At 70.2% G+C, this 55,849-nt stretch carries 51 protein-coding genes (2 of these 51 cut by a window edge); 32 read left to right on the top strand and 19 right to left on the bottom strand.

All coding sequences use genetic code 11. The features are described from left to right. The 3 genes from edd to ACFPOE_RS10835 form a co-directional block, all read left to right on the top strand. Positions 1 to 1,350, top strand: the 3' portion of a protein-coding gene (gene edd / locus ACFPOE_RS10845) for a phosphogluconate dehydratase (protein ID WP_376850097.1). Its footprint begins 519 nt before the window's first position; 1,350 of the gene's 1,869 nt are visible here — the last part of the coding sequence; the start codon falls outside the window, past its left edge; it ends in the stop codon at positions 1,348 to 1,350. 74 nt (positions 1,351 to 1,424) lie between these two features. Further along, the gene (gene eda / locus ACFPOE_RS10840; RefSeq protein ID WP_376850639.1) at positions 1,425 to 2,033 is read left to right on the top strand and encodes a bifunctional 4-hydroxy-2-oxoglutarate aldolase/2-dehydro-3-deoxy-phosphogluconate aldolase; all 609 of its coding nucleotides are present in this window, start codon (positions 1,425 to 1,427) and stop codon (positions 2,031 to 2,033) included. Positions 2,034 to 2,100: 67 nt separating this feature from the next. Continuing rightward, positions 2,101 to 2,655 (top strand): Spy/CpxP family protein refolding chaperone, encoded by a 555-nt coding sequence (locus tag ACFPOE_RS10835; protein WP_376850096.1) that lies wholly within the window; start codon positions 2,101 to 2,103, stop codon positions 2,653 to 2,655. A gap of 4 nt (positions 2,656 to 2,659) precedes the next feature. Here ACFPOE_RS10835 and gloA read toward each other — a convergent pair whose 3' ends face one another. Then, entirely contained in the window at positions 2,660 to 3,055 is a 396-nt protein-coding gene (gene gloA, locus ACFPOE_RS10830; protein WP_376850095.1) for a lactoylglutathione lyase, read from the bottom strand. A gap of 97 nt (positions 3,056 to 3,152) precedes the next feature. Here gloA and ACFPOE_RS10825 point away from each other — a divergent pair, with 97 nt between their 5' ends. Together ACFPOE_RS10825 and ACFPOE_RS10820 are read left to right on the top strand one after the other, a co-directional pair. Beyond that, positions 3,153 to 4,961: an autotransporter assembly complex protein TamA gene (locus ACFPOE_RS10825; RefSeq protein ID WP_376850094.1), complete on the top strand. Its 1,809-nt coding sequence runs from the start codon at positions 3,153 to 3,155 to the stop codon at positions 4,959 to 4,961. Next, positions 4,958 to 8,689, top strand: a complete 3,732-nt coding sequence (locus ACFPOE_RS10820; RefSeq protein WP_376850093.1) for a translocation/assembly module TamB domain-containing protein — start codon at positions 4,958 to 4,960, stop codon at positions 8,687 to 8,689. The genes ACFPOE_RS10825 and ACFPOE_RS10820 overlap by 4 nt, the downstream gene beginning before the upstream one ends. A 62-nt stretch (positions 8,690 to 8,751) precedes the next feature. Here the strand turns inward: ACFPOE_RS10820 and ACFPOE_RS10815 are convergent, their stop codons facing one another. Further along, complete coding sequence (locus ACFPOE_RS10815) at positions 8,752 to 9,291, bottom strand: PaaI family thioesterase (protein ID WP_376850092.1); 540 nt, start codon at positions 9,289 to 9,291, stop codon at positions 8,752 to 8,754. A gap of 59 nt (positions 9,292 to 9,350) precedes the next feature. On the opposite strand from ACFPOE_RS10815, the gene ACFPOE_RS10810 reads away from it, so the two are divergent. The 5 genes from ACFPOE_RS10810 (at position 9,351) to ACFPOE_RS10790 (ending at position 13,287) form a co-directional block, all read left to right on the top strand. Further along, positions 9,351 to 9,806: a MarR family winged helix-turn-helix transcriptional regulator gene (locus tag ACFPOE_RS10810; RefSeq protein WP_376850091.1), complete on the top strand. Its 456-nt coding sequence runs from the start codon at positions 9,351 to 9,353 to the stop codon at positions 9,804 to 9,806. Continuing rightward, on the top strand, positions 9,799 to 11,025 hold the full coding sequence (locus tag ACFPOE_RS10805; RefSeq protein ID WP_376850090.1) for an MFS transporter: 1,227 nt from the start codon (positions 9,799 to 9,801) through the stop codon (positions 11,023 to 11,025). The genes ACFPOE_RS10810 and ACFPOE_RS10805 overlap by 8 nt, the downstream gene beginning before the upstream one ends. Positions 11,026 to 11,136: 111 nt before the next feature. Continuing rightward, positions 11,137 to 12,576 carry an NAD-dependent succinate-semialdehyde dehydrogenase gene (locus ACFPOE_RS10800; protein ID WP_376850089.1) on the top strand — a complete coding sequence of 480 codons (1,440 nt, stop codon included), beginning with the start codon at positions 11,137 to 11,139 and terminating at the stop codon, positions 12,574 to 12,576. Positions 12,577 to 12,632: 56 nt separating this feature from the next. Next, positions 12,633 to 12,779: a DUF3606 domain-containing protein gene (locus ACFPOE_RS10795; RefSeq protein ID WP_376850088.1), complete on the top strand. Its 147-nt coding sequence runs from the start codon at positions 12,633 to 12,635 to the stop codon at positions 12,777 to 12,779. Positions 12,780 to 12,888: 109 nt separating this feature from the next. Continuing rightward, complete coding sequence (locus ACFPOE_RS10790; RefSeq protein ID WP_376850087.1) at positions 12,889 to 13,287, top strand: hypothetical protein; 399 nt, start codon at positions 12,889 to 12,891, stop codon at positions 13,285 to 13,287. Between the two features lie 11 nt (positions 13,288 to 13,298). On the opposite strand, the gene flhD is transcribed toward ACFPOE_RS10790, so the two are convergent. From flhD to ACFPOE_RS10745, 9 genes are all read right to left on the bottom strand, one after another. Then, positions 13,299 to 13,631: a flagellar transcriptional regulator FlhD gene (gene flhD / locus ACFPOE_RS10785; protein WP_376850086.1), complete on the bottom strand. Its 333-nt coding sequence runs from the start codon at positions 13,629 to 13,631 to the stop codon at positions 13,299 to 13,301. Between the two features lie 139 nt (positions 13,632 to 13,770). Then, entirely contained in the window at positions 13,771 to 14,304 is a 534-nt protein-coding gene (gene flhC, locus ACFPOE_RS10780; RefSeq protein WP_376850085.1) for a flagellar transcriptional regulator FlhC, read from the bottom strand. Next, complete coding sequence (locus tag ACFPOE_RS10775) at positions 14,243 to 14,629, bottom strand: flagellar protein FliT (RefSeq protein WP_376850084.1); 387 nt, start codon at positions 14,627 to 14,629, stop codon at positions 14,243 to 14,245. The genes flhC and ACFPOE_RS10775 overlap by 62 nt, the downstream gene beginning before the upstream one ends. Positions 14,630 to 14,635: 6 nt before the next feature. Beyond that, positions 14,636 to 15,109 (bottom strand): cache domain-containing protein, encoded by a 474-nt coding sequence (locus tag ACFPOE_RS10770; RefSeq protein WP_376850083.1) that lies wholly within the window; start codon positions 15,107 to 15,109, stop codon positions 14,636 to 14,638. A 120-nt stretch (positions 15,110 to 15,229) separates the two neighbouring features. Next, on the bottom strand, positions 15,230 to 16,024 hold the full coding sequence (locus ACFPOE_RS10765) for an SDR family NAD(P)-dependent oxidoreductase (RefSeq protein WP_376850082.1): 795 nt from the start codon (positions 16,022 to 16,024) through the stop codon (positions 15,230 to 15,232). After that, on the bottom strand, positions 16,021 to 16,659 hold the full coding sequence (locus tag ACFPOE_RS10760) for a 2-dehydro-3-deoxy-6-phosphogalactonate aldolase (protein ID WP_376850081.1): 639 nt from the start codon (positions 16,657 to 16,659) through the stop codon (positions 16,021 to 16,023). The genes ACFPOE_RS10765 and ACFPOE_RS10760 overlap by 4 nt, the downstream gene beginning before the upstream one ends. Then, complete coding sequence (locus tag ACFPOE_RS10755) at positions 16,656 to 17,552, bottom strand: 2-dehydro-3-deoxygalactonokinase (RefSeq protein WP_376850080.1); 897 nt, start codon at positions 17,550 to 17,552, stop codon at positions 16,656 to 16,658. Before ACFPOE_RS10755 ends, ACFPOE_RS10760 begins: the two co-directional genes overlap by 4 nt. Further along, positions 17,549 to 18,475, bottom strand: coding sequence for a sugar kinase (locus ACFPOE_RS10750; RefSeq protein WP_376850079.1), 927 nt, complete (start codon positions 18,473 to 18,475; stop codon positions 17,549 to 17,551). The genes ACFPOE_RS10755 and ACFPOE_RS10750 overlap by 4 nt, the downstream gene beginning before the upstream one ends. Positions 18,476 to 18,562: 87 nt before the next feature. Further along, entirely contained in the window at positions 18,563 to 20,296 is a 1,734-nt protein-coding gene (locus ACFPOE_RS10745; RefSeq protein ID WP_376850078.1) for an IlvD/Edd family dehydratase, read from the bottom strand. Positions 20,297 to 20,412: 116 nt separating this feature from the next. Here ACFPOE_RS10745 and ACFPOE_RS10740 point away from each other — a divergent pair, with 116 nt between their 5' ends. The 10 genes from ACFPOE_RS10740 to ACFPOE_RS10695 all read left to right on the top strand — a co-directional run bounded on the left by ACFPOE_RS10740 (position 20,413) and on the right by ACFPOE_RS10695 (position 29,572). Continuing rightward, the gene (locus ACFPOE_RS10740) at positions 20,413 to 21,366 is read left to right on the top strand and encodes a 2-hydroxyacid dehydrogenase (protein WP_376850077.1); all 954 of its coding nucleotides are present in this window, start codon (positions 20,413 to 20,415) and stop codon (positions 21,364 to 21,366) included. A gap of 64 nt (positions 21,367 to 21,430) precedes the next feature. Beyond that, positions 21,431 to 22,174 carry a FadR/GntR family transcriptional regulator gene (locus ACFPOE_RS10735; RefSeq protein ID WP_376850076.1) on the top strand — a complete coding sequence of 248 codons (744 nt, stop codon included), beginning with the start codon at positions 21,431 to 21,433 and terminating at the stop codon, positions 22,172 to 22,174. A 51-nt stretch (positions 22,175 to 22,225) separates the two neighbouring features. Next, positions 22,226 to 23,602 carry an ABC transporter substrate-binding protein gene (locus tag ACFPOE_RS10730; protein ID WP_376850075.1) on the top strand — a complete coding sequence of 459 codons (1,377 nt, stop codon included), beginning with the start codon at positions 22,226 to 22,228 and terminating at the stop codon, positions 23,600 to 23,602. A 69-nt stretch (positions 23,603 to 23,671) separates the two neighbouring features. Then, positions 23,672 to 24,547 carry a carbohydrate ABC transporter permease gene (locus ACFPOE_RS10725; RefSeq protein ID WP_376850074.1) on the top strand — a complete coding sequence of 292 codons (876 nt, stop codon included), beginning with the start codon at positions 23,672 to 23,674 and terminating at the stop codon, positions 24,545 to 24,547. Further along, positions 24,544 to 25,398 (top strand): carbohydrate ABC transporter permease, encoded by an 855-nt coding sequence (locus ACFPOE_RS10720; RefSeq protein ID WP_376850073.1) that lies wholly within the window; start codon positions 24,544 to 24,546, stop codon positions 25,396 to 25,398. Before ACFPOE_RS10725 ends, ACFPOE_RS10720 begins: the two co-directional genes overlap by 4 nt. Positions 25,399 to 25,414: 16 nt before the next feature. Beyond that, entirely contained in the window at positions 25,415 to 26,488 is a 1,074-nt protein-coding gene (locus ACFPOE_RS10715; RefSeq protein ID WP_376850072.1) for an ABC transporter ATP-binding protein, read from the top strand. A gap of 9 nt (positions 26,489 to 26,497) precedes the next feature. Further along, a complete protein-coding gene (locus tag ACFPOE_RS10710) occupies positions 26,498 to 27,268 on the top strand; it encodes an SDR family oxidoreductase (RefSeq protein ID WP_376850071.1) in 771 nt (256 codons plus the stop codon). Between the two features lie 16 nt (positions 27,269 to 27,284). After that, positions 27,285 to 28,322 carry an L-idonate 5-dehydrogenase gene (locus ACFPOE_RS10705; protein ID WP_376850070.1) on the top strand — a complete coding sequence of 346 codons (1,038 nt, stop codon included), beginning with the start codon at positions 27,285 to 27,287 and terminating at the stop codon, positions 28,320 to 28,322. A gap of 1 nt (position 28,323) precedes the next feature. Next, positions 28,324 to 28,710, top strand: a complete 387-nt coding sequence (locus ACFPOE_RS10700; protein WP_376850069.1) for a cupin domain-containing protein — start codon at positions 28,324 to 28,326, stop codon at positions 28,708 to 28,710. Positions 28,711 to 28,792: 82 nt separating this feature from the next. Continuing rightward, a complete protein-coding gene (locus ACFPOE_RS10695) occupies positions 28,793 to 29,572 on the top strand; it encodes a transglutaminase-like domain-containing protein (RefSeq protein WP_376850068.1) in 780 nt (259 codons plus the stop codon). A 4-nt stretch (positions 29,573 to 29,576) separates the two neighbouring features. On the opposite strand, the gene ACFPOE_RS10690 is transcribed toward ACFPOE_RS10695, so the two are convergent. Both ACFPOE_RS10690 and ACFPOE_RS10685 read right to left on the bottom strand, forming a co-directional pair. Continuing rightward, entirely contained in the window at positions 29,577 to 30,203 is a 627-nt protein-coding gene (locus ACFPOE_RS10690) for a Rossmann-fold NAD(P)-binding domain-containing protein (protein WP_376850067.1), read from the bottom strand. Beyond that, positions 30,193 to 31,956, bottom strand: a complete 1,764-nt coding sequence (locus ACFPOE_RS10685) for a DEAD/DEAH box helicase (protein ID WP_376850066.1) — start codon at positions 31,954 to 31,956, stop codon at positions 30,193 to 30,195. Before ACFPOE_RS10685 ends, ACFPOE_RS10690 begins: the two co-directional genes overlap by 11 nt. A gap of 339 nt (positions 31,957 to 32,295) precedes the next feature. On the opposite strand from ACFPOE_RS10685, the gene ACFPOE_RS10680 reads away from it, so the two are divergent. From ACFPOE_RS10680 to ACFPOE_RS10670, 3 genes are all read left to right on the top strand, one after another. Next, complete coding sequence (locus ACFPOE_RS10680; protein ID WP_376850065.1) at positions 32,296 to 34,584, top strand: DUF1631 family protein; 2,289 nt, start codon at positions 32,296 to 32,298, stop codon at positions 34,582 to 34,584. Positions 34,585 to 34,724: 140 nt separating this feature from the next. Next, positions 34,725 to 36,386, top strand: a complete 1,662-nt coding sequence (gene ettA, locus ACFPOE_RS10675; protein ID WP_376850064.1) for an energy-dependent translational throttle protein EttA — start codon at positions 34,725 to 34,727, stop codon at positions 36,384 to 36,386. A gap of 38 nt (positions 36,387 to 36,424) precedes the next feature. After that, entirely contained in the window at positions 36,425 to 38,713 is a 2,289-nt protein-coding gene (locus ACFPOE_RS10670) for a DUF1631 family protein (protein ID WP_376850063.1), read from the top strand. Between the two features lie 21 nt (positions 38,714 to 38,734). Here the strand turns inward: ACFPOE_RS10670 and ACFPOE_RS10665 are convergent, their stop codons facing one another. Both ACFPOE_RS10665 and ACFPOE_RS10660 read right to left on the bottom strand, forming a co-directional pair. Next, on the bottom strand, positions 38,735 to 40,069 hold the full coding sequence (locus ACFPOE_RS10665; protein ID WP_376850638.1) for a TAXI family TRAP transporter solute-binding subunit: 1,335 nt from the start codon (positions 40,067 to 40,069) through the stop codon (positions 38,735 to 38,737). 11 nt (positions 40,070 to 40,080) lie between these two features. Beyond that, positions 40,081 to 41,067 (bottom strand): P1 family peptidase, encoded by a 987-nt coding sequence (locus ACFPOE_RS10660; RefSeq protein WP_376850062.1) that lies wholly within the window; start codon positions 41,065 to 41,067, stop codon positions 40,081 to 40,083. 158 nt (positions 41,068 to 41,225) lie between these two features. Between ACFPOE_RS10660 and ACFPOE_RS10655 the strand changes: the two genes are divergently transcribed. Both ACFPOE_RS10655 and ACFPOE_RS10650 read left to right on the top strand, forming a co-directional pair. Beyond that, entirely contained in the window at positions 41,226 to 41,492 is a 267-nt protein-coding gene (locus ACFPOE_RS10655; protein WP_376850061.1) for a hypothetical protein, read from the top strand. Positions 41,493 to 41,524: 32 nt separating this feature from the next. Next, entirely contained in the window at positions 41,525 to 42,589 is a 1,065-nt protein-coding gene (locus ACFPOE_RS10650) for an EamA family transporter (protein WP_376850060.1), read from the top strand. Positions 42,590 to 42,624: 35 nt separating this feature from the next. On the opposite strand, the gene ACFPOE_RS10645 is transcribed toward ACFPOE_RS10650, so the two are convergent. After that, positions 42,625 to 43,587, bottom strand: a complete 963-nt coding sequence (locus tag ACFPOE_RS10645; RefSeq protein ID WP_376850059.1) for a glycerophosphodiester phosphodiesterase — start codon at positions 43,585 to 43,587, stop codon at positions 42,625 to 42,627. Between the two features lie 49 nt (positions 43,588 to 43,636). Here ACFPOE_RS10645 and ACFPOE_RS10640 point away from each other — a divergent pair, with 49 nt between their 5' ends. Next, positions 43,637 to 44,341, top strand: coding sequence for a haloacid dehalogenase type II (locus ACFPOE_RS10640; protein ID WP_376850058.1), 705 nt, complete (start codon positions 43,637 to 43,639; stop codon positions 44,339 to 44,341). A 13-nt stretch (positions 44,342 to 44,354) separates the two neighbouring features. Here ACFPOE_RS10640 and ACFPOE_RS10635 read toward each other — a convergent pair whose 3' ends face one another. Further along, a complete protein-coding gene (locus tag ACFPOE_RS10635; RefSeq protein WP_376850057.1) occupies positions 44,355 to 45,800 on the bottom strand; it encodes an amidase in 1,446 nt (481 codons plus the stop codon). A gap of 185 nt (positions 45,801 to 45,985) precedes the next feature. On the opposite strand from ACFPOE_RS10635, the gene ACFPOE_RS10630 reads away from it, so the two are divergent. From ACFPOE_RS10630 to ACFPOE_RS10620, 3 genes are all read left to right on the top strand, one after another. Further along, on the top strand, positions 45,986 to 47,698 hold the full coding sequence (locus ACFPOE_RS10630; RefSeq protein WP_376850056.1) for a long-chain fatty acid--CoA ligase: 1,713 nt from the start codon (positions 45,986 to 45,988) through the stop codon (positions 47,696 to 47,698). 74 nt (positions 47,699 to 47,772) lie between these two features. Further along, positions 47,773 to 49,290 carry an ATPase domain-containing protein gene (locus tag ACFPOE_RS10625; protein ID WP_376850055.1) on the top strand — a complete coding sequence of 506 codons (1,518 nt, stop codon included), beginning with the start codon at positions 47,773 to 47,775 and terminating at the stop codon, positions 49,288 to 49,290. Then, on the top strand, positions 49,290 to 50,990 hold the full coding sequence (locus ACFPOE_RS10620) for a response regulator (RefSeq protein WP_376850054.1): 1,701 nt from the start codon (positions 49,290 to 49,292) through the stop codon (positions 50,988 to 50,990). The genes ACFPOE_RS10625 and ACFPOE_RS10620 overlap by 1 nt, the downstream gene beginning before the upstream one ends. 167 nt (positions 50,991 to 51,157) lie before the next feature. Here ACFPOE_RS10620 and ACFPOE_RS10615 read toward each other — a convergent pair whose 3' ends face one another. Both ACFPOE_RS10615 and ACFPOE_RS10610 read right to left on the bottom strand, forming a co-directional pair. Then, positions 51,158 to 51,550 (bottom strand): DUF488 domain-containing protein, encoded by a 393-nt coding sequence (locus tag ACFPOE_RS10615; RefSeq protein ID WP_376850053.1) that lies wholly within the window; start codon positions 51,548 to 51,550, stop codon positions 51,158 to 51,160. Positions 51,551 to 51,563: 13 nt separating this feature from the next. Continuing rightward, positions 51,564 to 52,892: an NAD(P)/FAD-dependent oxidoreductase gene (locus tag ACFPOE_RS10610; RefSeq protein ID WP_376850052.1), complete on the bottom strand. Its 1,329-nt coding sequence runs from the start codon at positions 52,890 to 52,892 to the stop codon at positions 51,564 to 51,566. Between the two features lie 59 nt (positions 52,893 to 52,951). Here ACFPOE_RS10610 and ACFPOE_RS10605 point away from each other — a divergent pair, with 59 nt between their 5' ends. The 3 genes in view from ACFPOE_RS10605 to ACFPOE_RS10595 are tightly spaced (at most 29 nt apart) and all read left to right on the top strand, a layout consistent with a single transcriptional unit that may run on beyond the window. Further along, positions 52,952 to 53,959 (top strand): LLM class flavin-dependent oxidoreductase, encoded by a 1,008-nt coding sequence (locus ACFPOE_RS10605; RefSeq protein ID WP_376850051.1) that lies wholly within the window; start codon positions 52,952 to 52,954, stop codon positions 53,957 to 53,959. 29 nt (positions 53,960 to 53,988) lie between these two features. Beyond that, complete coding sequence (locus tag ACFPOE_RS10600; protein ID WP_376850050.1) at positions 53,989 to 55,422, top strand: PAS domain-containing protein; 1,434 nt, start codon at positions 53,989 to 53,991, stop codon at positions 55,420 to 55,422. 24 nt (positions 55,423 to 55,446) lie between these two features. Then, positions 55,447 to 55,849, top strand: partial view of a methionine synthase gene (locus ACFPOE_RS10595; RefSeq protein WP_376850049.1) — the 5' portion only. It continues 617 nt past the right edge of the window; the window shows 403 of its 1,020 coding nt (coding positions 1-403); it begins with the start codon at positions 55,447 to 55,449; the stop codon falls past the right edge of the window.

Genomic DNA, 55,849 nt, shown 5'->3' with positions numbered 1-55,849 from the left:
CCCACCGTGTTCGTGCCGGCCGGCCCGATGACCAGCGGCCTGTCGAACAACGAGAAGTCCAAGGTGCGCGAGCTGGCGGCGCAAGGCAAGGTTGGCCGCGCCGAGTTGCTCAAGGCGGAACAGGAGGCCTACCACGCGCCCGGCACCTGCACCTTCTACGGCACCGCCAACAGCAACCAGATGCTGCTGGAAGCGATGGGCCTGCACGTGCCCGGCACCGCCTTCGTCAATCCCGGCAACGAGCTGCGCGAACAGCTCACGCGCGAGGCGGCGCGCACCGTGCTGGGCATCGTCAGGACGGGCCAGCGCTTCACGCCGATCGGCCGGCTGGTGGACGAGCGCGCGATCGTCAACGCGATGTGCGCGCTGCTGGCCACCGGCGGCTCCACCAACCACCTGATCCACTGGGTGGCGGTGGCCCGCTCGGCCGGCATCGCGATCGACTGGGACGACTTCGCGCAGCTGTCGGCGGCGGTGCCGCTGCTGGCGCGCGTCTATCCGAACGGCAGCGCCGACGTCAACGAGTTCCAGGCCGCCGGCGGGCCGGGCTTCGTCATCCGCGAACTGCTGGACGCCGGCCTGATGCACGAGGACGTGCTGACGGTGCGCGCAGGCGGCATCCGCGAATACACGCGCGAGCCGGTGCTGCTGCCCGACCTGCCGGGCAAGGACGAGGGTGGGGAACTGCAGTGGACCGAGATCGGCCCCTCGCGCGAGACCGGCGTGGTGCGGCCGGCCGGCGATCCGTTCAGCGCCAGCGGCGGGCTGAAGCTGCTGACCGGCAACCTGGGCCGCAGCGTGATCAAGGTGTCGGCGGTGCCGCAGGACCGCCATGTGATCGAGGCGCCGGCCCGCGTCTTCGACAGCCAGGACGAACTGCTCAAGGCGTTCACGGCCGGCGAACTGGAGCGCGCCTGCAGCGCCAGCGCTGCCCAGGGCCTGGTCTGCGTGGTGCGCTGGCAGGGGCCGCAGGCCAACGGCATGCCGGAACTGCACAAGCTGACGCCGCCGCTGGCGGTGCTGCAGGGGCAGGGCTTCCGGGTGGCGCTGGTCACGGACGGCCGCATGAGCGGCGCCTCGGGCAAGGTGCCGGCGGCGATCCACGTGTCGCCGGAAGCGGCGGCCGGCGGCCCGCTGGCCAAGCTGCGCAATGGCGACGTCGTGCGGCTGGACGCCGACGCCGGCACGCTGCAGGCGCTGGTGCCGCCGGCCGAGTGGCAGGCGCGCGAGACGCAGCCCATGCCCGAGGCCTTGCGCGCGGCCAACGCGCAGGGCATGGGCCGCGAACTGTTCGGCGCATTCCGGCGCGACGCGCTGCTGGCAGAAGAAGGAGCCTGCACATGGCTGTAAATCCCACCGTTCGGGCTGAGCCCGTCGACGAAGCTCGGGACAGGCCTGTTGAAGCCCTCACCGCGCTGCAGGTGATGACCGATGCGCCGGTGATCCCGGTGATCGTGCTGGCGGACATCGCGCACGCGGTGCCGCTGGCCCGGGCCCTGGTGGCCGGCGGCATCCGCATGCTGGAAGTGACGCTGCGCACGCCGGTGGCGCTGGCCTGCATCGAGCGCATCGCCCGCGACGTGCCGCAGGCGCTGGTCGGCGCCGGCACGGTGCGCAGTTCCGCCGATGCGCAGGCGGCGGCCATGGCCGGCGCGCGCTTCGCCGTCAGCCCCGGCTACACCCATGCCATCGGCAAGGCCTGCCACGAGCTGGGCCTGCCGCTGCTGCCCGGCGTGGCCACCGGCAGCGAGATCCTGGCGGCGCAGGAAGACGGCTATTCGCAGCTGAAGTTCTTTCCGGCGCTGCAGGCCGGCGGCGCCGCCATGCTCAAGGCCTGGCAGGGGCCCTTCGGCGACGTGCGCTTCTGTCCCACCGGCGGCGTGACGGCGGCCAATGCGCATGAGTTGCTGGCGCTGTCCAACGTGGCCTGCGTCGGCGGCTCGTGGCTGACGCCGGCCGATGCGGTGGCCGGCGGCGACTGGGCGCGCATCACGCAGCTGGCGCGGGCGGCCGTGCAGTTGCGCGGGGCTTGACCTCGCGCAAACCCGCTTCGGATGCAGATGCCTAAGCTGGGGCATCGCGTTCCTCAAGGAGAGATTCATGAAGCGAGCACTGTTGGCGGTCGCGGCCGGCCTGGTCCTGGGTGCGTCGGCCTGCGGCCAGCCCTATGGCGGCCCCGGCATGATGGGCGGCAACTGGGGCCCGGGCGGCTATCCGATGATGGGTCCCGGCATGATGGGCGGCTATGGCCCCGGCGGCTACGGTCCCGGACCTGGCTGGGGCATGGGCCCCGGGATGATGGGCGGCGGCTTCGGCCCGGGCGCTGGAATGATGCAGGGCTACGGACCGGGCGGCTGCAGCGCCGCTGTGTCCGACCTCAGCGCCGAGCAGCGCGAGAAGATCGCCGCGATCCAGCGCGAATTCACGCCCAAGCAGTTTGCGCTGATGCAGCAGATGCAGGAAATCGGCTGGCGCTCCATGGACGGGCCGGCCGGCCGCTTCGACGAACAGGCCGCGCGCAGGAACTACGACGCGATGGCCGACCTGCGCAAGCAGATGTTCGTCAATTCGCTGGAAGCCCAGAAGCGCGTCGACGCCGTCCTCACGCCCCAGCAGCGCGAGCAACTGCACCGCGGCGGCCCCCCGGGCCGCTGAGCCTTCAGCCGGCCTCGCCCTTGCGCTCGATCAGCTCGATCTTGTAGCCGTCGGGGTCGGTGACGAAGGCGATCACGGTGTCGCCGCCCTTGACCGGGCCCGGCTCGCGGGTGACGTTGCCGCCGCCGGCGCGGATCTTGTCGCAGGCCGCGTACACGTCCGCCACGCCCAGCGCGACGTGGCCGTAGGCCGTGCCCAGCTCGTAGCTCGCCACGCCGTGGTTGTAGGTCAGCTCGATCTCGGCCTGCTCGGGATTGCTGCCGTAGCCGACGAAGGCCAGCGAGTATTTCTGCTCGGGCCGCTCGGTGGTGCGCAGCAGCTTCATGCCCAGCACCCGGGTGTAGAAGTCGATCGAGCGTTGCAGGTCGCCGACCCGCAGCATGGTGTGGAGGAATCTCATGGCGCCATTATCCGCACTATCGGACTGCGCCTACACGGTCCGGCTGCGAACTCCCCCATGATTCCGCGGGCCCCACCGACACAAGCGACACTCCTGCATGCCCGGTCCCTTTCTTCGATCCTGCCTGTCGGCCTGCCTGCTGCTGGCCGCCTCGCTGGTGCCGGCGGCCGCGCGGGCCCAGGCCGAGCCGGCGCCCGGCCCGTCCTTCGACCTGGAGATCCGCGCGCCGGCGCCGGCCAAGGACCTGCTGGAGCGCCACCTCGACCTGCGCCGCTACCGCGAGGTGCCGGACCTGGATGAAGCCGAGCTGGCCCGGCTGGCGATGCTGGCCGAGCGCGACGCCCGCGAGCTGCTGGGCACGCTCGGCTATTTCACGCCCACGGTGACGATCCGGCGCGAGGCCGGGACCCGTCCGCGGCTGGTGGTCGAGGTGGCGCTGGGCGAGAAGACGGTGGTCGGCGCGGTCGACATCGGCTTCGACGGCGCGATCGCGACGGCCACCGACGCCGACACGGTCCGGCAGCGCGAGGGCATCCGCAGCGGCTGGGGCCTGCCGACCGGCCAGGGCTTCACCCAGGGCGGCTGGGACGACGCCAAGGCGCAGGCGCTGCGCCGGCTGGCGGCCAAGCGCTTCCTGGCCGGCCGCATCAGCGAGAGCCTGGCCGACGTGGACGCCGCCACGCATCGGGTCGGGCTGGGACTGAAGCTCGATTCCGGCCCGGTGTTCCGGCTGGGCCAGCAGCAGGTGACGGGAGTGGAGCGCTACGACCCGCGGCTGGTGCCGCGCTTCGCCCGGCTGGCGCCCGGCAGCGAATACGACCGCGACCAGCTGGTGCAGGCCCAGCTGCGCCTGACCGGCAGCGGCTACTACGACTCGGCCTTCATCTTCGTCGACCCGGAAGCCGATCCGGCGGCAGTGCCGGTGCAGATCACGGTGCGCGAGGCCAAGCTGCAGAAGGTGGTGCTGGGCGCCGGCATCACCACCGATGCCGGCCCGCGGCTGTCGCTGGAGCACACGCACAACCGGGTGCCGGGCATCGGCTGGCGCGCGACCACCTCGCTGCAGCTCGATCGCAAGGTGCCGTACCTGCAGAGCGAGTGGACCGCCATTCCGGACGAGTCCGGCTGGCGCTGGAGCGTGCTGGGGCGCGCCGAGCGGCTGGAGGACGGCGACCTGGTGACGCAGGGCCGGCGGCTGCGCTTCGGCCGCTTCCGCTCGCAGGACCACATCGACCGCAACGTCTACCTGCAATACGACAGCGCCAGCGTGACCAGCGCCACCGGCCTGCCCCTGAGCAGCGCGGAGTCCGGCGCCGGCTCGGCGCTGAGCATGAACTACGTCTGGACCGGCCGCTATTTCGACAGCCTGCCGACCGCCAGTTCGGGCTTCGGCGTCGGCGTCGAGCTGGGCGGCGGTCTCACCCTGGGCTCGGACCGCGCACCGTTCCAGCGCACGCTGGTGCGCTGGCTGTGGCTGCGGCCGCTGACGCGCGGGCGGCTGCAGCTGCGCGCCGAGGGCGGCGCGGTGCTGGCGCGGCCGTCGGCGCAGTTGCCGGCGACGCAGCTGTTTCGCACCGGCGGCGACACCACGGTGCGCGGCTACGGCTTTCGCGACATCGGCGTGGCGCTGCCCAACGGCGACGTCGGCCCGGGCCGCTACCTGGCGGTGGGCAGCGTCGAGTGGCAGCGGCCGATCCGGCGCGGCGGCGTGGACAGCGAATTCGACAGCCTGCTGTTCGTCGATGCCGGCGCCGTCGCCAACCGGGTGAGCGAATTGCGGGCGGTGGTCGGCGTCGGCACCGGCGTGCGCTGGCGCAGCCCGATCGGCCCGGTGCAGGGCGCGATCGCCTACGGCCTGAAGCCGCGCAAGCTGCGGCTGCACCTGTCGGTGGGGTTCCAGTTTTGAGTCGCCTGCTTGCCGCCACCGCCAGGGCGCTCGCGATCGGGCTGCTGGTCGTGCTCATGGTGCTGGTGCTGCTGTCCGGCGGCCTGTGGTGGTGGTCCGGCACCGAGGGCTCGCTGGCCTGGGCGCTGGAGCGCGTTGGCCGCTGGCAGCCGGTGGTGGCCGAGGGCGTCAGCGGCTCGCTGCGCTCGGGGCTGCGGATCCAGCGGCTGGTGTGGGAGCGCGACGGGCTGAAGGTGGAGGCCGGCGACCTCGCCGTGCAATGGAGCCCGCAGTTCCTGCTGGCCGGCGAACTGCGGCTGCCCAGGCTCAGCGCCGCCAGCGTGAAAGTCACCGACCGGCGCCCGCCGACCGGCCAGCCGCCCAGGCCTCCCGCTTCGCTGGACCCGGGCCTGCGGCTGACGCTGGACAAGGTCACGATCGGCCGCCTGCAGTGGGACGGCGCCACCAAGCTGGAGGCCAGCGGGCTGGCCGGCGACTACCTGTTTTCGGGCGGCGGCCACCAGTTGCGGATCAGCGCGCTGACGGTAGGCTCGGGCCAGTACAGCGGCCGGGCCGCGGTCGGCAGCCAGGCCCCGATGAAGGTCGATGCGCAGCTGCAGGGTACGGTGACGACCTCGGTGCCGGGCAGCACCGCCAGCCTGCCGCTGGCCTTCAGCGCCAGCGCCAGCGGTCCACTGGAGAAGCTGGTCGCGCAGGCGCGGGTGGGACTGGTGGCCGCAACTGCGACGCAGCCGTCACCTGCGCCCGGCGCGACGGTCACCGCCGTCGTCACGCCGTGGGCGCCGCAGCCGCTGCCGCAGGCGCAGGCGCGGCTGCAGGCGATCGACCTGCACGCCTTCTGGGCGCAGGCGCCGCAGACGCAGCTGTCCGGCGACCTGCAGGTGCAGCCCGCCGGCAGCGCCACCTGGGCGCTGCAGGCCGACCTGCGCAATGCCATTCCCGGTCCGTGGGACAGCGGCCGGCTGCCGCTGGACCAGCTCAAGGCGCAGGGCCAGTGGCGCGGCGGCGTGGCGCTGGTGCGCAGCCTGCAGGCGGGCATGGGCGGCGGCAGCGTGCAGGCCGAGGGCCGCTGGTCCGGCGACGGCTGGACCGCCGACGGCAGCATCCGCAACGTCAATCCCGCGGCGCTGCACAGCAAGCTCGCGGCCAGTTCGCTTGGTGGCAAGTTGCAGTTGCGCCAGCAGGGCAAGGGGATCGCCTTCGATGCGGCACTGACGGCCGACGGCCCGGCGCGTCCTGCCAAGCTGGCCGCGGGCGTGGCGCCGCTGGACCTGCGCGAGCTGACGGCGCAGGGCAACTGGTCCGAGGGCGTGCTCGAATTGCCGGCGCTGCGGCTGCGCACCAGCGACGCGCTGCTGCAGGGCGCACTGACGGCGCGGCCCGCCGCCCGCTCCGGCAGCGGCAAGCTGCAGCTGCAGGCGCCGGGGCTGCAGGCCCGGGCCGACGGCGAGATCGCCGAGACCCGCGGCCACGGCACGCTGAACCTGCAGGCCGGCAATCTCGCGCTGGCGCAGCGCTGGCTGCAGGGCTTGCCCTTCGTGCCGGCGGCGCTGGGCGCCTGGCGCGCCGGCGGCCAGGCCACGCTGGACGGCAAGTGGCAGGGCGGCTGGAAGGACCCGGCGGTGCAGGGCGCGCTCACATCGCCGCTGCTCACCTTGCAGGCGTCGAGCGCGGCCGCCGGCTCGCCGACCTGGACCCTGCGCGAGACGCGCGTGGTGGTCGACGGCCGCCTGGCCGATGCGGCGCTGGTGCTGCAGGCGAAGGCGCAGCAGGGCCAGCGCCGGCTCGCGCTGGACGCGGCCGGTCGCGGCGGCCGGTCGGGTGGCGCCTGGCGGGCCAAGCTGGCGACGCTCAAGCTGTCGGTGCAGGACCCGGCGATCGGCCCGGGGCAGTGGCGGGCCGACGCGCAAGGCGGCGTCGATGCGCTCTGGCGTGCCGGCCGGCTGGAAGTGGCCGCCGGGCAGGCCGTGCTGACCGCGCCGGGGCCGGCCGCCGGCACCGCGCTGCTGGCCTGGGATCCGGTGCGCTGGGGCGGCGGCGAACTGCAGACCGCCGGCCGCCTGACCGGCTTGCCGATGGCCTGGGTCGAACTGGCGGGTGGGCCGCAACTGGCCGGCTCGGCGCTCACCGGCAACCTGGTGTTCGACGCCCGCTGGAACGCGCAGCTGGGCGCCGGCATGCGGCTGGACGCCAGCCTGGCGCGCAGTTCCGGCGACATCACGGTGCAGGTGGAAAACGCCGAGGGCGCGACCACGCGGGTGGCGGCCGGCGTGCGCACCGCGACGCTGACGCTGCAGGGCCGCGACGGCGCGATGACGCTGGGCCTGGAGTGGGACAGCGAACGGGCCGGCACCGCCCATGCAACCGCGCAGACGCGGCTGGTGCGCGGCGGCCCGGCCGGCTGGCTGTGGCCGCAGGACGCGCAGCTGGCCGGCAAGCTGCAGGCGCAGCTGCCGCGGCTGGCGGTCTGGTCGCTGCTGGCGCCGCCCGGCTGGCGGCTGCGCGGCGCGCTGGTGGCGGACCTGTCGGTCAGCGGCTCGCGCACCGATCCGCAGTTCGCCGGCAGCCTGCGGGCTGACGAACTGGCGCTGCGCTCGGTGGTCGACGGCGTCGAGCTGCGCAACGGATCGCTCAAGGCGCGGCTGCAGGGCCAGCAGCTGGTGGTGGAGGAATTCGTGCTGCACGGCGCCGGCCAGGGCGGCGCCGGCGGCAGCCTGGTGGCCAGCGGCGAGGGCCGCTGGGAAGACGGTGCGCCGCAGCTGCAGGCCAGCGTGGAATTGAACAAGCTGCGCGCCAGCATCCGCAGCGACCGCGAGCTGACCGTCTCGGGCAAGCTGGCCGCTACCCTCACGCCCAAGGGCGGAACCATCCGCGGCAAGCTGTCGGTGGACCAGGCCCGGATCGTCATCCCCGACGAGACGCCGCCCAAGCTGGGGCAGGACGTGGTGGTGCGCAACTCGCCGGGGGTCGCGCCGACCTCGGAACAGCGCAAGCAGAAGAAGCCGGACACCGGTCCGCCGCGGCGGCCGCTGGACGTGGCGGTGCAGGTGGACCTGGGCAGCGACTTCCGCCTGAGCGGCCGCGGCATCGACACCCGGCTGGCCGGCACGCTGGCGCTGAGCGGCGTGTCATTGACGGCGCCGCGGCTGGAAGGGACGATCCGCGCCGTCGACGGCGAATACCGCGCCTACGGCCAGCGGCTGGAGATCGAGCGCGGGGTGCTGCGCTTCACCGGCCCGCTCGACAACCCGGCGCTCGACATCCTGGCGGTCCGGCCGCGGCTGGACCAGAAGGTCGGCGTGCTGGTCACCGGCTCGGCGCAGGCGCCGTTCGTGCGGCTGTATTCGGAGCCGCAGCTGGCCGATGCCGAGGCCCTGTCGTGGCTGGTCACGGGCAAGCCGGCGGCCAGCGGCGGCGCCGAATCCGCGTTGCTGCAGCAGGCGGCGCTGGCGCTGCTGAACAGCCGGCGCGGCGGCACCAACTCCGGCGGCATCGCCGGCAAGTTCGGGCTGGACGAACTGTCGGTGCACCGCGACGACACCGCCGGCGCGGTCGTGACGCTTGGCAAGCGCTTCGCCCGCGACTTCTACGCCTCCTACGAAAGCAGCCTGGGCGGCGCGCTGGGCACGCTCAACATCTTCTACGACATCTCGCGCCGCCTCACGCTGCGCGCCCGCGCCGGCGAGCGCACCGCGGTGGACCTGATCTACACCTTCGCGTTCGACTGAAGCGGCGGCGGATCCTGCAGCTGATGCGGCTGCGGGACCGCTCTCGCTGTTGCCGACTGCCCTCAGCGCAGCTCGAACACCAGGCAGGTGGTGGTGGCATGCGCGTACAGCGTGCCATCGGGTCCGTACAGGCGCGCTTGCGCCGTGGCGAGCTGGCGGCCGCAGTGGACCACCTTGCCTTCGGCGCGCACCCGCGGCGCCTTGCTGCCGATGGCGCGCACCAGGTTCACGCCCAGTTCCGCCGTGGTGTAGCCGCGGCCGGGCGGCATCATGGTGTGGACCGCGCAGCCCAGCGCGGAATCGAGCAGCGTCGCGTACCAGCCGCCGTGGATGCCGCCCATCGGGTTGAGGTGGTCCGGCCCCGGCGTGCCCTGGAACAGCGCCCGTCCCTCGTCCACTTCCAGCAGCTGGAACGACAGCGTGCGGGCGATCGGCGGGTAGGGCAGTTCGCCGCGCAGCATCGCCTGCATCAGGTCCAGCCCGCTGCGTCCCGCCAGCTGCTGCGGCGTGACCACGCCGGGTCCGGCGCCCGCGTCCAGCCGCGCCTGGACCTCCCGTTCCTCGTCCAGCCAGGCCTGCAGCTGGTTGCCGTGTTCGCTCATCTTTGCGCTCCTGTGCTGTATCACTTGCATATGCAATAGTTGCAGCTACAATAATCGGCATGGACCACGCTGTCAAGCCGCAGGGCTGCACCAACATCAAGCTGCGCCAGCTGATGCGCCGGGTGGCGCAGCGCTACGACGCCGAGGTCGGCAAGACCGGCCTGAAGGGCACGCAGTATTCGCTGCTGTCGCACGTGCTCAAGCTGGCGCCGGTGCGGCCGGGCGATCTGGCGCGCGCGATGAAGATCGATGCCTCCACGCTGACCCGCAACCTGCGGCCGCTGATCGATGCCGGCTGGGTCACGCTGGACGCCGGCGCCGACGGCCGCAGCCGGCTGGTCAACATCACGCCGGCCGGCCGCGACAAGCGCCAGGAGGCGCAGCGGCGCTGGCGCACGGCGCAGGAGGGTATCAACCGGACGCTGGGCGTGGAGCGCGTGCTGGCGCTGCACGCGCTGATCGACGAAAGTATGGAATTGCTGTCCCCCTTGTCCGATGGAGAAGACGATGCATGACGCAAGCACGGCGCCGCGGCGCACCGCAATGTGGCTGGTGCTGGTGGCCGCGGCCGGCACCTTCGCGCTGACGATGGGCACGCGGCAGACCATGGGCCTGTTCCTGTCGCCGCTGAACACGTCGACCGGCCTGGGCCTGGGCAGCATCAGCCTGGCCTTCGCCTTCGGCCAGCTCTGGTGGGGCCTGACGCAGCCCTTCGCCGGCGCGATGGCCGACAAGGTCGGCGCCGGCCGCGTGCTGTTCGCCGGCGCCATCCTGGTGGCGCTGGGCACCTTCATCACGCCGCTGATGACGACCACCTGGGGCCTGATCCTGGCCATCGGCGTGCTGTCGGCGGGCGGCGCCGGCATGGCGGGTCCCGCCGTGCTGATGGCGGCCACCACGCGGCTGATCCCGCCGCAGCGGCGCGGGCTGGCCGTGGGCATCGTCAATGCGGGCGGTTCCTTCGGGCAGTTCGTGATGGCACCGGTGGCCGCGGCGCTGATGATCGGCGTGGGCTGGGCCACCGCGATGCAGGTGATGGGCCTGCTGGTGCTGCTGTGCCTGCCGGCGGCGTTCCTGCTCAAGGGCAACTCGCTGCAGGCCGCACCGGTGGGGCAGAAAGTGATCGGCACCCGCGAAGCGATCCGCGAGGCGCTGCGCAATCCCAGCTACCTGATGCTGGGGGCGGGCTTCTTCGTCTGCGGTTTCCACGTGGCGTTTCTGGCCACCCACCTGCCGGGCGTGATCGCCTCCTGCGGCCTGCCGACCCAATGGGCCGGCTGGTCGCTGGCGATGATCGGGCTGTTCAACATCGTCGGCAGCGTGTCGATGGGCTGGGCGATCGGGCGCTGGCGGATGAAGTCGCTGCTGTCGCTGGTCTATGCGTCGCGCGCCATCGCCGTGCTGGTGTTCCTGGCCGCGCCCAAGACCGGGCCGGTGCTGCTGGTGTTCGCGGCCGTGATGGGCCTGACCTTCCTGTCCACGGTGCCGCCGACGGCGGGCCTGGTCGCCAAGTTCTTCGGCCCGGCCAACATGGCGACGCTGTTCGGCATCGTGATGCTCACCCACCAGGTCGGCGGCTTCCTCGGCGCCTGGCTGGGCGGCAAGGTGTTCGAAGCGACCGGCAACTACGACTGGGTCTGGTACATCGACGTCGTGCTGGCCGTCGGCGCGGCGCTGGTCCACCTGCCGATCCGCGAGGCCAGGCCGGTCCGTCCTGCCGCGGCCGCTGCCTGAGCGCGGCCGCGCCGGCGGCGGCGCTCAGCGGTGAAACCGGGTCCGCCAGGGCAATTGCGTTTTGCCAGAGAATAGAGGGCTTGCCGACTCTCTAGCTTCACAGGAATTGCCATGACCTATCCCAACACCCAACTGTTCATCGCCGGCCAATGGGTCGATGCTGCCGACGGCCGCACGCTGGCCGTCCACAACCCGGCCACCGGCAAGGAAATCGGCCGCGTCGCCCACGCCGGCAAGGCCGACCTGGACCAGGCCCTCGCCGCCGCGCAGAAGGGCTTCGAGACCTGGCGCGACATGACTGCCATCGAGCGCAACAAGATCATGCGCAAGGCCGCCGGCCTGATGCGCGAGCGCGCGGGCGCCATCGGTGCCGTGCTGACCCAGGAGCAGGGCAAGCCGCTGGCCGAGGCCAAGGGCGAGGCCATGGCCGCCGCCGACATCATCGAGTGGTTCGCCGACGAAGGCCTGCGCATCTACGGGCGCATCGTGCCGTCGCGCTTCAACCTGAACGTGCGCCAGATGGTGGTGAAGGACCCGGTCGGCCCGGTCGCTGCCTTCACGCCCTGGAACTTCCCGATCAACCAGGTGGTGCGCAAGGTGGCGGCCGCCCTGTCGGCCGGCTGCTCGATGCTGGTGAAGGCGCCGGAAGAAACCCCGGCCGGCCCGGCCGCGCTGATCCAGGCCTTCGTCGACGCCGGCATTCCGCCCGGCGTGCTGGGCCTGGTGTACGGCAATCCCGCCGAGATCTCCAGCTACCTGATCCCGCACCCGGTCATCCGCAAGATCACGTTCACCGGCTCGACCCCGGTGGGCAAGCAGCTGGCCGCGCTGGCCGGCCAGCACATGAAGCGCGTGACGATGGAGCTGGGCGGCCACGCCCCGGTGATCGTCTGCGAGGACGCCGACATCGCGCTGGCCGTCAAGTCCGCCGGCGCCGCCAAGTTCCGCAACGCCGGCCAGGTCTGCATCTCGCCGACCCGCTTCCTGGTGCACAACAGCATCAAGAAGGAATTCGCCGATGCCTTCACCAAGTACGCCACCGGCCTGAAGGTCGGCGACGGCTCGCTGGAAGGCACGCAGATGGGCCCGCTGGCCAATCCGCGCCGCCTCACCGCGATGGCGGAGTTCACCCAGGATGCCGTCAAGCGCGGCGCCACCGTGATGTCGGGCGGCGAGCGCATCGGCGACGCCGGCAATTTCTGGCAGCCCACCATCCTGTCGGACGTGCCGCTGGAAGCCAAGGTGTTCAACGACGAGCCGTTCGGCCCGATGGCCGCGATCCGCGGCTTCGACCAGCTGGAAGACGCGATCGCCGAAGCCAACCGCCTGCCCTTCGGCCTGGCCGGCTATGCGTTCACCCGGTCGCTGAAGAATGCCGACCTGCTGGCGCGCCGGGTCGAAGTCGGCATGCTGTGGATGAACATGCCGGCCATGCCCTCGGCCGAGATGCCCTTCGGCGGCGTCAAGGATTCGGGCTACGGCTCGGAAGGCGGCCCGGAGGCGGTGGAGGCGTACCTGAACGTGCGCTCGGTCTCGATCGCGAACGTCTGACCATGGACCAGTCCCGATCTTCCACACCGCCCCAGGGCCCGGCCCTAATGATCGACATGCTCAGCCAGATCGACGTCGACTACTGGTGCCAGATCTTCCACGTGAGCCCGGCCCAGCTGCGCGAAGCGGTGCACCACGCCGGCCACCAGGCCATCGAGGTGTCCCGCTACCTGCGCACCCAGGGCATCACCGGCGCCGAGTAAGCGCCGCTTCGATTCGCGCCAGAAGCACGGAATCCCGCTCCTGTTCCGCCGATTGATTCGGCGGCGCCGCTCCTACGATTGCTCCACGAACACGGAGAAGGAGAACGGGATGAAGAAAGCCATGATGTTGCTGCCGGTGCTGGCCCTTGCGGCTGGTATCGCGCAGGCCGGCGCCTATTCGGTGCTGCAGGAGTCGGACTGCCCGCTGGTCAGCGCGGCGGAATTGTCCAAGGCGGTGCGCAATGCCGGCGCCGTCACCGGGCTGGACCTGCCCAAGGACATGGCGCTGCGCGCCGAGCTGCACTGCACGGTGGACGGCAAGGCGGGGCGCGGCGCCCGCTACGTCTACACCTTCCGCGCGGCGATCGAGCGTCAGGTGTCCGACGGCGAGCAGCTGCGCTGGATGCCGGTGGCGGCCAACACCGGCTTCGGCACCACCGGCGGCAGCAGCTCGATGCTGCGCCAGGTGCACTTCACGGTGCGCGACCTGGTCCGCCAGGAGCCCTGAGCGCCGGCCGCTCAGTCGGCCGCGCCGGCCGACGCGAGCTGGTTCTGGGCGCCGGCCAGCAGGATCGAGAGATGGGCCTGCTGCAGCGCGCCCTGGCCGGTGCCCTGCATCACGGTGCGGAAGATCGGCAATTCGTCCAGCCGGAACGCGCACAGCACGAAGTTGCTGCTGGCGATCCGGATCAGTTCGGGCAGCGACATCCCGATCAGCAGGTCCGCCATCTCGGGGCTGGTTCCCAGCCGCAGCATCGCCGCCGCCTTGTCCTCGCGCAGGAGCTTCTGCGCCAGCAACATGTAGGTCAGGTTCAGGTCGGCGATTTCCTTCGAGACGTTTGCGGTAGTCATTCGAGCTCTCTGTCGGACCCGGTCCGTGGCGTGTTGAGTGGCGTTCTCCTGGCTGGAATTGTGACAGCCTGTTACGAAATGAAAAGATCAGTTACTACCCTGATGAGATTGCGGGCGTGACATAAGTCGCGCAATCGCCTCAATCAGCGCTGGGGGAGGGCTGTTTCTTCTTGCCGGCGCGCGACGGCGGCCGGCACAGCACGCAGACGAAGTCGGCCTTGCCGTCGTAGGCATGCGAGACGAACTGGCCGGCGCAGCGGGTGCAGCTGGCCAGCTGCAGCATGTCGCTGGCGAAGAAGCGGACCAGCGTGTGGGCGCGGGTGAAGTCCAGCACCGGCGTGTCGCCGTGCGCCTGCACCTGTTCCAGGTACATGCGGAAGGCCTTGATCAGCGCCCCGAGCTTGTCGCCGTCGGCGTGGGCCAGCATGTGCAGGTAGATGTTGTAGAACATCGACGAGTGGATGTTGGCCATCCACGTCATGTACCAGTCGACCGAGAACGGCAGCAGGCCCTTGGGCGGGGACGTTCCGCGGATCTCCTTGTACAGCCGCAGCAGCCGCTCCCGGCTCAGGGCGACTTCGGCTTCGATGAACTGCAGCCGCGCGCCCAGCTCAATGAGCGTGACCGCCAGCTGGACTTCGCGCGCCTCCTGGAGGACACTTTTCTGGGTCATGCGTGGGCTTCCTGCCGCGCATTCTGGCATGCGGGCGGCGCTGCTCGCCCAGCGTGCGCACCAGGGCGATGAACTGCGGCTGCACCAGGGCGTTGAGTTCGTCGCGGGCGGCACCGATGTCCACTGCCAGCTGCGCGAGTGCTGCGGCGTCGCCCGCCGGGAGAGCGGGGACTTCCATCGCCCGCAGCCGGCCGGCGATGGAGGTGCACTGCCAGTCGAGTTCGGGCAGCTGCTTCCACTGCCCGGCGCGGGCCAGCGCCAGCATCTGCGCCACCGCGGCGGCCAGTTCCCGCTGGCAGGCGACGATCTCGCTGGCGCCTGCCACGTCAGCTCATTTCTTGTAGATGCCGCCGCAGACCACCGTGTCGTCCAGCCGCTCGCAGTACGCGGTCTTGGGCTCGATCTTCCTGCTCACCGGGTTGTTGAACTTGTAGTCGGTCCAGAAGCTGGTCTTGGTCTTCATCAGCTCGACCCGCTCCTTGATGTATTCCTTGCCGTCCATGTCCTTCATGTCGATGAAGTTGCGGCCGACCATCTTCTCGTTGGTGCCGTGGGCCACCGCGGTGCCGTCGATCCGGTGCACCGCCAGGTACAGGTCGCGGTCGTGGAATTCCTTGTTGTCCCGGTTGGTGATCTCGGCGTAGCCCTTTTCCTTGCCGTTGGCCTTGATGTAAGCCACGCCCTTCTTCACCATCGCCTCCGCCTCCTTGGCGGTGGCGGCGCTCTCGGCGGCCGCAAAGGCCATTCCGGCGGCCAGCACGGCGCCCAGCGCCACACTCATCTTCATTGCATCGATACGACTCATTCCCCTGCTCCTCGTCATGTTGTGAACTGATCAGGGGCCATTCTGGCTGCGGGAGCGCCGCGCCAATGGGTCGAACAAAGGGAGGTTTCGCGCGCTGCTCGCCCGATCCGGCGCCGGCGCTCAGGCCGGGACGGTGTAATTGAGCGTCATGCGGCCGCCGTCCACCACCAGGATCTCGCCGGTGACGTAGCTGGCGGCGTCGCTGGCCAGGTAGGCCACCGCGTCCGCCACCTCCGACGGCTCGCCCAGGCGCTTCATCGGCGTGCGGCTCATGATGCGGGCCTTCGCGTCCTCGCTGGTGAGGACCGCCTTGGCCGCCAGTTCGGTGGCGATGGTGCCGGGCGCCACCGCGTTGACGCGCACGCCCTTGTCGGCCAGCGCCAGCGCCATCACGCGCGTGAGCTGGTTGATGCCGCCCTTGCTGACGTTGTAGCTGGCGATCGTGGGGATGGTGAGCGTGCCGTTGACGGAGCTCATGTTGACGATCGAGCCCTTGCCGGCGCCTGCCATCTCGCGCGCCACGGCCTGCCCGAGCAGGAAGGACCCCTTGAGGTTGACGCGCAGCACGGCGTCGAAATCGGCCTCGGTCACTTCCAGGAAGTCTGCGGCCTTGAAGATGCCGGCGTTGTTCACCAGCACGTCGATGCGCCCGTGCTCGGCCAGCGTGCGCGCCACCAGCGCGTCCACCTGCGCCTTGTCGCCGACATCGCAATGCACGTACAGCGCGCCGAGTTCGGCGGCCAGCGCCCGGCCCGGCGCATCGGCGACGTCCGCGATCACGACCTGGGCGCCTTCGCGCGCGAAGCGGCGCACGCAGGCCTCGCCGATGCCCTGCGAGCCGCCGCTGACGATGCAGGTGCGGCCGGACAGGCCGAAGGAGACGGGGGAGGAGGCTGCTCGGGACGGGGCGTTCATGCCCGCATCGTACCCGCCCATGCAGCGGCGAACTCGCGCGCATTCGCGCCCACCTGCTGCGCATCCAGGCCGGGCTTGTACAGGGCGGAACCGATGCCGAAGCCGCTGGCGCCGGCGGCCCGGTACTCGCCCATGTTGCGGGCGCCGATGCCGCCGACCGGCAACAGGGCGACCTCGGGGGCAAGCACGGCGCGCAGCGCCTTGACGGCCGGCGGCGGAATCATCTCGGCCGGGAACAGTTTCAGGCCGCTGGCGCCGGCAGCGAGGGCGGCAAAGGCTTCGGTCGCGCTCAGCACGCCCGGCAGGCACACCATGCCGTACCGCAGCGCCTGCCTGACCACCGCGGCGTCGAAGTTGGGTGCGACGACCAGCTGGCCGCCGGCGCCATGGACGTCGTCCACGTCCTTCACTGTCAGCACCGTGCCGGCGCCGACCAGGGCCTGCGGGTGTTGCGCGGCCAGCGCCTCGATGCTTTGCAGGGGCTGCGGCGAATTGAGCGGCACTTCGATCAGGCCAAAGCCCGCATCCGCCAGCGCCGCGCCGACGCCGGCCGCCTCGACCGGCCGCAGCCCGCGCAGGATCGCCACCAGCGGCAGGGCCGCCATGGCTGCCGTGAATTTCTGTTGTGGATTCATGGCGATTGCTCCAGGTGGCGGGCGATGGCGAACAGGCCGCTCCAGCTCGCCTGCGCGCCCACGGTGGCGGCTGCGATGCCCAGTGCTTCGAGCGCGAGCCGGTAGCGCGCCGCCAGCGCCGGCGCGCCGACCACGACCACCGGCCCGCGTGAATCGTCCAGTGCCTGGGCGCGCAGTTCGTCCCCGATCACCAGGCCCGAGAGGTAGCTGGGCATGGCGCTCGCGGGCAGCCGGTCGAACAGCGCCAGCGTCCGCACGCTGAACGCGGCGTGCAGCAGGCTGGCGCTGGCGCGCGCGTGGGCCAGGCCGCGCCGGAAGGCATCGGCATCGAGCTGGCCGTCTTCCTGCGGCAGCGTGCGCGCCAGGATCGAGTGCTGCCGCAACAGGGCGTAGAGCTCGCCGGTCATGAAGGTGCGAAAGCCGACGATGCGGCCTTGCGCCACCTGCACCCATTTGCTGTGCGTGCCGGGCAGCACCATGCGCGCGTCGGCCAGGCCCAGCAGAGCGAGCGCGCCGAACACCTGCGTCTCCTCGCCGCGCATCACGTCCGGCACGCCGTGGTCCTCGCAGCTCAGGCCAGGAACCAGCGCGATGCGCGCCGGCTCGATCCAGTGCAGGCGGGAGGCGATGTCGGCAAAGCCGGCGGGGCAGGCGCAATAGGGCGCCTCCTGCCAGCCCTGCTTGCTGCCGGCCATGCCGGCGATCAGCGCCAGCGCGCCGGTGGCCTGCTGCCAGCGGCCGAAGTGCTGCGCGAACACGCCGGCGAAGCCGCCGGCGGGAACGACGAGGATGCCGGCCGGCGCCGACACTTCTTCCAGCACCGTGCCGTCGCCGGCCAGCAGCGCGCCGCGCAGCGACGACGTGCCCCAGTCGATGGCGATCAGGTGCTTCACAGCAGCGCCCGGACCTGGTCGGCGCGCGGCAGGGGCGCGACGGCGCCGAAACCCTGCACCGCCACCGCCGCCGCCGCGTTGGCCCAGCGCGCCGCCTCGAACAGCGTGTCTTCCTGCGCCAGCCGCGCCAGCAGGTTGCCGCAGAAGCAGTCGCCGGCGCCGGTGGCGTCGACCGCGGCCACGCGGTGGCCCGGGATGCGCTCGCTGCGCAGGCCGTCGCTGGCCAGTGCACCGTCGGCGCCCAGCTTGAGCACGACACGGGCGGCGCCGGCGGCGTGGCTCCAGTCCACCAGCACGGCGGGGTCCTTGCTGCCGGCCAGGGCGACCAGGTCGTCCAGGCTGGGCAGGAAGACGTCGGTCAGCACCATCGCCTTGAGCAGCGCGTCGCGGGCCTGCTGCAGCGGCCACAGCTTCAGGCGCAGGTTGGAATCCAGCGCGACCAGGGTGCCGGCCTCGCGCGCGATGCGCATCGCGCCCATCACCGTGTCGCAGGCGCCCGCGGAGATCGCCATCGAGATGCCCGAGACGTGCAGGATCTTCGCGTGGCGGATGGCGTCGGCGGCGCCGGCATCCAGCCAGTCCGGCGTCATCCGGCTGGCGGCGGAGCCGGCGCGCCGGTAGCTGAACTCGTGCCCCTGCGCCGTGTGGGTGACGAAGTAGATGCCGGTCGGCGCCTGGGCGTCGATGCCCACGGCGTGCGTGTCCACGCCTTCATGGCGCCACAGTTCGAGCAGCGAGCGGCCGAAGCTGTCGTCGCCCAGCCGGGTGAGGTACGCGGTGCGTGCGCCGGCGCGGGCGGCGGCGATCACCGCATTGCTGGTGTCCCCGCCGAAGCCCTGCAGGTAGTGCGGCTGGCCGGGCGCGGTCTGGTTGAATTCCACCATGGCCTCGCCGAGGGCGGCAACGTCGAAGTGTTTGGTCATTTCAAAGCGCCGTTCGGGCTGAGCTCGGCCTGTCCTGAGCGGGTCGAAGGGTCGAAGGGCTGCGACAGGCTCAGCCCGAACGGATGTTCAATGGTTGTCGCGCGGCACGAAGGCGCCACGCTTGCCGACCAGGAAATCCAGGTCCACGCCTTCGTCGGCCTGCAGCACGTGGTCCACGTACAGCTTCCAGTAGCCGGAGGACAGCGGCGGCGGCGGCGCCTGCCAGGTGGCCAGGCGGCCCGCCAGTTCCTCGTCGCTGATGTGCAGTTGCAGCTTGCGGTTCGGCACGTCGAGCTCGATGATGTCGCCGTTGCGCACCACCGCCAGCGGACCGCCGGCGGCAGCTTCCGGCGCCGTGTGCAGCACCACCGTGCCGTACGCCGTGCCGCTCATGCGGGCGTCCGAGATCCGCACCATGTCGGTGATGCCCTTGCGCAGCACCTTGGGCGGCAGCGGCATGTTGCCCACCTCGGCCATGCCCGGATAGCCCTTGGGGCCGCAGTTCTTCAGCACCAGGATGCAGTGCTCGTCCACGTCCAGGTTCTCGTCGTCGATGCGGGCGTGGAAGTCCTCGATGTTCTCGAACACCACGGCGCGGCCCTTGTGCACCATCAGCGCCGGCGTTGCCGCGCTCGGCTTGATGACGGCGCCGCGCGGCGCCAGGTTGCCGCGCAGCACCGCGATGCCGGCCTTGTCCTTGAACGGCTTGTCCAGCGGCAGGATCACCTCGGTGTTGTAGTTCTGGGCGTCGGCGATGTTCTCGCCCACCGTCCGGCCGTTGGCCGTCACTGCGTCCAGGTGCAGGTGCTGCGCGATCTCCTTCATCACCACCGGCAGCCCGCCGGCGTAGCAGAAGTCTTCCATCAGGTGCTTGCCCGACGGCTGCAGGTTGACCAGGCAGGGCAGCTCGCTGGCCAGGCGGTCGAAGTCGTCGATCGCCAGCTCGACGCCGATCCGCCGTGCGATGGCGATCAGGTGGATCACCGCGTTGGTGGAGCCGCCGATGGCGGCCAGCGTCTTGATCGCGTTCTCGAAGGCCTGGCGCGTCAGGACCTTCGACAGGATCTGGTCTTCATGGACCATGTCGACGATCCGCCGCCCCGCGTTGCGGGCCAGCACGTTGCGCCGGCCGTCCACCGCCGGATAGGCGGCGTTGCCCGGCAGGCCCAGCCCGAGCGCCTCCACCATGCTGGCCATGGTCGATGCCGTGCCCATCGTCATGCAGTGGCCGTGGCTGCGGTGCATGCAGCTTTCTGCCTCGAAGAAATCCTGCAGCTTGAGCGTGCCGGCGCGCACCTGCTCGCTCATGCTCCAGACGCCGGTGCCCGAGCCCAGCTCCTGGCCGCGCCACTTGCCGTTCAACATCGGGCCGCCGGACACGCCGATGGTCGGCAGGTCCACGCTGGACGCGCCCATCACCAGCGAGGGCGTGGTCTTGTCGCAGCCCATGAGCAGCACCACGCCGTCGATCGGGTTGCCGCGGATGCTCTCTTCCACGTCCATGCTGGCCAGGTTGCGGTACAGCATGGCCGTGGGCCGCAGCAGCGTCTCGCCCAGCGACATCACAGGGAATTCCAGCGGGAAGCCGCCGGCTTCGTAGACGCCGATCTTGACCTGCTCGGCCAGCGTGCGGAAGTGCGAGTTGCAGGGCGTCAGCTCGCTGAAGGTGTTGCAGATGCCGATGACGGGACGGCCGTCGAACTGGTCGTGCGGCACGCCCTTGCCCTTGACCCAGCTGCGGTAGGCGAAGCCGTCCCGGTCCTGGCGGCCGAACCATTGCTGGCTGCGGAGTTCCGATGCTTTCTTGCGAGGTGGTGTCATTGTTTGGGGGGAAGTCTGGTTGCGGAAGCTGCGGCTCAATCATATTATGGTAGGACTAATCGTCCAAGCGCCCGGCTCTTCGCCGCGGCGCTTTTTCTTCCCTCCAAGGAGCCGCCTTGTCCAAACCCGACGTGCTGGTCGCAGCCAAGTTCCCCCCGTACCTGATGGACAAGCTCAGGCGCGATTTCACGGTGCACGAGCGCCTGCACGAAACCGATCCGGCCGCCTTCGCGGCGGTCGCCCCGAAGATCCGGGCGATCGCCTGCGGCGGCGAATCGAAGGTGCCGCGGGCGCTGATGGAGCAGCTGCCGGCGCTGGAGATGATCTCGGTGCAGGGCGTGGGCTACGACGGCGTCGACGTCGCCGCGGCGCTGGAACGCAAGGTGCCGGTGAGCCACACGCCCAATGTGCTGAACGACGACGTCGCCGACCTGGCCATCGCGCTGATGCTGGCGGCCGCGCGCCGCATCCCGCAGGCGGACCGCTATGTGCGCGAGAACAAGTGGCCCGGCGGTCCCTTTCCGCTGGCGCGCAAGATGTCGGGCGCGCGGCTGGGCATCGTCGGCCTGGGCCGGATCGGCCAGGCCATCGCGCAGCGCGCTGCGGCCTTCGGCATGAGCATCGCCTACACTGCCCGCAGCCAGAAGAAGGACCAGCCGTACGCCTACTACCCGAGCGCCGCGGCGCTGGCGGCGCAGGTGGATTTCCTGGTGGTCATCACGCCCGGCGGCGCCGGCACGGCCAGGATGATCAACCGCGAAGTGCTCGACGCGCTGGGACCGGAGGGCTATCTGGTCAACGTGGCGCGCGGCTCGGTGGTGGACCAGGAGGCGCTGATCGCGGCGCTGCAGGAAGGCCGGATCGCCGGCGCCGGGCTGGACGTGTTCGACGGCGAGCCGCAGGTGCCGCAGGCGCTGCGCGACCTGGACAACGTGGTCCTCACGCCCCACATCGGCAGCGCCACCGGTTCCACCCGGCAGGCGATGGCGGACCTGACGCACGCCAACCTGGTGGCCCATTTCGCCGGCCAGCCGCTGCCCAGCGCAGTGCCGGAATGGCAGGCCCGCTAGGGGTTTCCCTGAGGCAATCGCCTGTTTCAATCATCATATGATAGTAGCAGCGGCACCTCATCACATGATCAAGAACGTCCACGGCAGCACGGTCGATTTCCTGGGCGAAGCCATCGTCGGCGGGCGCTATGCCGTCGGCGCCTCGCTGCCGGCCGAGCCGCTGCTGTGTGAGGAGCTGGGCGTCAGCCGCACCGTCATCCGCGAGTCGGTCAAGTCGCTGGTGGCCAAGGGCCTGATCTCCACCGGCCCCAAGGTCGGCACCCGCGTGCTGCCGGACGAAAACTGGAACTGGTTCGACCCTGACGTCGTCAACTGGCAGGCCCGCGTCGGCCTCACGGCCGAATTCCTGCGCGACCTGCAGGACCTGCGCCGGGTGGTGGAGCCGGCCGCGGTGCGGCTGGCGGCGGAACGCGCCACCCCGCAGGACATCGCCCAGATCGAGGCCGCCTACGCCGGCATGAAGAAGGCGGTGGTGGAGGGCGGCGACTACATCACCTTCGACCTGCGCTTCCACCAGGGGCTGCTGCGCGCTGCGCAGAACCGCATGCTGTGGCAGATGAGCAAGGCGCTGAGCGCGCTGCTGCGCACCAGCTTCGAGATTTCCACCTCGCGCAAGGACGGCCCCGCCGGCTCGCTGCCGATGCACCGTGCGGTGCTCGATGCGGTGGCCGCCCACGATCCGGCCCGCGCCGAGAAGGCTGTGCTGCGCCTGATCGACGGCGCCCGGCAGGACATCGAGCAGGTGCTCGGATCGCGCAAGCGGCTGCCGCGCCTGAGCCGGCCGGCTTCGCAACTGAAGGCGGCCTGAGGCTGCCGACCGATTTCCCTTCGTTCCAACCAAGACCAGGAGACAAGCCAGATGAAGATCAAGACCTTACTTGCGGCCGCGATGGTTGCCGCCGGCCTCGTGTCGGCGGGACCGGCCCTAGCACAGGAGAAGCTCACCGTCTGGTGGGTCAAGGGCTTCTACAAGGCGGAAGACGACGCCTTGCTGGCGGCAATCAAGAAGTACGAGGCCAAGCACAAGGACGTCAAGATCGAGCTGTCGCAGTACCCGATCCAGGACATGATCCCCAAGACCGTCGCGGCGCTCGATTCCGGCTCGCCGCCGGACGTGGCCTATGCCGACGTCTATGACTTCCAGGTCACGGCCAAGTGGGCCTTCGACGGCAAGCTGGAGGACATCAGCAGCGTGATCAACCCGATCCGGTCGCGCTTCGCCCCCAATACGGTGGAAACCACGTTCCTGTACAACGACGCGACCAAGACCCGCGCTTATTACGCGTTCCCGCTCAAGCAGCAGACCATGCACATCCAGTACTGGAAGGACATGCTGGGCGAGGCCGGCTTCAAGGAATCGGACATCCCCAAGGACTGGAAAGGCTACTGGAGCTTCTGGTGCGACAAGGTCCAGCCGGCCTACCGCCAGAAGACCGGCAAGCGTGTCTTCGCCACCGGCTTTCCGATGGGCGTCGATTCGAGCGATTCGTTCTATTCGTTCCTGACCTTCATGGATGCCTACAACGTCACGCTGGTCAACGACGCCGGCAAGCTGCTGGTCGACGACCCGGCGGTGCGCACCGGCCTGATCGGCGCGCTGACCGACTACACCTCGGTCTACGCCAAGGGCTGCACGCCGCCGTCGTCCACCAGCTGGAAGGACCCGGACAACAACGTCGCCTTCCACAACAAGACGATCATCATGACCCACAACGCCACGATCTCGATCGCGGCCAAGTGGCTTGACGACATGAACAACGAGGCCCTCAAGCCCGAGCAGCGGGCCGAGGCCAAGAAGAACTACACGGAGCTGATCGCCACCGCCGGCTTCCCCAACAAGCCCGACGGCACCAAGATGAAGTACCGCACGGCCGTCAAGACCGGCGTCATCTTCAAGCAGGCCAAGAACAAGGCCCGCGCCAAGGAGTTCGTCAGCTTCATGCTGCAGGAGGAAAACCTCACGCCGTACGTGGAGGGCTCGCTGGGACGCTGGTTCCCGGTCACCAAGGTCGCCCAGCAGAGCGCCTTCTGGAAGGCCGACCCGCACCGGCTGGCGGTCTACAACCAGTACATGAGCGGCACCACCACGTTCGAATTCACCAAGAACTACAAGTTCACGGTGCTCAACAACGAGAACGTCTGGGCCAAGGCGATGAACCGGGTCATCAACGAGAAGGTTCCGGTTGACAAGGCGGTGGACGAGATGATCGAGCGGATCAAGACCGTCGCCCGCTGATGTGAAGCGGCTCCGGCCGGCGCGACGCGCAAGTCGCGCGGCCGGAGCCATTGCCACGGGAACAACACCATGTCCGACATCGCCGCAGTGCTGCCAGCCGTTCCCGCGCCCGTCCCGGCGCGCTCGCGTTCGACGTCCTACGCGTTCTGGGGCCGGCTGCTGGTCGTTCCCTACATCCTGATCTTCCTGGTGTTCGTGCTTTATCCCGTGGGCTACGGCCTGTGGCTGGCACGCCATCCGCAAAGCTACGTCAAGCTGTTCGAGGACCCCATCTTCTTCCGGACGGTGATCAACACCATCGTTTTCCTGGTGGTCGGCATCAACGTCAAGATGGTGGTCGCCATGGTGCTGTCCGGCTTCTTCGTGCAGAGCCGCTGGTGGATCAAGGCCCTGTCGCTGGTCTTCATCCTGCCCTGGGCGCTGCCTTCGATCCCCACCATCCTGTCGGTGCGCTTCATGCTCAACCCGGAGTGGGGCGTGATCAACTCGCTGATCTTCCGCTTCACCGGGCTGGACGGCCCCAACTGGCTGAACGACCCCACGCTCGCGCTCTCGCTTTCCATGCTGATGCACATCTGGAAGTCGCTGCCGTTCTGGACCCTGATCCTGATCGCCGGCCGGCTGGCGATCCCGGCCGAGCAGTACGAGGCGGCCAGCGTGGACGGCGCCACCAGCTGGCAGAAGTTCCGCTACATCACCTGGCCGTCGATGCGCACCCTTTACCTGACCTCCACCATCCTGTCGATGATCTGGACCCTGGGCGATTTCAACAGCGTGTACCTGCTGACCGGCGGCGGACCGGCGGATCTGACGCACGTGCTGGCCACGCTGGGCATCCGGTACCTGCGGCTGGACCAGGTGGACCTGGCGATGGCGTCCATCGTGGTCGCCATGCCGCTGGTGCTGCCGCTGGTGTTCTTCATGATGAAGCGGCTGTCGAAATGAAAAAGCGCTTCACCCTGAAGAACGCGACGACGGAGGCCAAGCTGCTGCTGATCGGGATTCCGCTGTTCCTGTGGACGATGATCCCGATCTACCACATGGTGCTGTTCGCCATCTCGACCAAGGATTCGGCCACCTCGGGCCGGATCTGGCCGAAGACGCCGACCCTGCAGAACTTCGAGATCGTGTTCGGCCGCAAGCATTTCTACCTGGACCACTTCTGGATCCAGCTGTGGAATTCGGTGCTGATCGCGGTGGCGGTCGCTGCGCTGACGCTGTTCATCGCCACCTGCGCCGCGTTCGCCATCAGCCGGCTCAAGGTGCGCGGGGGCCGCACGGTGATGAACCTCGCGCTGTTCACGTATTTCATTCCGGCGGCCTTCCTGGCGGTCCCGATGTACAAGGCCATGGGCAACTACGGCCTGCTGAACAACCAGTGGGCGCTGATCCTGGCGATGGTCACCATCGCCTCGCCGTACTGCATCTGGGTGCTCAAGCAGGCCTCCGACAAGCTGCCCTGGGAGCTGGACGAGGCGGCGCGCATGGACGGCGCCACCCCGATGCAGCTGTTCCGGCTGGTGTACCTGCCGCTGATGGTCCCCTCGCTGGTCGCGGTGGGCACCTATTCGCTGCTGCTGGCCTGGAACGAATACCTGTACGCCTTCCTGCTGCTGTCCAACGACCGCAGCATCACGCTGGCCGTGGCCCTGGGCAACTTCCTGTCGGCGGACGATTCGCCGTGGGAACTGCTGATGGCAACCGGCCTGATCTATGCGTTGCCGCCCGCGGCGATCTATTACGCGTTCAAGCGCTACATGGTGTCGGGCCTGACGGCCGGCGCCGTCAAGAGCTGAGCAAAGGACCCTTCCCATGGCAGCCGTTTCGTTCAGCCGCGTCGAAAAGAGTTTCGGCAAGTTCAAGATCATCCACGGCATCAGCTTCGACATCGCCGACGGCGAATTCGTGGTGATGGTCGGTCCCTCGGGCTGCGGCAAGTCCACGCTGCTGCGCATGCTGGCGGGGCTGGAGGAGATCAGCGAGGGCGAGATCGCCATCGACGGCCGGGTGGTCAACGACCTGGATTCGAAGGACCGCGACATCGCGATGGTGTTCCAGAGCTACGCGCTCTATCCGCACATGACGGTCAGCGACAACCTGGGCTTCAGCCTGCGCCTGCGCAAGGCCGACAAGGCGCTGATCGGCGAGCGGGTGGCCAACGCCGCCCGCATCCTGGACCTGGACAAGCTGCTGGAGCGCTTCCCGCGCGAGCTGTCCGGCGGCCAGCGCCAGCGGGTGGCGATGGGCCGGGCGATCGTGCGCGACCCCAAGGTGTTCCTGTTCGACGAGCCCTTGTCGAACCTGGACGCCAAGCTGCGGGTGGCGATGCGCGCCGAGATCAAGGCGCTGCACCAGCGCCTGAAGACCACCACCGTGTATGTGACGCACGACCAGATCGAGGCCATGACGATGGCGGACCGCATCGTGGTGATGCATGACGGCATCATCGAGCAGATCGGCACGCCGCTGGAGCTGTTCGACCATCCGGGCAACCTGTTCGTGGCGCAATTCATCGGCTCGCCGGCGATGAACGTCTTCCAGGGCACGCTGCGCAAGAGCGGCGACGACGACCGGGTGGAGGCCGAGGGCCACCTCTGGCCGGTGCGCAAGCTGGCGTCGGCCGTGGACGGCCAGGCGGTGCACTACGGCATCCGTCCCACCGACATCCAGGTCGGCGCGGCCGGCGAGGGCGTGCCGGCCAAGGTGATCGTGGTGGAGCCCACCGGCGCCGAGACCGAGCTGCTGCTGCAGGTGGGCGAAGCGAAGATGATCGTCGTCACCCACGGCCGCACGCTGGTGCAGCCGGACGACATGGTGGGCCTGCGCATCGACCCGGCCAAGGTCCACGTGTTCGACCGCAGCGCCGCCGCCGCCCGCATCGAATAGGGCGCTGGCGTGATCGGTGCGGACACCTTCCGGCTGGACGGCCGGCTGGCGCTGGTGACCGGCTCCTCGGCCGGCATCGGGCTGGCGCTGGCGCGCGGCCTGGCGCAGGCCGGCGCCCGCGTCATCCTCAACGGCCGCGACGCCGGCAAGCTGGCGCGCGCCGGCCAGTCCCTGCGCGACGAAGGGCTGGCCGTGCTGGAGCGGGCCTTCGACGTCACCGACGCCGCGCAGGTGGATGCCGGCATCGAGGCCATCGAGGCGCAGGTCGGTCCGCTCGCGATCCTGGTCAACAACGCCGGCATGCAGCGCCGCGCGCCGCTGCAGGACTTTCCGCGCGAGCAGTGGAGCGAGCTGATGCGCACCAACCTGGACAGCGTGTTCCTGGTGGCGCAGGCGGCGGCCCGCCGGATGATCCCGCGCGGCAAGGGCCGCATCATCAACGTCTGCTCGGTGCAAAGCGAGATCGGCCGGCCCGGCATCGCGCCCTACATGGCCAGCAAAGGCGCCGTGAAGATGCTGACCAAGGGCATGGCGATCGACTGGGGCCCGCACGGCATCAACGTCAACGGCCTCGGTCCGGGCTACTTCAAGACCGAGCTGACCGAAAAGCTGGTGGCCGACGAGAGCTTCAGCGCGTGGCTGACCAACCGCACGCCCAACCGGCGCTGGGGCGAGGTCGCCGAACTGGCAGGCGCCGCAGTGTTCCTGGCCAGCGACGCCTCGTCGTTCGTCAACGGCCATATCCTCTACGTGGATGGCGGCGTCACCGCCATGCTCTGACAACAAGGAGACCGCCATGCGCGCCGTCGTCTGCCATGCCCCGCTCGACCTGCGGCTCGATCCGCTGGACGCCGAAGTGATCGGCCCGCGCCAGTTGCGGGTGCGGGTGGCCTTCGGCGGCATCTGCGGTTCCGACCTGCATTACTACAAGCACGGCGGCTTCGGCACGGTGCGGCTGAAGGAGCCGATGGTGCTGGGGCATGAAGTGTCCGGCGTGGTGGAGGCGGTGGGCAGCGAGGTGACGCAGCTCAAGGCCGGACAACGGATCGCGATCTCGCCCTCGCGCCCCTGCGGGCTGTGCCGCTTTTGCCAGCAGGGCCAGCAGAACCACTGCAGCGACATGCGCTTCTACGGCAGCGCGATGCGCTTTCCGCACGTGCAGGGGGCGTTCCGCGAAGACCTGGTGATCGATGCGGCGCAGGCCCATCCGATCGCCGACGGCCTGTCGCTGGCGCAAGCGGCGCTGGCCGAGCCGCTGTCGGTCGGTCTGCATGCGATCGCGCGGGCCGGGTCGGTGTTCGGCAAGCGGGTGCTGGTGACCGGCTGCGGCCCGATCGGCGCGCTGCTGATCGCCGGCCTGCGGCGCGCCGGCGCGGCGCAGATCGTCGCCGCCGACATCGCCGACCTGCCGCTGGCATGCGCGAAGCAGATGGGCGCGGACCTCACCGTGAACCTGGCCAGCCAGCCCGAAGCGCTGGTGCCGTTCGCCGCCGACAAGGGCCAGTTCGACCTGATGTTCGAGGCCTCCGGCAGCGACAAGGCCCTGCGCACCGGCCTGGACCTGGTCGCGCCGCGCGGCGTCATCGTGACGGTGGGCCTGGGCGGCGACATCCAGTTGCCGATGAACCAGATCGTCGGCAAGGAACTGGAGCTGCGCGGGACCTTCCGTTTTCATTCCGAGTTCGGCGTGGCCGTCAATTTCCTCAACCAGCGCCTCATCGACGGCCGGCCGGTCATCTCGCACACCGTGGACTTCGCCGATGCGGCGCAGGCCTTCGCGCTGGCGGGCGACAAGAGCCGGGCGATGAAGGTGCAGATTTCCTTCGGAGCCTGACATGGCCGACACGTTCACCAGGGTCGTCCTGTTCACGGACACCGACGGCCGCGCGCGCTTTCGAGAGGAAGCGGTGGCGCTTGACCAGGGCACGCCGCAGGCGCGGCTGTCGGCGCTGATGCCTTCGGGCGGCTGCCAGTTGCGGCGCAGCCCGGTGGGCTTTCGCAGCCAGTTCCACTGCACGGTCGATCCGCAGTGGGTGTTCATCCTGTCCGGGCTGATGGAGATCGGGTTGCAGGACGGCAGTAGCCGGGTGTTCGGCCCAGGCCAGCACTTCTTCTCGGCCGACACCCTGCCGGCCGGCGCCAGCTTCGATCCGCAGCGGCACGGGCATTGGAGCCGCCAGCTCGGGCCGGATCCCCTGGAAACCCTGTTTGTCCGCGGCTGACGACGGGCCGGCGCGGGCTGCGCCAGGCTGAGCTGGGGCGGGCTTGTAAGATTGGGCAAGTTCCTCCCAGGCAGCCCTTCCAGTGCACGAACCGACTCCGGATGAATCCGGCGCCCCGACCGTCGACGACCCAGGCCAGTACCTCGGTTCGTCGGCGCTGCTGACGCTGCAGGACAGCCGGCTGCGGCTGCGGGCGCGCTCCATCACCCAGCTGTGCAAGACCGACCGCGAACGGGCGATGGCGCTGCACAACTACGTCAAGAAGCTGCCGTTCGCGCGGCCCTTCAAGTTCCGGCTGCGCACCGCGCGCGAGGTGCTGGACGCCGGCCGCGGCGACGCCACCGACAAGTCGACGCTGCTGGTGGCGCTGCTGCGCCGCTGCCGGATTCCGGCGCGGATCCGCTATGTGGAACTGAAGGGCGAGATTCTGCGCGGCCTGACCTCGCGCGTCCCGTCGGCGCCGCGGGCGGTGGTGGAGATCTGGCTGCATTCGCGCTGGGTGCGCACCGACACCTACATCTTCGACACCGCCTACATCGCGGCGGCGCGCCAGCGGCTCAAGGACCACGACTGGGAATGGGGCTACGGCATCCACCGCAACGGCCAGTCGATCTGGAACGGCACGGATGACGCCTTCCTGGGCGGCTACAGCACCGAGCAGGACCCGATGGTGGTGCAGACGCTGGGCGTGTACCACGACCCGCTGCAGTTCGTGCGCACGGACCTGTTCCGGCGCAAGTTCGCATCGGCCGCCGGCCTGCACTGGAATCTGCTGTCGCTGCTGATGCGCAAGGCGATGCGCCAGCTGCGCGAGGAAGCCGAAGACCAGCCGGCGCCCGGGCGCATGCGCAAGTCGCCCTGAGCCTTCAGGCGGGTGCGGCGGCCGCCGGCGCGATGCGCCGCATCTGGCCCGAACTCAGGACGCGCGCGCCTTCGGCCGATGGCACGGTGCGCAGCATCGCTGCCGCCACCTGCGCGGCTTCGATCGCCTTGTAGTCGTCCGGAATCAGCCAGCCGAGCCGGCGGCTCGCCGCCAGCGCGAGCGTCTCGCCCGGCCGCCGCGGCTGGCCGAGCGCCTCGCGGTCGCCGACCAGGAACGAGGGCCGCGCGATCACCAGCCCGGCGTACTGCAGCTGCTGCACGTCCCGTTCCAGCTCCCCTTTGACGCGGTTGTAGAAGATCCGCGACTGCGGATCGGCGCCCATCGCGCTCACCAGTCCCAGGCGGCTGGCGCCCTGCGCCAGCGCGGCGCGCGCCACCGCCAGATTGGCGTCGTGGTCGACGGCGCGGAAGGCCTGCTGGCTGCCGGCCGCCTTGATCGTGGTCCCCAAAGCAAGAAAGACTTCTTGCACCGCCGGCAGCGGTGGAAGAAGTCCTGTGCTGAGCCCGTCGAAGGCCCTGAAGTCGACGACGTGCTGCGTCAGCTTGGGGTGCTCGAAGGCGAGCGGGCGGCGGCCCAGCGTGTGGACCGCCGCGACCGAATCATCGGCCAAAAGTCCTTGCAGGATTGCCCGGCCCACGAGCCCCGTAGCCCCCGCCACCAGAGCGGTTCGACCGCCCGCCACCGCCACCGCCGCCGTTGCCGCCGCGGCGCCCGCGCCCGCCCATGCTGTCGACGCTGGTGCGCAGGGGATCGGGCTGGCCATCGGTGTTCCTCGGAGTGGCGTCGCGCTGGACGAAGGGGCTCTGGCTATTGTGCGCCCCGTCGCGCGGCTGCAGCTCGTTGTCCTGGCGCGGCTCGAAGTTCTGCGCCGGCGCACGGGCGCTCTGCGGCGGACGCGCGCCCTGGCGCGCGCCGTTGCCGCCGCCGCCATTGCCGTTGCGGGCGCCATTGCCGCCGCCGTTGCCATTGCGGCCACCGTTGCCGTTGCCGCCGCCGGCGCTGCGCTGGCCTTGCGGCTGCGGTGCGCGGGCCGGGCGATCGCCGCCGCGGCCGCCGCCGCCGGACTTGCCGTTGGCATCCTTGTTGTCGCGGATGCGCGTCATCATTTCGCTGCGCGCGGCCTTGGCCGCGGCGGCCATCACTTCACGGCTCGGCGGCTTGCCGATGCCGCCCCAGATGGTCTGGCGGCCCATGGCGATCGGCTCGGCCTGTTCGCCCTGTTCCGGGCCGAAGCCCTCGACCACCTTCACTTCGATGGTCTGCTTGGTGAAGCGCTCGATGTCGCGCATGAAGCCTTCTTCGTCCAGGCACACCAGGCTGACCGCGGCGCCGTCGTTGCCGGCGCGGCCGGTGCGGCCGATGCGGTGCACGTAGTCTTCGCTGACGTTCGGGATCTCGTAGTTCACCACGTGCGGCAGGTCGTCGATGTCGATGCCGCGGGCGGCGATGTCGGTGGCCACCAGGGCGCGGATCTCGCCGCTCTTGAAGCCGGACAGGGCCTGGGTGCGGGCACCCTGGCTCTTGTTGCCGTGCAGCGCCATCGCCTGGATGCCGTTCTTGGTGAGGAATTCGGCGACGTTGTTGGCGCCGAACTTGGTGCGGGTGAACACCAGCACCTGGCTCCAGTTGTGTTCCTGGATGATGTGCGCCAGCAGCGCCTTCTTCTTGCCGCGGCCGACCGGGAGGATCTGCTGGGTGATGCGCTGCACCGTGGTGTTGCGCGGCGTCACCTGGATGCTCTGCGGGTTGCGCAGCAGGGTGGCGGCCAGGTCACGGATCTCGTCGCTGAAGGTGGCCGAGAACAGCAGGCTCTGCTTTTCCTTGGGCACCAGCGCCAGGATCTTCTTGACGTCGGGCAGGAAGCCCATGTCCAGCATGCGGTCCGCTTCGTCCAGGATCAGCATCTGCACCGTCGAGAGGTCCAGGAAGCCCTGTTGCTGCAGGTCCAGCAGGCGGCCCGGCGTGGCGACCAGGATGTCGACGCCGTGCTTGAGTTTGTTGATCTGCGGGTTCATGCCGACGCCGCCGAAGATCACGGTGGAGGTCAGCTGCAGGTACTTGCCGTAGGTGCGCACCGATTCCTCGACCTGGGCGGCGAGTTCGCGGGTCGGGGTCAGGACCAGCACGCGGGTGCCGGTGCCGCCGAACTTGTTCTTCGCGCTGTGGCTCATGGAGAGCTTGTGCAGCATCGGCAGGGTGAAGGCGGCGGTCTTGCCGGTGCCGGTCTGGGCGCCACCGAGGAGGTCGTGCCCTTCGAGCACGGCGGGAATCGCCTGTGCCTGGATCGGGGTGGGGGTGTCGTAGCCCTGCTCGCGCACGGCTTTGAGAATGGCGGGTGCCAGGTTCAGTTCGTCAAAGGTCATTATGTTGCGCCATCCGTGGCGCTTGGGAATCGGCCTGTACGGTGCATGGCACCGAGCCAGTCAAAGGCAGATGAGGTTGGGGTGTGGGAGCCCGGCGATGCCTTCGTCCCCCAGCAGATTGCTGACGTTGCGGGCAACTGGAGTCCGCAACAGCGCGTATTGTCTCATGCATCGCGCATCGGCGCTCGCCGGCGTCGGAAACGCGCGTGAACGAGTGCGCGCATGCGGCACCGGTTACCCACGTTTACAACAGCGTGCGGGAGGGCACAGGCCCCATTTGGCCGAACCGCAGAGCCTCACCCATAATCGTCCGGCACACCCCCGACACCAGATGTATCCATGGCCAACCCGCTGAAACTCCGACTGGGCGTCTCCGACGACCCGACGGCATTGCAGCCGAACCTGAACGATTGCCTGTCGGCGATGCTGCAGCACGCGCAGTTGCTGATGGGGGATGTGCTGACCGGGCTGACCGGCGCCGCCGACCCGGCCGGCTCCAAGCGGGCCTCGGGCCTGCAGGCCGAGAACATCCAGCAGGCGGTGCGCGACCTGGCGCTGCGCAGCAAGCAGGTGTGCGAGACCTACAAGGACCACCTCACCCGGATCGTCTACGAGGGCGGCGGCAAGGAGCAATCCCAGGGCGGCGAGATGCTGCGCTACGAAGACCTGCAGCTGTTCGGGGACTCCGAACTGGACCAGAGCATCGAGGTGGCGCGCGCCCAGCAGGAAGTGTCGATGACGGTGGACGACGTGCTGCCGACGCTGGATGCGCTGATCAGCACTCTGCTCGGATGGCGGACCATCCAGTCCGGGCTCAATCCGGTGCGGCCCGAGGTCTTCGTGCGGGCCCTGCAGGCGACGCTGGCCGAGCACGTGCCGGACGCCGCCGTGCGGGAAGCGCTGATCACTCCGGCCGCCGGCCTGCTGGGCGTCAACCTGCGCCGGCTGTACCGCGAGCTGTCCGACTGGCTCAAGTCCTGCGGCATCGAGCCGGCGGTCCCGGTCGGCGGGCGGCTTTACCAGGGCGGCGGCGCCACCGGCAAGCAGGCGAGCAACTCGGTGGCCAACACGCTGCTGACGCTGGACCGGCTGCGCCTGCTGCTGGCCGGCGACCTCGATGCGCCCAAGAACAACGACCAGATGCTCACGGTGCCGGCCTCGCTGATGGCGCTGCAGGATCTCAAGCAGGTCGATGCCATGGTGCTGCGGCTGCAGAAGCGCCCCAAGCCCGAGGCCGCCGCCGAGCCGGCGCAGCGCGCGGGCATCGAGGGCGACGCACCGGCCGCGCCGCGGCTGGGCCACCAGCTGGCCGAGGAAGTGGTGCGGCTGATGTTCGACAACCTGCTGCAGGACCAGCGCCTGATGGAGGAGTTCAAGCGCCAGCTGAAGCTGATGCAGCCCGCCGTGTTCACGCTGGCGCAGCACGATTCGCGCTTCTTCAGCGACCGCAGCCATCCGGCGCGGATGTTCCTGGACCGCATCACGCAGCGCAGCCTGGCCTTTTCCAGCGCCGCCGACGACGGCTGGAAGCGTTTCCTGGGCACGGTGGAGGATTCGGTGCGGTGGCTGGACAGCAAGGTGGTCGACGCCGAAGTGTTCGGCGAGCTGCTGGACCACCTGCAGGAGCAGTGGAGCAAGCACGACCAAGTGACGCGGGGCCGGCGCGAGACGGCGGCCCGCGCGCTGCTGCACGCGGAACAGCGCAACCTGCTGGCGCAGAAGCTCGCCGGGGAGTTCGGCGAGGCGATGGAGGCCAACGAGGTGCCGGCCTTCGTCGGCGACTTCCTCAAGGGCTCCTGGGCCCAGGTGGTGGCGGAGGCCCAGCTCAGTTGCGTGGACGGCTCGGACGACCCCTACGGCTACCGCGCCGTGGTCGACGACCTGATCTGGAGCGTGCAGCAGGGCACGCCGGCGCGCGGGCGCAACCAGCGGCTGGCGCAGATGATCCCGTCGCTGCTGGCGCGGCTGCGCGACGGCCTGCGCCGGATCGACTATCCGCCGGAATTGACCACCCGCTTCTTCGACCAGCTGCTGGTGCTGCACCAGGCGGCGCTCGATGAAGGGCGCCAGCCCGGCGACCCCACGGCCAAGGAGCTGGAGGCGCTGTCGCTGGCGCTGCCCAATCCGGACAACCAGCCGCTCATCACCGAGGGCATCCCGACGCTGGACCAGCCGATCGACGTTTCCGACCTGTTCCCGGAACTGCCGCCCGGCACGCCGGTGGAACAGGCCGGCAAGATCCCGTTCCTGGTGGCCGACGAGGCCCACGACTCGGGCTACCTGGACGAAGATTCCTACCTGCCGGACGAAGCGCCGCAGATCCCGGACGAAGCGGCCGAGGCCCTGCCCGAACCGGTCGGCGCCGCCGAGATCCGCACCGGCACTTGGGTGGAGCTGATGGTCAACGGCAACTGGCTGCGCGTGCAGCTCACCTGGGCCAGCCCGCACGCCACCCTGTTCATGTTCACCTCGCTGGCCGGCACCGCGCATTCGATGTCGCGCCGCACGCTCGAGCGCCTGCGCGCCCAGGGCCTGATGAAGGTGGTGGCCGAGCGCAACGTGGTCGACGACGCCCTCGACCAGGTCGCCCGCGCGGCCCTGCGCAACACGTACGACGGCAAATCCTGAGACCTTGGGGACAGACCTTCAGCTCTGTCCCCAACTGACTAGAGTCGGATCGCGCCCGAGACCTTGCGCCGCCTGTGCCGGCGTCCGGCAGGGATAATCGCTCCTTTGCATCCCGCATTCCCCCTTTTTTAAGCAGAGCCATGGCCCAGTACGTCTTCACAATGAACCGCGTCGGCAAGATCGTCCCGCCGAAGCGCCACATCCTCAAGGACATCTCGCTGTCCTTCATGCCGGGCGCCAAGATCGGCGTCCTGGGCCTGAACGGCTCGGGCAAGTCCACGCTGCTCAAGATCATGGCCGGCGTCGACAAGGAATACGAAGGCGAAGCCATCCCGATGCCGGGCCTGAAGATCGGCTACCTGCCGCAGGAGCCCAAGCTCAATCCGGAGCACACGGTGCGCGAGGCGGTGGAGGAGTCGCTGGGCGAGGTGTTCGCCGCCAAGGCCAAGCTGGAGGAGGTGTACGCCGCCTATGCCGAACCGGACGCCGACTTCGACGCGCTGGCGGCCGAACAGGCCCGGCTGGAGGCGATCATCGCCACCTCCGGCACCGACTCCGAGCACCAGCTGGAGATCGCGGCCGACGCGCTGCGGCTGCCGCCCTGGGACGCCAAGGTCGGCGTGCTGTCCGGCGGCGAGAAGCGCCGCGTGGCCCTGTGCCAGCTGCTGCTGTCCAAGCCCGACATGCTGCTGCTGGACGAACCGACCAACCACCTGGACGCCGAGTCAGTGGAATGGCTGGAAGTGTTCCTCAAGCGCTATCCCGGCACCGTGGTGGCCATCACCCACGACCGCTACTTCCTGGACAACGCGGCCGAATGGATCCTGGAGCTTGACCGCGGCAACGGCATCCCCTGGAAGGGCAACTACAGCACCTGGCTGGAGCAGAAGGGCGACCGGCTGGCGCAGGAGCAAAAGAGCGAAGAGGCGCACGCCAAGGCCCTGAAGAAGGAACTGGAGTGGTCGCGCCAGAACCCGAAGGCAAGGCAGGCGAAGAGCAAGTCTCGGCTGGCCCGCTTCGAGGAGCTGTCCGACGTCGAATACCAGAAGCGCAATGAAACGCAGGAGATCTTCATCCCGGTGGCCGAGCGCCTGGGCCAGCAGGTGATCGAGTTCCACAACGTGACCAAATCCTTCGGGGATCGCGTGCTGATCGACAACCTGAGCTTCACCGTGCCGCCGGGCGCCATCGTCGGCATCATCGGCCCGAACGGCGCCGGCAAGTCCACGCTGTTCAAGATGATCGCCGGCAAGGAAAAGCCCGATTCCGGCGAGGTCGTGATCGGCTCCACCGTGCGCATGGCCTTCGTCGACCAGCACCGCGACGAACTGTCCAACAACAAGACCGTGTGGGAAGACATCTCTGGCGGGCTCGACATCCTGAACGTCGGCAAGTTCCAGATGGCCAGCCGCGCCTACGCGGGGCGCTTCAACTTCAACGGCGCCGACCAGCAAAAGCGCGTGGGCACCCTGTCGGGCGGCGAGCGCGGCCGGCTGCACCTGGCCAAGACGCTGATCGCCGGCGGCAACGTGCTGCTGCTGGACGAGCCGTCCAACGACCTCGACGTCGAAACCCTGCGGGCGCTGGAAGACGCGCTGCTGGAATTCGCCGGCAGCGTGATGGTGATCAGCCACGACCGCTGGTTCCTGGACCGCATCGCGACCCACATCCTGGCCGCCGAAGGCGACAGCCAGTGGACCTTCTTCGACGGCAACTACCAGGAATACGAGGCCGACAAGAAGCGCCGGCTGGGCGAGGAAGGTGCCAGGCCGCACCGGATGCGCTATAAAGCCCTGAAGTAACGCGCGGCGCCATCCCGGCGCAGGCGGGGAACAAACCTATGACCACGTCCGCCGTCCCGCAGAACGCGTCCTACCAGGCGTTGTACCGTTCCTGCATGAAGGAAGCGGCCAGCCGCGGCCATACGCTGATGCAGAAGCTGGCAACCCGCTGCGTCAAGTCGATGGCGCAGCGCGCCGCCGGCATGCCCGACCAGCACGAACGCAACCTGCTGACCGAGGCGGCGCGCATCCTGATGAAGCACCAGGAGGCGCTGTGCGAGGCCTATCCGCAGGCGCTGCTGGCCGAATTCGCCCAGGCCATCGCCGGCGCCAATGCGCGCAGCAGCGTGCTCAGTTTCGATTCGCTGGAGCTGATGGGCGAGGAGCAGCTGCAGGAAAGCGTGGAAGTGGTGCGCACCCAGCAGGCGGTGGTGCAGGCGGTGGAGGCGGAGCTGGCCGAACTCAACGGCCTGGTCTGCGCCATCCAGGGCCTGCGCACCGTGCAGGCCGAGCGCAATCCGCTGCGCCCCGAGGTCTACGTGCGGGCGCTGCGCACGGTCACCATGCAGAGCCCGATCCCGCCGGCAGTGCGCACCCGCTGGATGCAGCACCTGGGCGAAGCGCTGGGGCCGGAGCTGGCCGTGGTGTACCGCGAGCTGTCGCAGCTGCTGCGGGCACAGGGCGTGATGCCGGCCGGCTACACCGTGTCGCCGGGGCGCGACCTCCTGGCCAGCACCTCGTCGTCCGGCGCCAGCGGCCTGAAGCCGGTGCCGCCGGCGCAGTCGGTGCCCACCAGCACCCTGCTGAACGTGCGCGAATTGCGGCGCCTGCTGTCGGGCCAGTTCGAGCACACGGAAGGATCGTTCGCCGCGAAGTTCGAGCGCGAGTTCGAATCGGGCCAGCGCGCCGACCTGCCGCCGGATTTCTCGCCCACCGTGCCGGCCGCGTTCGAGACGCTGCAGGAGATGAAGGGTGTGGACCGGGTGATGGAGGACCTCAAGCGCCGCTCCTCGGCGACGGCGCCGCCGCTGGCGGGCATGGCGGCGCTGCGCGAAAGGCTGCGGCACCAGGCCGCCAGCCCCGGCCAGGCGCTGGGGCTGGAAGTGGTGGGCCTGATGGTCGACAACATCGCCAGCGATGCGCGCCTGCTGCCGCCGGTGCAGCAGGCGGTCCGCGACCTGGAGCCCGCGCTCCTGCGGCTGGTGCTGGAAGACCCGCGCTTCTTCAGCGACAAGGGCCATCCGGCCCGGCGCCTGCTGGAGCAGCTGACGCAGCGCAGCCTGGCCTGGTCGGCGGTGGATGCGCCCGGTTTCGCCGCCTTCTACGAGCCGCTGCAGCAGGCGGTGGACGCGCTGCTGTCCACCCGCGTGGCCGGGCCCGACCCGTTCGAATTCGCGCTCACCTCGCTGGAGGAAGCATGGGGCGAGCAGAGCAAGCGCGAGCGCCGGCACCGGGCCAGGGCGGTGCAGGCGCTGCTGCAGGCGGAGCAACGCAACCTGCTGGCCGGCAAGGTCAGCAGGCAGCTGCGCACGCGGGCGGACGTGGCGTCGGCCGCGAAAGAGGTCAGCCTGTTCGTCACCGGCCCGTGGTCCCAGGTGATCGCGCAGGCGCGGCTGTCGGATGCGGCCGGCGGCGCCGATCCCGGCGGCTACGCCGCGCTGCTGACGGACATGCTGTGGAGCGCGCAGCCGCAGCTGGCCGGCGGCAACCCGATGCGGCTGGCGCGCATCGCGCCGCGGCTGCTGGAGAAGATCCGCGAAGGCCTCACCAGCATCGACTACCCGCCGGCGGAAACCCGGCGCTTCATCGACCTGCTGGTGCTGCTGCAGCAACAGGCGCTGGCGCCGGCCGCGGCGGCCGTCCAGGCGCCGATGACGCCGCAGGAACTGGAAAGCTGGTTCGCCGCGCCCCAGAGCGACGACGTCCGCAGCCCCTGGCTGGCACCGGGCGAGGCGCAGGAATCGGGCTTCATGGAAACCCACCAGGGTGCCATGCCGCTGCCGCTGTACCAGGCGACGCAGCCTGGCAGCGTGCTGCAGGAAGCGGGCACCGACTGGCTGGATGCGGTCCCGGCGCTGAGCGACGAGGCGTTGCAGCCGGGCGCGTGGGTGGAGATGCAGACCGACGGCCGCTGGGGCCGGCTGCAGCTGACGTGGGCCAGCCCGCACGGCACGCTCTACATGTTCAGCGACGCCGGCGGCAAGACCCATTCGATGACGCGCCGGCTGCTGGACCAGCTGGTGGCGGCGCAGAGCCTGCGGCTGGTGTCGGACCACGCCGTGGTGGACGGCGCCCTCGACGCCGTCGCCCAGGCGGCGGTCAGCAACTCGCCGGACCTTCGCCCTTGAAGGCGGACAGCCGGACCGCTTTCAGGCGGTTCCCGCATCATCGAGCTTGCGGCGCACGTTGCCGATGTTGTTGCGCAGCGCGTAGAGCTCGTCGGCGTAGGACAGCGGCACGCTGACCTTGGCGACGCGGTCGTCGAGCTGGTGCAGCTCCTGCGCCAGCTGCGCCGGATCGCTGCCCGGCGCCTGCATGCGGTTCTCGATCTCGCGCAACTGGCCGTACCAGCGGAACACCCGCGAGCGGATCCTGAATTCGTACAGCGGCGGCACGATGCGTGACAGCGGCAGCAGGATCGCGACGATGATGCCCAGCGCCAGCCACATGCGCTCCACCAGGTTGGCCAGCCAGAACGGCAGGTAGCGCTGCAGGAAGGGCGCGCCGCTGTTGATCGCGCGCTCGGCTTCGCGCGCGATCGGATATTCGCTGTGCTCGGTGGTGGGGAAGGCGCCGGCGCGGTTGAACCAGCCGGGCGGGCCGTGGAACTCGCGCGCCGCCTGCACGAACAGCTGCAGCAGCGCCGGGTGCGTGCCCTCGCGCGCCAGCAAGGCGGTGGTGGTCGCGATCAGCCGCACGTTCTGCCGCGGCACGTCCGCCGCCAGGTCCACCACGCCGCGCGGCAGCACCACCGGCGTGAGGAAGGGAAAGCGGCGCGAATAGGCCTCGCTCTGGCCGAAGTCCATCAGCTTCACGCCCGGCGTGCGCAGCAGCATCTGCACCATCAGCGACTCGGGCGCCGAGGCGAACACCAGCGCGTCGATTTCGCCGCCGAGAAAGGCCACCGTCGCCGGCGTCTGCTCCAGCGCCGACAGCCGGATGGCGTCCGGCGCAATGCCGTTGGCCTCGAACAGCTTGGCCATCAGCGCCGGCACGCCGCTGCCCGGGGTGCCGACATTGAGCCGCAATCCGGCCAGCTGGGGCAGGGCGCCCAGCGTGGCGGTGGGGTCCAGCTTCCTGGCCGCATCCTCGCGGTAGAACAGCCAGATCGGTTCGACGAACAGGCTGCCCAGCGATTCGATGCGGCCGTCGCTGGCGGGGTCGCCCTGCTCGCTGCTGCCGCCCTGCACGAAGCCCAGATCGGCCTTGCCCGCGCGCAGCAGCTGCAGGTTGGCCGACGAGCCCTCGCTGGGCAGCAGCCGCACCTCGATGCCGTTGCCGGCCAGCGCCTTCTGGTAGCGCTTGCCGAAGGCCTCGTAGGCGCTTTGCGCCGGCCCGGTGGCCAGCGTCACGTGCTTGGGCGGCGTCGGGTCCAGCCACAGATAGGCCAGCACCAGCAGCCCGACCGCCAGCAGTGCGACCGGCCCGGCCGACAGCAGCAGGTCGCGGATCGAAACCAGCGTGTAGCGGATCGCCTTGGGCATCGCGGGCCGACTCATGCCCGTCCGAGCTCGGCCAGCGACGGCAGCTTCAGCCCCGCCACGTCGATGCCGTGCGCTGCGCGGACGGCGCGGACCACCGCCCGTGCCGTCGCCTCGGCCGCCATCGCGCCCAGCGTCATCATGCCCGGCGCCTTGCCGGCGGCGCCGGTGCCCAGGGCGAACAGCGTGTCGCCGTCGGACATGGTGTGGACCGGGTTGATGCTGCGGGCCAGGCCGTCGTGGCCCATCTGCGCCAGCCGCGTCGCCTGGATCTTGGTGACCACGGCGTCGGTGCAGATCACGCCGATGGTGGTGTTGGTGCCGGCGATCAGCGGCCTGGGCGCTTCGCCGGCCAGCAGCGCGCGCCGGCTGTCCAGCAGGCGCAGGCCGTCGAGCGTGCGGGCGCCGGCAATGGGCAGCGCGGTGTCGTGGTCGATCACGTCGCCCAGCGCATTGCAGGCGACCAGGGCCGCCACCGTCACGCCGTCCACCGTGACCGAGGCGCAGCCGATGCCGCCCTTCATCGCCCGGGCGATGCCGAAGATCTTGCCCACCACCGCGCCGGCGCCGGCGCCGACGTTGCCTTCGGCCGGCGTCGCGGGCGAAGCCGCCTGGCAGGCGCGGTAGCCGGCCTCGGCGTCCGGGCGGATGGCGCTGTCGCCCACCAGCAGGTCGAACAGCACCGCCGCCGGCACGATCGGCAGCCGGGCCGGGCCCACCGGCATGCCCACGCCCTGTTCCTCCAGCCAGCGCACCGCCCCGGTCGCCGCCTCCAGGCCCCAGGCGCTGCCGCCGGCCAGCACGATGCCGTGCACCCGCTCCACCAGGTTGGTCGGTGCCAGCAGGTCGGTTTCGCGGGTGCCGGGGGCGGCGCCGCGGACGTCGACGCCGGCCACCGCGCCCTGGCGGGCGAGCACCACCGTGCAGCCGGTCGGTCGGCGCGGGTCGGTGAAATGGCCGACCTCGAGCCCGGCGATGAAGGTGCTGGAAGTGGATGTCATTGCCCAGGGATTATCGGCCGCCGGCCCGGGGCAGGAAATTTCCTACAGCGCTTGCCTCCAGTTTGCCGACAGCCACGCAAGGCTGGGCTACCTACAGTGCGTTATCCGCCGGCGCAGCTGGCGTCTTTGTTTTTCCAACGAACCCACGAGGAATCCACATGAACGAAACCATGGAATCGACCGGCCTGACCTCCGGCACCGGCCTGAACGGCACCACCGGCAACGCCAACGTCGTCAAGCGCGTCGCGCAAAAGGCCCATGAGGCCGTCGACAAGCTCGAGCAGACCGTCAATTCGGGCAGCGAGAAGGTCACCGGCTGGCAGGAAGAGTACGGCGGCCAGGCCCGCGAGCAGATCAAGGCCAACCCGCTGACGGCAGTGGCGATCGCTTTCTTCGCCGGCGTCATTTTCAGCCGCGTCCTGTGAAGTGCGCGCCGTCGTGCGCTTAGCATGACGGCATGACTTCCCCGACCCATCGCAAGCTGCCGCGCGGCGTCGCCGCCGCGCTGCTGGCAGCCTTGCTGTTCGGCGCGGGCACCCCTGCCGCGAAAGTCCTGCTCGCCGCGACCAGCCCCTGGCTGCTCGCGGCGTTGCTGTATCTGGGCTCCGGCCTGGGGCTGCTGCTGTGGCGCCGGCTGCGCGGCGCGGCGCCGGTGCGGCTGCCGCGCGCCGAGTGGCCATGGCTGGCCGGCGCCGTGCTGGCCGGCGGCGTCGCCGGTCCGGTGCTGCTGATGGTGGGGCTCAACGGGCTGGCCGCTTCCACGGCGTCGTTGCTGCTCAATGCGGAAGGCGTCTTCACCGCGCTGCTGGCGTGGACCGTGTTTCGCGAGAACGTCGACCGCCGGGTGGCGCTGGGCATGGCGGCCATCGTCGCCGGCGGCGTGGTGCTGTCATGGCCGGGCCGGGTCGAAGCGGTCGCCTGGCTGCCGGCGCTGTGCGTCGCCGGCGCCTGCGCGGCCTGGGCGGTGGACAACAACCTGACGCGCAAGGTGTCGCTCAACGACGCCTCCTGGCTGGCGATGGTCAAGGGCCTGGCGGCCGGTTCCACCAATCTCGCGCTGGCGCTGGTGCTGGGCGCGCACTGGCCATCGGCCGGCGTGATCGGCGCGGCCGCGCTGCTGGGGTTCGCCAGCTACGGCGCCAGCCTGATGCTGTTCGTGGTGGCCCTGCGCGAACTGGGCACCGGCCGCACCGGCGCCTATTTCTCGGTCGCCCCCTTCTTCGGCGCGGTGCTGGCGATCCTGTTCCTGGGCGACCCGATGACGCCCCAGCTGCTGGCCGCCGGCACGCTGATGGCGATCGGCGTCGCGCTGCACCTGAGCGAGCGGCACCAGCACGCGCACCGGCACGAGCCGCTGGCGCACGGCCACGCGCATGTGCACGGCGCGGGCGACGAGCACCACGAACACGTGCACGTGCCGCCGGTGCCGCCCGGCACCCGCCATGCGCACTGGCACGAGCACACCGAGCTGGCACACAGCCATCCGCACTACCCGGACGCGCACCACCGCCACGAGCACTAGCGCACGACCGGTCCGCCGGGAGGTCCCCGGTTGCGCTATCGCGCGGGAACCGGCACCGGCCGGGGCAGCGCGATGTTGTGCCGGCGCATGGCCTCGCGCAACCGGTCCGGATAGTCGGTGATGATGCCGTCCACCCCCCAGTCCAGCAGGCGGTCGAAATCGCCCGGCAGGTTGACGGTCCACGGAATGACCTTCAGCCCCAGCGCATGCGCTTCCTTCACCTGTGCTTCGGTCAGCGTGCTGCTGTAGGGCGACCAGGCCGACCCGCCGGCCGCCTTCACCATCCGCGGGACGCTGCCGTGGTCGGCCAGCCTGAAGCCGGCTGTCCACCGGCCGTCGCCGATGGTGTCGAAGCGCGCGGTCTGGCTGGTGAGGTAGACCGTGGGAATGCGCGGCTCCAGCTTCTGCGCCAGCTGCAGGGTGCGCCAGTCGAAGCTTTGCAGCGAGACCCGGGCCGTCATGCCGGCATCCCGCACCACCCGCAGGATCGCCCGTGTGACCTCCTCCGGGCTGGGGCTCTCGGGGCCGGTGCCGGGCTCCACCTTGGTCTCGATGTTGAAGCGCACGTCGGTCGCGCCCAGCGCCTTCACCCGGTCGAACAGCGCCGCCAGCGTCGGCATGCGCACGCCGTCGCGCGACTGCTGCTCCGGGAAGGAGGCCGCATAGGGCGTGTCGGGCCTGATCCGGCCGAGCCGATAGGTCTGCAGCTGGGCGAAGGTCATCGACCGGATCGCCGGCCCCTTGTCGAACCAGTGCCCGCTCGGGTCGCGCACGATCAGCGGGTTGAGGGACGGGTCGTGCGAGATCACCACCACGCCGTCCGCCGTCAGCGCGATGTCCAGCTCCAGCGTGGTCACGCCCAGCGCGATCGCATTCTCGAAGGCAGGCAGCGTGTTTTCCGGCATCAGTCCGCGCCCGCCGCGGTGCGCTTGCAGGTCGAACGCCAGCGCCGGGCCCGCCAGGCCCAGCAGCAGGGTCAGCAGGATCAGGGGGCGCAATGAACCGAGCATGGGGCGGTGGGCATGGACTGCCTGTATTCTGCAGTGCATGGCAAACCCAGTGGCAAGCAAGATCCTCGCTTTCGATGTGTTCGGCACCGTGGTCGACTGGCACGGCAGCATCGCGCGCGAGGTGGACGCCATGGGCCTGGGCGTTGCGGGCAGCGCTTTCGCGCTGGCCTGGCGGGCCGGCTACCAGCCGGCGATGCAGAAAGTGCGCTCCGGCGAGCTGGGCTGGACCCGCATCGACGAGCTGCACCGGATGATCCTGGACGAGCTGCTGGTGCGCTTCGGGATCAGCGGCCTGGACGAGGCCGGCAGGCAGCACCTGAACCGCGTCTGGCACCGGCTGGAGCCGTGGCCGGACTCGGTCGAGGGCATCCGCCGGCTCAAGGCCCGGTACATCGTCTGCACGCTGTCCAACGGCAACATCGGCCTGCTCACCGACATGGCCAAGCGCGCCGGCCTGCCCTGGGACTGCATCCTGTCGGCCGAAGTGTTCCGCGCCTACAAGCCCGATCCGGCGGCCTACCTCGGCGTGGCATCGACCTTCGACGTGCGGCCCGACGAAGTCATGCTGGTCGCGGCCCACCACGACGACCTGGCCGCCGCGCGCGGCTGCGGACTGCTCACGGCCTACATCGAGCGGCCGCTGGAGTTCGGCGCGGTCCATCCCAAGGATGTCTCCCCGCGGCCGGAAAACACCATGCATTGCAGCAGCATCGCGGCGCTGGCCGAGGCGCTCGGCTGCTGACGGCGATCGGGCGTCAGGCGGCGGGCGACAGGGACGCCGGACCGGCCGGGCCGGCGGCCGCCGTCGGCGGCCAGTGCCGGGCCCAGGGATGGGCCTCTTCGTATTGCTGCGCGAGCGCCAGCACCGCGGCGTCGGCGCCGGGCCGGCCGACCAGCTGGAAGCCGGTGGGCAGGCCGCGCACGAAGCCGCAGGGCACGGCCGCCGCCGGCAGGCCGGCGGCATTGGCCAGCGCGCTGAACACCGCGTGGCCGCGCGGCCCGACCGACTGGCCGGCGATCTGCACCGGATGGGTCTGGTCGGCCGGCCAGGGCAGGGCGGCGGTGGCCGGCGTCAGCAGGAAGTCGTGGCTGGCAAACAGCGGCTGCAGCTTGCGCCGCAGCTCGTGGATGGTCGCCAGCAGCTCGAACAGCGCCGCGCCCTCCGCGGCCAGCCCCTGTTCCAGCACCTGCTGGATGGCGGGCGTGCACTGCACGATGTCGGGCAGCTCGCCGGCGCCCAGGCCGAACTCGGGAAAGCGGTCCGCATCGCCCAGCATCCAGGCCAGGCCGCAGGCCGGCAGCAGGCTCCATTGGGCGTTCAGCGGCTCGGACAGCTCGAAGCGGCTGGCTTCGTCCACGGCATGGCCCAGAGCCTCGAACTGCCGGGCCGCCTCGTGCACGCGCTGCGCGATCCCCGGGTCCACCGGGTGGTCGGCGAAGCGCGGGACGTACAGGATGCGCGAGGGCGCCGGCGCCGGGCCCTGGTCGTTCGACCCGGAACCGCTGACGGCCTGGAACAACAGCCGCACGTCCGCCACCGTCCGGCCGATGGCGCCAACCGCCTCGTGCTCCAGGAAGATCTCGGGCAGGCCGCCGCCCCGCGGCACCTGGCCCGCGCCCGGCTTGAAGCCGACCAGCCCGCAATGCGAGGCCGGCCGCCGGATCGAGCCGCCGCCGTCGGTGGCCAGCGCCAGCGGCCCGCAGCCGGCCGCGACCGCCGCCGCCGCGCCGCCGCAGGAGCCGCCCGGCGTCAGCTCCAGGTTCCAGGGATTGCGGGCGACGCCGGCCAGCAGGTTGCCGGTGTAGCCCTGCAGCGCGAACTCCGGCAGGTTGGTCTTGCCGAACAGCACGGCGCCGCCCGCGCGCAATCGCGCCACCGGCAATTCGTCGCCGGTGGCGACCCAGTCGCGCAGCAGCAGGCTGCCCCAGGTGGTGGGCTGGCCGGCCGCGTGCAGGTTGTCCTGCAGGCTGACCGGCACGCCGTCCAGCGGCCCCAGCGGCTGGCCGCGGCTCCAGCGCAGGGCGCTGGTCTCGGCCGCCATCCGGGCGGCGGCCATGTCGACGTGCAGCATGGCGCTCAGGTGCGGCTGGCATTGCGCGGTGCGTTCCAGGCAGGCTTCGAGCACGTCGACCGGCGTGCACCGGCCGCCGGCGAAAGCTTGCGCGAGCTCGGAGGCGCTCAGGCGCCACAGATCGCTCATCGGCCTCGATCCGTCCGCGCGCCGGACTTCTTCACCGAGTAGGCGGCTTTGGCTCGACTCATTGCAGTTCTCCATGCAGTGGTGCTTCTCATCTTAAGGCGCAGTCACTCCAGCGACTTCGCTGCGGGCCTTCCCTGATGCCGCCGCCCGGTGGCCCCGTTAGGCTTCGCGCATCAGGAGACTTCATGCAGCGACCGCACTACAAGTTCTGGCCCAAGCGGCTGCCCCATTCGATGACGCCGCCGGCCACCTCGCTGTGGGACAACCTGGCGATCAGCGCCCGCCGCTACCCCGACAAGTCCGCGATCGTGTTCTTCGGCACCCGCTACAGCTATGCGCAGGTGATGCAGCAGGCCGAGCGGCTCGCCGCCCGGCTGTTCGAACTGGGCGTGCGGCGCGGCGACCGCGTCGTGCTGTGCATGCAGAACTGCCCGCAGCTGCTGGTCGCCCACTTCGCCATCCTGCGCGCCAATGCGGTGGTGGTGCCGGTCAACCCGATGAACCGGGCCGAGGAGCTCAAACACTACATCACCGACCCGGACGCGAAGGTCGCGATCACCACCGGCGACCTGGCGCCGGAACTGGCGAAGGCCAGCGACGCCCTGCCCGCCGGCGCCGGCCTGCAGCACCTGGTCGTCACCCAGTTCACCGACGCCTTCGACGCGCAGGTGACCGGCGTGAACGCGCTGCCGCCGGCGTGGCACGACTGGCTGCTGACCCGCCATCCGCTGCCGCCGCTGGCCGGGGGCCGGGCGCTGGCCTGGAGCGAGGCGCTGCAGGCGGCGCAGGCCGCGCCGGCGCTGGACGTGGGCCCCGACGACCTGGCCGTGCTGCCCTACACCAGCGGCACCACCGGGCTGCCCAAGGGCTGCATGCACATGCACTCCTCCCTCATGCACAACGCGGTGGCCAGCGCGGCGTGGGGCAACGCCACCGCGGAGAACGTCACGCTGCTGGCCGTGCCCATGTTCCACATCACCGGCATGGTGAGCGTGATGCACTCGTCGATCTACTCGGGAGCCACGCTGGTGATGATGCCGCGCTGGGACCGCGACCTGGCCGGCCGGCTGATCTCGGCCTGGAAGGTCACCACCTGGACCAACATCCCGACCATGGTGATCGACCTGCTGGGCAGCCCCGACTTCGACAAGTACGACCTGTCCAGCCTGGTCCACATCGGCGGTGGCGGCGCCGCCATGCCGCAGGCGGTGGCGCAGCGGCTGTTCGAGCAGTTCGGGCTGCGCTATGTCGAGGGCTACGGCCTGACCGAGACTGCGGCGCCGTCGCACAGCAACCCGCCCGACGCGCCCAAGCAGCAGTGCCTGGGCATCCCCTTCATGAGCACCGACGCTCGGGTGGTCGATCCGGACACGCTGCGCGAGATGCCGGTGGGCGGGCAGGGCGAGATCATCATCCGCGGGCCGGAGGTGTTCAAGGGCTACTGGAAGCGGCCCGACGCCACCGCGGCCGCCTTCGTCGAATTCGAGGGCCGCAGCTTCTTCCGCTCGGGCGACCTGGGCTACATGGACGAGGAGGGCTACTTCTTCCTCACCGACCGGCTCAAGCGGATGATCAACGCGTCGGGCTTCAAGGTGTGGCCGGCGGAGGTGGAGGCGCTGATGTTCCGCCATCCGGCGATCCAGGAGGCGTGCGTCATCTCGGCCCGGGACAGCTACCGCGGCGAGACGGTCAAGGCCGTGGTGGTGCTGCGCGCCGCCTACCGGGGCAAGGTGAGCGAAGCGGAGCTGGTCGCATGGTGCCGCGACAACATGGCCGTGTACAAGGTCCCGCGGATCGTGGAGTTCGTCGATGCGCTGCCCAAGAGCGGCAGCGGCAAGGTGATGTGGCGCAGCCTGCAGGAGGCCGAGAACCAGGGCGGGCGCGACGGCGGGGGTTGACGCCATCTGTCGGACTCTGCCTACACGGCAGGCCGGTCTTTACTCTTAGGATCGGCGGGTCTTTCCGGATCGACATGCGACACCCACCCCAAGAACTGACCATCCCCGAGCAGGAACGCGCCTCCACAGGAATCCCCGGCCTCGACCACATCCTTGGCGGCGGCCTGCCGGCCAACCACCTGTACCTGGTGGAGGGCACTCCTGGCGCGGGCAAGACCACGCTGGGGCTGCAATTCCTGCGGCGCGGCGTGGAGAACGGCGAGCCCGGGCTGTACATCACGCTGTCGGAGACGGCCACCGAACTCAAGACCATCGCCGCCTCGCACGGCTGGTCGCTCGACGGGCTGGAAGTGTTCGAGCTGGTGACCGAGGAGGGCCTGAGCCCGGACTCGGAGCAATCCATCCTCCATCCCTCCGAGATTGAGCTGGGCGAAACCACCCGCGGCGTGATGGCCGCGGCCGAACGGGTCAAGCCGCGGCGCGTGGTGTTCGACAGCCTGTCGGAGATGCGGCTGCTGGCCCAGAACCCGCTGCGCTACCGCCGCCAGGTGCTGGCGCTCAAGAGCTTCTTCGCCTCGCGCGGCTGCACCGTGCTGCTGCTGGACGACCGCAGCGCCGACAGCGACGACCTGCAGCTGCACAGCATCGCCCACGGCGTGATCTGCCTGGAGCAGACGGTGGGCCAGTACGGCCCCGAGCGCCGCAACCTGCGCGTCATCAAGATGCGCGGCATCCGCTTTCGCGGCGGCGACCACGACTTCAACCTGGACACCGGCGGCCTGTCGGTGTTCCCGCGGCTGGTGGCCGCCGAGCACCGCACCGACTTCGCCGCCGAGATCGTCAGCACCGGCACCGCGGAACTGGACAAGCTGCTGGGCGGCGGCCTGGGACGCGGCAGCAACACGCTGTTCAGCGGGCCGTCGGGGGTGGGCAAGACCACCACCGCGATCGCCTGCGTGCGGGCCGCGCTGCTGCGCGGCGAGCGGGCCGTCTATTACCTGTTCGACGAAGGCCTGGGCACGCTGCTGCTGCGCGCCAAGGCGCTGGGCATGGACATCGATTCCTATCTCAAGAGCGGGCGGCTGCGCATCCACACGCTGGACCCGGCAGAGGTCTCGCCCGGCGAGTTCGCCAACATGGTCCGCTCGGCGGTGGAGAGCGACGAGTCCCGGATGGTGGTGATCGACAGCCTGAACGCCTACCTGCAGGCGATGTCGGGCGACAAGCACCTGCTGCTGCAGATGCACGAGCTGCTCACCTACCTGAACCAGCGCGGCGTCGTCACCCTGCTGATCCTGGCGCAGCACGGCGTGCTGGGCGACGTGCGCAGCGACGTCGACCTGAGCTACCTGAGCGACGGCATCATGCTGTTCCGCTTCTTCGAGGCGCGCGGCAGCCTGCTCAAGGCGGTGTCGGTGGTCAAGAGCCGCACCACGGACCACGAGCTGACCATCCGCGAGTTCCGGCTCGGCGCCAGCGGCATCCAGGTGGGCGCCGCGCTGACCGACTTCGAGGGCGTGCTGAGCGGCGTCGCGTCGTACAAGGGGCGGCTGCCGCTGCTGAGCGACGCCGACGCCGCGGGCGCATCCTGATGGAGTTGCGCGTCCTCGTCCACGCGCCCCGCGGCCGCGACGCCGCCGTGGTCAAGGGCGTGATCGAGCCGCAGCACAAGGTCCACGTCTGCGACACCGCGCAGCAGCTGCTGCAGCAGATGAACGAAGGCGCCGCGGCAGCCATCGTCACCGAGGAGGCGCTGTCCGAGGAGCTCCTGGTCGGCCAGCTGGCGCAGTGGCTGCAGGTGCAGCCGTCCTGGTCCGACTTTCCCTTCATCGTGCTGGCCACCCGACACCCGGGGCCGCGCTCGGCCCATGCGGTCAAGTCGCTGCACAGCCTGGGCAACGTGATCCTGCTGGAGCGGCCGCTCAACGCCGAGACGCTGGCCAGCGCGGCCGACGCGGCGGTGCGGGCCCGCGCCCGCCAGTACGCCACCCGCCAGCACCTGGAGGAGATCGGCCGCACCCGCACCGAGGTGCAAAGTCTCAACAGCCAGCTGGAAGCGCGCATCCTGGAGCGCACCCGCGAACTGGCCAGCGCCAACGACCGGCTGATGAAGGAAATCGCCGAGCGCGAACGGGCGCAGGCCGCGCTCACCCAGGTCCAGAAGATGGAGGCGATCGGCCGCCTCACCGGCGGCATCGCCCACGATTTCAACAACCTGCTCCACGTGATCAACATGAACCTGGAGCTGGTGTCCATGTACGCCAAGGAAGAAAAGGTCAAGCCGGTGGTGGACCGCGCCAAGAGCGCGGCCCGGCGCGGTGCCAAGCTCACCGGCCAGCTGCTCTCGTTCGCGCGCAACCAGTCGCTGCTGCCGCGCCTGACGCACGTCAACGATCTGCTGGTCGGCATGAAGGACCTGCTGGAAATCTCCGCCGGACCCGGCGTCGCGGTGGAACTCGAGCTGTGCGCGACCCCGACCGCGGTCGTGATCGACGCCAGCCAGCTGGAGATGGCGGTGCTGAACCTGGCGGTCAATTCGCGCGACGCCATGCCCAACGGCGGCACCCTTCGCATCTGCACCGGCAGCCGCACCCATGTGGAGGGCGATGACAGCGAGCTGCCGGCCGGGGAATACGTCATCCTGAGCGTCAGCGACACCGGCGACGGCATCGCGCCGCAGCTGCTGTCCAAGGTGTTCGACCCGTTCTTCACCACCAAACCCGTTGGCAGCGGCACCGGCCTGGGCCTGAGCCAGGTCTACGGCTTCGCCCGCCAGTCCGGCGGCCTGGCCTTCGTGCGCAGCGAGATCGGCAAGGGCACGACGGTGGAGATGCACTTTCCGCGGGCGCCGGCCGACGCCGCCGAACAGCGCGAAACGCTGGCCGCGCCGGTGCACCGCAAGGCGGCGCACGCCCACAGCATCCTGGTGGTGGAAGACGACGCCGACGTGCGCCGGGTGATCGTCGAGTGCCTGGGGCTGATCGGCTACACGGTCACCGAGGCGTCCAACGGCACGGCCGGACTGGCCGCCATGGCGTCCGCGCGGCCGGACCTGCTGGTGGTGGACTACGCCATGCCCGACATGACGGGCGCCGAAGTGATCTCCAAGGCCCGCGAGATATGGACCGACCTGCCGGTGATCCTGGCCACCGGCTACGCCGACATGGCGGCGGTGGAGCGGCTGGCCGGCAAGCCGGCCATCCTGCGCAAACCCTTCGACATCACGACGCTGGGCGACGCAGTGGCCGGCGCGCTGGAAGGCCAGGCCGACCGGGTCGCTGCCGGCGCCTGATCCGGCGGCGCCAGTCGCTGGCTTTCAGGCCGGGCTTGACCCGGCATGCAGCGCCGGTGCGCTTGCAAAGATACCGTTGACATGAAAAGAGCGCCGAGCATGCGGTGATCGACGGTTGTCTGGACCCTCGCGTCTGGGTCCCGGCTCGCAGGCCGGGATGGCAGGCGCTAGGAGATTTCGATCTCCGCGCCGCGCTGCACCAGCAGCTCGCGCAGCAGCGACCGGTGGCAGCGGCTTTCGTCCTCGCAATAGCAGCCGAGCGAGAACGAGGCGTGGTGCGACAGCGTGGCGAGCGTGTCGAGCAGGTGGGCGGCGTCGGGCTGCTTCATCTCGGCGCGGAACTTGCGGCTGAAGGCGGCCCATTGCTTGTCGTCGTCGGCGGCCAGGCCCTCGGCCACCAGCTGCGCACTGGGCGACAGGTTGGGCAGCCAGACGTCGTAGTAGTCGCGCCTGGCGAACTCGCTTTTCGGCACGCCGCGCGGCGGCCGCCGCACGGTGCCCAGGCGCGGGCCTTCGCCTTCGGTGCGCGCGGTGCCCAGCCGGACGATGCGGATCGCCATCTGCTGCTCCCGTCTATGGCCGCGGCGCCGGTGCCGGCACCTCGATGTCGGTGACGACCCGTGCGTAGCGCTGCTTGCTCCAGTACGCGCTGGCCCAGTCCATCAGCACCACCAGCCGGTTGCGGAACCCGATCAGGAAATAGATGTGGGCGAACAGCCAGAACAGCCAGGCGAAGTAGCCGCTGAACTTGAAGTGGCCCAGCGGCGAGACCAGGTCCACCACGGCCGCATTGCGGCCGATGGTCGCCAGGTTGCCGTAGTCGCGGTAGCGGAACTTCAGCGTCGGCTGGCCGGCCAGCCGGCGCAGGATGTTGGCCGCCGCGGTGCGCCCCATCTGCTTGGCGGCCGGCGACACGCCGGGCACCGGCCGCGGGTCGTGGCCGTCGGCATGGCTCATGGCGGCGGCCAGGTCGCCCACCACGCTGATCTCGGGATGGCCGGCCAGGCTCAGGTCCGGCTCCACCTGCACCCGGCCGGCGCGGTCCAGCGGCGCGCCGGTGCCGCGCGCCAGTTGCGCGCCCAACGGTGAAGCGGCCACGCCGGCGGCCCAGATGACGCAGCGGCTGGCGATGCGGTAGCTCCCGCTCGCGCCTTGCACCTCCAGGCCGTCGCCGTCGATCGCGGTGACGCGCGAATCGACCCGCACCTCCACGCCGAGTTTCGTGAGCTGCTCGATCGCGCGCTGGCTCAGGTCCTGCGGCATCGCCTGCAGCACGCGGGCGCTGCCCTCGATCAGCAGAATCTTGGCGCTGGCCGGGTCGATGCGGCGGAACTCGCCGGACAGCGTGTGGCGGGCAATCTCGGCCAGCGTGCCGGCCATTTCGACGCCGGTGGGCCCGCCACCGATCACCGTGAAGGTGAGCCAGGCGTCGCGCCGGGCCGGATCGCTGTCCTTTTCCGCTTCCTCGAAGGCCAGCAGGATGCGCCGCCGGATCTCGAAGGCGTCGTCCAGCGTCTTCAGGCCCGGCGCCAGCGGCGCCCACTCGTCGTGGCCGAAATAGCTGTGGGTGGCGCCGGCGGCGACGATCAGGTGGTCGTAGCCGATCGCCAGGCCGTCGGCCAGCAGCAGCTGGCGCGCCGCCACCTCGATGGTGACCACCTCGCCGAGCAAGGTGGTCACGTTCGGCTGCTTGCGGAACAGGTGCCGCACCGGCGCCGCGATCGCCGGCGCCGACAGGCCGGCGGTCGCCACCTGGTACAGCAGCGGCTGGAACAGGTGGTGGTTGGTGCGCTCCAGCAGGGTGATGTCGACCGCCGCATGGCGCAGCGCGCGGGTCGCCTCCAGGCCGCCGAAGCCGCAGCCGACGATGACGATGCGGGGCCGCTGGATGGTCGATTGCATGGCAGGGATTATGCGAGGGCGCGCCTTCGGCCGCGCAGGCCGTGTGGCAAGCTCCTTCCATGAGCAATCCGCCGCTGCGCCTGTCCGTCCTCGATCAATCGGTGGCGCGCGCCGGCCGGCCGCAGGACGAATCCATCCGCGACACGCTGGCGCTGGCGCAGCGCTGCGAGGAGTGGGGCTACGAGCGGTTCTGGGTCAGCGAGCACCACGGCTCGGCCACCATCGTCGGCAGTGCGCCCGAGGTGCTGATGGCGGCCATCGCGGCGCGCACCCGCCGCATCCGGATCGGCAGCGCCGGCGTGATGCTGCCGCACTATTCGCCGTACAAGGTGGCCGAACAGTTCCGCGTGCTCGATGCGCTGGCGCCCGGGCGCATCGACCTGGGCGTGGGGCGCGCGCCCGGCAGCGACCACCGCACCTCGCTCCTGCTCAATCCGGATCCGCGCGCCGCGGCGGGCTTTCCGCAGCAGGTGCTGGAGCTGCAGGCCTGGGTCAGCGGCGCCGAGCTGCCGGCCGACCATCCGGGCCACGGCATCCCGGCGCTGCCGCAGTCCGCCACTGCGCCGCAGCTGTGGATGCTGGGCAGCTCGGGCTACGGCGCCCAGCTGGCGGCGCATTACGGGCTGCCCTACGCATTCGCCTATTTCATCACCGAGGGCGAGGGCGCCGACCAGGCGCTGGATCTGTACCGCAGCAACTTCAAGCCCGGCCTGCTGCAGCAGCCGCAGGCCGCCGTCTGTGTGTGGGCGCTGGCGGCGGACACCGAGGAGCAGGCCTGGCGCCTGTTCGCCAGCCGCGAGCGCACCCGGGTCGACCGCAACATCGGGCGGCTGGGCCCGCTGCTGCCGCCGCAGCAGGCGGTGCGCGAGTACAGCGGCAGCGAGCAGGCCTACGTTGCGCAACTGCGCGAGCGCGCGCTGGTGGGCACGGCGGCGCAGGTGAAGGACAAGCTCGAGGCGCTGGCGCAGCGGCTGCAGGTGCAGGAACTGGTGGTGATCACCTGGACCTGGGACCCGGCCGCCCAGGCCCGCTCGTACGAACTTTTGGCTGCGCAATTGCGCCTATGATGGCGCGGAATTTGCACCGGCCGCCTCCCATGTCGATCTCCCCCATCCCCTCGCCCGTTCCAACGCCGGCCTTCCTCGACGGCGGCGGCGAGATGGGCGCCCGCATCCGCGCCTTCGACTGGGCCAGCCATCCGCTGGGGCCACCGGCAGGGTGGCCGCAGGCCTTGCAGATGGCGATCGGCCTGTGCCTGCATTCGAGCTTCCCCACCGCCGTCTACTGGGGCGATGACCTGCACCTGCTGTACAACGACGCCTGGTCGGCCATCCCGGCGGAAAAACATCCCTGGGCACTGGGCCGCCCGGCCGCCGAGGTCTGGCCCGACATCTGGCACATCGTCGGCGACCAGTTCCGCCAAGTGCTGGCCACCGGCGAAGGCATCGCCCTGTACGACCAGCTGCTGCCGATGGAGCGCGGCGGCCAGCCGCGCGACACCTGGTGGAACTACAGCTTCACCGCCATCCGCCATGCCGACGGCGCGATCGGCGGCATCTTCAACCAGGGCAACGACACCACCGAGCTGGTGCTGGGGCGGCGCCGCCGGCAGGCCGAGGTCGAGCGCCTGCGCGAGCTGTTCCGCCAGGCGCCGGCGCCGGTGGCGCTGCTGCGCGGGCCGGAGCACGTGTTCGAGATCGCCAACGACGCCTACCAGCAGCTGATCGGCCACCGCGAGGTGCTGGGCAAGCCGGTCCGGGCCGCGCTGCCGGAACTGCAGGACCAGGGTTTCCTGGAGATCCTGGACCGCGTGTTCGCCAGCGGCGAGAGCTATCGCGGCACCTCCGCCAGCGTGCAGCTCACCCGGGCGCCGGACGGGCCGAAGGAAGAACGCCTGGTGGACTTCGTGTTCCAGCCGGTGCGCGACAACGGCGGCAACGTCGAATCGATCTTCGTGCAGGCCAACGATGTCACGGACCGCGCGCGCGCCGAAGCGCAGTTGCGCACCAGCGCGTGGCAACTGGGCGAGGAGCGCGCCCGGCTGGCGGTGCTGGTGGAGGCGGAGCAGCGCGCGCAGCGCTCGCTGCACCTGTTGAACCAGAACCTGGAGGCGCTGGTGTCGGCGCGCACCGCCGAACTGTCGACGCTGATGAGCGAACAGCGCGCCACCATCGATCGCCAGCGTGCGATGTTCGAAACCAGCTTCATCTACCAGGGCTTCATGACGCCCACCGGCACGCTGCTGGATGCCAACACGGCATCGCTGGAAGGCATCCAGGCGCGGCTGGCCGACGTGGTCGGCCGGCCGTTCTGGGACACGCCGTGGTTCGACCGAACTCCCGGCATGGCGCAGGAAGTGCACCGCGCCGTGCAGGCGGCCGGCAGCGGCCAGCAAGTGCAGAAGGTCATCGACGTGATCTTGCCCGGGGGCCCGCGCCGCTTCGATTTTTCGCTGCGGCCCGTGTTCAACGCCCGGCGCGAGGTGATCGGCATCGTGCCCGAGGCGATCGACATCACCGGCCGCGGCTGACCAGACCAACAACCAGGAGACTCCATGTTCCCCACCTCGATCGCGGGCAGCCTGCCCAAGCCCGGCTGGCTGGCCGAAACCAACAAGCTCTGGCCGCAGTGGCAGGCCGAGGGCGACGCGCTGCGCCAGGCCAAGGCCGACGCCACGCTGCTGTGGATCAAGGCGCAGGAGGACGCGGGCCTGGACATCGTGGGTGACGGCGAGCAGTCGCGCCAGCATTTCGTGCACGGCTTCCTGGAGCAGGTCGAGGGCATCGACTTCGATCACAAGGTCAAGATGGGCATCCGCGACAACCGCTACGACGCGATGGTGCCGCAGGTGGTTGCGCCGCTCAGGCTCAAGGGCCGGGTCCACGCCTTCGAGGCGCAGCTGGCGCGCGCCCACACGAAGAAGAAACTCAAGTTCACGCTGCCCGGCCCGATGACCA

The organism is Caenimonas terrae, from assembly GCF_042655405.1.
GTDB classification, from domain to species: domain Bacteria; phylum Pseudomonadota; class Gammaproteobacteria; order Burkholderiales; family Burkholderiaceae_C; genus Ramlibacter; species Ramlibacter terrae_A.
Note: the sequence above shows the minus strand (reverse complement) of the source record. Positions and strands in the feature narration are given on the sequence as shown.

Coding starts and splice junctions, on each gene's coding strand:
- eda (WP_376850639.1), top strand. CDS start 1,425: ATGACCGATGCGCCGGTGATCCCGGTGATCGTGCTGGCGGACATCGCG.
- ACFPOE_RS10835 (WP_376850096.1), top strand. CDS start 2,101: ATGAAGCGAGCACTGTTGGCGGTCGCGGCCGGCCTGGTCCTGGGTGCG.
- gloA (WP_376850095.1), bottom strand. CDS start 3,055: ATGAGATTCCTCCACACCATGCTGCGGGTCGGCGACCTGCAACGCTCG.
- ACFPOE_RS10825 (WP_376850094.1), top strand. CDS start 3,153: ATGCCCGGTCCCTTTCTTCGATCCTGCCTGTCGGCCTGCCTGCTGCTG.
- ACFPOE_RS10815 (WP_376850092.1), bottom strand. CDS start 9,291: ATGAGCGAACACGGCAACCAGCTGCAGGCCTGGCTGGACGAGGAACGG.
- ACFPOE_RS10810 (WP_376850091.1), top strand. CDS start 9,351: ATGGACCACGCTGTCAAGCCGCAGGGCTGCACCAACATCAAGCTGCGC.
- ACFPOE_RS10805 (WP_376850090.1), top strand. CDS start 9,799: ATGCATGACGCAAGCACGGCGCCGCGGCGCACCGCAATGTGGCTGGTG.
- ACFPOE_RS10800 (WP_376850089.1), top strand. CDS start 11,137: ATGACCTATCCCAACACCCAACTGTTCATCGCCGGCCAATGGGTCGAT.
- ACFPOE_RS10795 (WP_376850088.1), top strand. CDS start 12,633: ATGCTCAGCCAGATCGACGTCGACTACTGGTGCCAGATCTTCCACGTG.
- ACFPOE_RS10790 (WP_376850087.1), top strand. CDS start 12,889: ATGAAGAAAGCCATGATGTTGCTGCCGGTGCTGGCCCTTGCGGCTGGT.
- flhD (WP_376850086.1), bottom strand. CDS start 13,631: ATGACTACCGCAAACGTCTCGAAGGAAATCGCCGACCTGAACCTGACC.
- flhC (WP_376850085.1), bottom strand. CDS start 14,304: ATGACCCAGAAAAGTGTCCTCCAGGAGGCGCGCGAAGTCCAGCTGGCG.
- ACFPOE_RS10770 (WP_376850083.1), bottom strand. CDS start 15,109: ATGAGTCGTATCGATGCAATGAAGATGAGTGTGGCGCTGGGCGCCGTG.
- ACFPOE_RS10765 (WP_376850082.1), bottom strand. CDS start 16,024: ATGAACGCCCCGTCCCGAGCAGCCTCCTCCCCCGTCTCCTTCGGCCTG.
- ACFPOE_RS10760 (WP_376850081.1), bottom strand. CDS start 16,659: ATGAATCCACAACAGAAATTCACGGCAGCCATGGCGGCCCTGCCGCTG.
- ACFPOE_RS10750 (WP_376850079.1), bottom strand. CDS start 18,475: ATGACCAAACACTTCGACGTTGCCGCCCTCGGCGAGGCCATGGTGGAA.
- ACFPOE_RS10745 (WP_376850078.1), bottom strand. CDS start 20,296: ATGACACCACCTCGCAAGAAAGCATCGGAACTCCGCAGCCAGCAATGG.
- ACFPOE_RS10735 (WP_376850076.1), top strand. CDS start 21,431: ATGATCAAGAACGTCCACGGCAGCACGGTCGATTTCCTGGGCGAAGCC.
- ACFPOE_RS10730 (WP_376850075.1), top strand. CDS start 22,226: ATGAAGATCAAGACCTTACTTGCGGCCGCGATGGTTGCCGCCGGCCTC.
- ACFPOE_RS10725 (WP_376850074.1), top strand. CDS start 23,672: ATGTCCGACATCGCCGCAGTGCTGCCAGCCGTTCCCGCGCCCGTCCCG.
- ACFPOE_RS10720 (WP_376850073.1), top strand. CDS start 24,544: ATGAAAAAGCGCTTCACCCTGAAGAACGCGACGACGGAGGCCAAGCTG.
- ACFPOE_RS10715 (WP_376850072.1), top strand. CDS start 25,415: ATGGCAGCCGTTTCGTTCAGCCGCGTCGAAAAGAGTTTCGGCAAGTTC.
- ACFPOE_RS10705 (WP_376850070.1), top strand. CDS start 27,285: ATGCGCGCCGTCGTCTGCCATGCCCCGCTCGACCTGCGGCTCGATCCG.
- ACFPOE_RS10700 (WP_376850069.1), top strand. CDS start 28,324: ATGGCCGACACGTTCACCAGGGTCGTCCTGTTCACGGACACCGACGGC.
- ACFPOE_RS10685 (WP_376850066.1), bottom strand. CDS start 31,956: ATGACCTTTGACGAACTGAACCTGGCACCCGCCATTCTCAAAGCCGTG.
- ACFPOE_RS10680 (WP_376850065.1), top strand. CDS start 32,296: ATGGCCAACCCGCTGAAACTCCGACTGGGCGTCTCCGACGACCCGACG.
- ettA (WP_376850064.1), top strand. CDS start 34,725: ATGGCCCAGTACGTCTTCACAATGAACCGCGTCGGCAAGATCGTCCCG.
- ACFPOE_RS10670 (WP_376850063.1), top strand. CDS start 36,425: ATGACCACGTCCGCCGTCCCGCAGAACGCGTCCTACCAGGCGTTGTAC.
- ACFPOE_RS10665 (WP_376850638.1), bottom strand. CDS start 40,069: ATGCCCAAGGCGATCCGCTACACGCTGGTTTCGATCCGCGACCTGCTG.
- ACFPOE_RS10660 (WP_376850062.1), bottom strand. CDS start 41,067: ATGACATCCACTTCCAGCACCTTCATCGCCGGGCTCGAGGTCGGCCAT.
- ACFPOE_RS10655 (WP_376850061.1), top strand. CDS start 41,226: ATGAACGAAACCATGGAATCGACCGGCCTGACCTCCGGCACCGGCCTG.
- ACFPOE_RS10650 (WP_376850060.1), top strand. CDS start 41,525: ATGACTTCCCCGACCCATCGCAAGCTGCCGCGCGGCGTCGCCGCCGCG.
- ACFPOE_RS10640 (WP_376850058.1), top strand. CDS start 43,637: ATGGCAAACCCAGTGGCAAGCAAGATCCTCGCTTTCGATGTGTTCGGC.
- ACFPOE_RS10635 (WP_376850057.1), bottom strand. CDS start 45,800: ATGAGCGATCTGTGGCGCCTGAGCGCCTCCGAGCTCGCGCAAGCTTTC.
- ACFPOE_RS10630 (WP_376850056.1), top strand. CDS start 45,986: ATGCAGCGACCGCACTACAAGTTCTGGCCCAAGCGGCTGCCCCATTCG.
- ACFPOE_RS10625 (WP_376850055.1), top strand. CDS start 47,773: ATGCGACACCCACCCCAAGAACTGACCATCCCCGAGCAGGAACGCGCC.
- ACFPOE_RS10620 (WP_376850054.1), top strand. CDS start 49,290: ATGGAGTTGCGCGTCCTCGTCCACGCGCCCCGCGGCCGCGACGCCGCC.
- ACFPOE_RS10615 (WP_376850053.1), bottom strand. CDS start 51,550: ATGGCGATCCGCATCGTCCGGCTGGGCACCGCGCGCACCGAAGGCGAA.
- ACFPOE_RS10610 (WP_376850052.1), bottom strand. CDS start 52,892: ATGCAATCGACCATCCAGCGGCCCCGCATCGTCATCGTCGGCTGCGGC.
- ACFPOE_RS10605 (WP_376850051.1), top strand. CDS start 52,952: ATGAGCAATCCGCCGCTGCGCCTGTCCGTCCTCGATCAATCGGTGGCG.
- ACFPOE_RS10600 (WP_376850050.1), top strand. CDS start 53,989: ATGTCGATCTCCCCCATCCCCTCGCCCGTTCCAACGCCGGCCTTCCTC.